The 57,530-nt window shown below is 62.3% G+C and carries 51 protein-coding genes (1 of these 51 only partly in view); 26 read left to right on the top strand and 25 right to left on the bottom strand.

Translation table 11 applies throughout. The features are described 5' to 3' along the window. The first annotated feature begins 19 nt into the window (after positions 1 to 19). Positions 20 to 667: a hypothetical protein gene (locus OCK01_RS07435; RefSeq protein ID WP_182826677.1), complete on the top strand. Its 648-nt coding sequence runs from the start codon at positions 20 to 22 to the stop codon at positions 665 to 667. Positions 668 to 676: 9 nt separating this feature from the next. On the opposite strand, the gene OCK01_RS07430 is transcribed toward OCK01_RS07435, so the two are convergent. Together OCK01_RS07430 and OCK01_RS07425 are read right to left on the bottom strand one after the other, a co-directional pair. Continuing rightward, positions 677 to 1,138: a DUF5680 domain-containing protein gene (locus OCK01_RS07430; protein WP_263823203.1), complete on the bottom strand. Its 462-nt coding sequence runs from the start codon at positions 1,136 to 1,138 to the stop codon at positions 677 to 679. Between the two features lie 72 nt (positions 1,139 to 1,210). Beyond that, a complete protein-coding gene (locus tag OCK01_RS07425) occupies positions 1,211 to 1,807 on the bottom strand; it encodes a hypothetical protein (protein ID WP_263823202.1) in 597 nt (198 codons plus the stop codon). A 325-nt stretch (positions 1,808 to 2,132) separates the two neighbouring features. On the opposite strand from OCK01_RS07425, the gene dnaE reads away from it, so the two are divergent. Then, a complete protein-coding gene (gene dnaE / locus OCK01_RS07420) occupies positions 2,133 to 5,621 on the top strand; it encodes a DNA polymerase III subunit alpha (RefSeq protein ID WP_263823201.1) in 3,489 nt (1,162 codons plus the stop codon). 6 nt (positions 5,622 to 5,627) lie between these two features. Here the strand turns inward: dnaE and OCK01_RS07415 are convergent, their stop codons facing one another. From OCK01_RS07415 to OCK01_RS07395, 5 genes are all read right to left on the bottom strand, one after another. Beyond that, positions 5,628 to 6,809, bottom strand: a complete 1,182-nt coding sequence (locus OCK01_RS07415; RefSeq protein WP_263823200.1) for an MFS transporter — start codon at positions 6,807 to 6,809, stop codon at positions 5,628 to 5,630. Positions 6,810 to 7,006: 197 nt separating this feature from the next. Then, positions 7,007 to 8,251, bottom strand: a complete 1,245-nt coding sequence (locus OCK01_RS07410) for a L,D-transpeptidase family protein (RefSeq protein WP_263823199.1) — start codon at positions 8,249 to 8,251, stop codon at positions 7,007 to 7,009. A 152-nt stretch (positions 8,252 to 8,403) separates the two neighbouring features. Next, the gene (locus OCK01_RS07405; RefSeq protein ID WP_263823198.1) at positions 8,404 to 9,699 is read right to left on the bottom strand and encodes a DNA polymerase IV; all 1,296 of its coding nucleotides are present in this window, start codon (positions 9,697 to 9,699) and stop codon (positions 8,404 to 8,406) included. Positions 9,700 to 9,785: 86 nt separating this feature from the next. After that, the gene (locus OCK01_RS07400; RefSeq protein WP_263823197.1) at positions 9,786 to 10,424 is read right to left on the bottom strand and encodes a hypothetical protein; all 639 of its coding nucleotides are present in this window, start codon (positions 10,422 to 10,424) and stop codon (positions 9,786 to 9,788) included. Next, positions 10,421 to 10,729 (bottom strand): DUF3572 domain-containing protein, encoded by a 309-nt coding sequence (locus OCK01_RS07395; protein ID WP_263823196.1) that lies wholly within the window; start codon positions 10,727 to 10,729, stop codon positions 10,421 to 10,423. The genes OCK01_RS07400 and OCK01_RS07395 overlap by 4 nt, the downstream gene beginning before the upstream one ends. A gap of 131 nt (positions 10,730 to 10,860) precedes the next feature. Between OCK01_RS07395 and OCK01_RS07390 the strand changes: the two genes are divergently transcribed. Further along, positions 10,861 to 11,232: a response regulator gene (locus OCK01_RS07390; RefSeq protein ID WP_137153959.1), complete on the top strand. Its 372-nt coding sequence runs from the start codon at positions 10,861 to 10,863 to the stop codon at positions 11,230 to 11,232. A gap of 12 nt (positions 11,233 to 11,244) precedes the next feature. Continuing rightward, complete coding sequence (locus OCK01_RS07385) at positions 11,245 to 12,618, top strand: PleD family two-component system response regulator (protein WP_263823195.1); 1,374 nt, start codon at positions 11,245 to 11,247, stop codon at positions 12,616 to 12,618. A gap of 724 nt (positions 12,619 to 13,342) precedes the next feature. Here OCK01_RS07385 and uvrC read toward each other — a convergent pair. Together uvrC and OCK01_RS07375 are read right to left on the bottom strand one after the other, a co-directional pair. Beyond that, positions 13,343 to 15,373 (bottom strand): excinuclease ABC subunit UvrC, encoded by a 2,031-nt coding sequence (gene uvrC / locus OCK01_RS07380; RefSeq protein ID WP_263823194.1) that lies wholly within the window; start codon positions 15,371 to 15,373, stop codon positions 13,343 to 13,345. Beyond that, positions 15,370 to 16,137, bottom strand: coding sequence for an SDR family oxidoreductase (locus tag OCK01_RS07375; RefSeq protein ID WP_263823193.1), 768 nt, complete (start codon positions 16,135 to 16,137; stop codon positions 15,370 to 15,372). The genes uvrC and OCK01_RS07375 overlap by 4 nt, the downstream gene beginning before the upstream one ends. Positions 16,138 to 16,482: 345 nt before the next feature. On the opposite strand from OCK01_RS07375, the gene OCK01_RS07370 reads away from it, so the two are divergent. The 3 genes from OCK01_RS07370 to OCK01_RS07360 all read left to right on the top strand — a co-directional run bounded on the left by OCK01_RS07370 (position 16,483) and on the right by OCK01_RS07360 (position 17,976). Next, positions 16,483 to 17,118, top strand: coding sequence for an outer membrane protein (locus OCK01_RS07370; protein WP_182826666.1), 636 nt, complete (start codon positions 16,483 to 16,485; stop codon positions 17,116 to 17,118). 157 nt (positions 17,119 to 17,275) lie between these two features. Then, complete coding sequence (locus tag OCK01_RS07365) at positions 17,276 to 17,638, top strand: hypothetical protein (protein WP_263823192.1); 363 nt, start codon at positions 17,276 to 17,278, stop codon at positions 17,636 to 17,638. Positions 17,639 to 17,664: 26 nt separating this feature from the next. After that, positions 17,665 to 17,976 (top strand): hypothetical protein, encoded by a 312-nt coding sequence (locus OCK01_RS07360; protein WP_182829466.1) that lies wholly within the window; start codon positions 17,665 to 17,667, stop codon positions 17,974 to 17,976. 22 nt (positions 17,977 to 17,998) lie between these two features. Here the strand turns inward: OCK01_RS07360 and OCK01_RS07355 are convergent, their stop codons facing one another. Genes OCK01_RS07355 through OCK01_RS07345 form a run of 3 tightly spaced genes read right to left on the bottom strand, consistent with a single transcriptional unit; the run spans position 17,999 to position 19,702 of the window. After that, complete coding sequence (locus OCK01_RS07355) at positions 17,999 to 18,595, bottom strand: glutathione S-transferase family protein (protein ID WP_263823191.1); 597 nt, start codon at positions 18,593 to 18,595, stop codon at positions 17,999 to 18,001. Between the two features lie 10 nt (positions 18,596 to 18,605). After that, positions 18,606 to 19,244: a ribonuclease T2 family protein gene (locus OCK01_RS07350; RefSeq protein ID WP_182829262.1), complete on the bottom strand. Its 639-nt coding sequence runs from the start codon at positions 19,242 to 19,244 to the stop codon at positions 18,606 to 18,608. A gap of 5 nt (positions 19,245 to 19,249) precedes the next feature. Next, entirely contained in the window at positions 19,250 to 19,702 is a 453-nt protein-coding gene (locus OCK01_RS07345) for a hypothetical protein (protein WP_263823190.1), read from the bottom strand. 225 nt (positions 19,703 to 19,927) lie between these two features. Between OCK01_RS07345 and OCK01_RS07340 the strand changes: the two genes are divergently transcribed. After that, on the top strand, positions 19,928 to 21,208 hold the full coding sequence (locus tag OCK01_RS07340; protein ID WP_263823189.1) for a TadE/TadG family type IV pilus assembly protein: 1,281 nt from the start codon (positions 19,928 to 19,930) through the stop codon (positions 21,206 to 21,208). Positions 21,209 to 21,216: 8 nt separating this feature from the next. On the opposite strand, the gene OCK01_RS07335 is transcribed toward OCK01_RS07340, so the two are convergent. After that, positions 21,217 to 22,068 (bottom strand): 23S rRNA (adenine(2030)-N(6))-methyltransferase RlmJ, encoded by an 852-nt coding sequence (locus OCK01_RS07335; protein ID WP_263823188.1) that lies wholly within the window; start codon positions 22,066 to 22,068, stop codon positions 21,217 to 21,219. Positions 22,069 to 22,152: 84 nt separating this feature from the next. On the opposite strand from OCK01_RS07335, the gene OCK01_RS07330 reads away from it, so the two are divergent. Continuing rightward, positions 22,153 to 24,264, top strand: coding sequence for a molybdopterin oxidoreductase family protein (locus tag OCK01_RS07330; protein ID WP_263823187.1), 2,112 nt, complete (start codon positions 22,153 to 22,155; stop codon positions 24,262 to 24,264). A gap of 69 nt (positions 24,265 to 24,333) precedes the next feature. Further along, entirely contained in the window at positions 24,334 to 24,921 is a 588-nt protein-coding gene (locus OCK01_RS07325; RefSeq protein WP_263823186.1) for an NUDIX domain-containing protein, read from the top strand. A 4-nt stretch (positions 24,922 to 24,925) separates the two neighbouring features. Here the strand turns inward: OCK01_RS07325 and OCK01_RS07320 are convergent, their stop codons facing one another. The 3 genes from OCK01_RS07320 to purM all read right to left on the bottom strand — a co-directional run bounded on the left by OCK01_RS07320 (position 24,926) and on the right by purM (position 27,761). Then, complete coding sequence (locus OCK01_RS07320; protein WP_263823185.1) at positions 24,926 to 25,759, bottom strand: hypothetical protein; 834 nt, start codon at positions 25,757 to 25,759, stop codon at positions 24,926 to 24,928. Positions 25,760 to 26,076: 317 nt separating this feature from the next. Beyond that, positions 26,077 to 26,691: a phosphoribosylglycinamide formyltransferase gene (gene purN / locus OCK01_RS07315; protein WP_263823184.1), complete on the bottom strand. Its 615-nt coding sequence runs from the start codon at positions 26,689 to 26,691 to the stop codon at positions 26,077 to 26,079. Beyond that, on the bottom strand, positions 26,688 to 27,761 hold the full coding sequence (gene purM, locus OCK01_RS07310; protein WP_263823183.1) for a phosphoribosylformylglycinamidine cyclo-ligase: 1,074 nt from the start codon (positions 27,759 to 27,761) through the stop codon (positions 26,688 to 26,690). Before purM ends, purN begins: the two co-directional genes overlap by 4 nt. Before the next feature lie 347 nt (positions 27,762 to 28,108). On the opposite strand from purM, the gene OCK01_RS07305 reads away from it, so the two are divergent. The 6 genes from OCK01_RS07305 to OCK01_RS07280 all read left to right on the top strand — a co-directional run bounded on the left by OCK01_RS07305 (position 28,109) and on the right by OCK01_RS07280 (position 36,789). Then, the gene (locus OCK01_RS07305; protein ID WP_263823182.1) at positions 28,109 to 29,419 is read left to right on the top strand and encodes a GGDEF domain-containing protein; all 1,311 of its coding nucleotides are present in this window, start codon (positions 28,109 to 28,111) and stop codon (positions 29,417 to 29,419) included. 94 nt (positions 29,420 to 29,513) lie between these two features. Then, positions 29,514 to 30,647, top strand: a complete 1,134-nt coding sequence (locus OCK01_RS07300) for an AI-2E family transporter (RefSeq protein WP_263823536.1) — start codon at positions 29,514 to 29,516, stop codon at positions 30,645 to 30,647. 1 nt (position 30,648) lies between these two features. Then, a complete protein-coding gene (hdaA, locus tag OCK01_RS07295) occupies positions 30,649 to 31,338 on the top strand; it encodes a DnaA regulatory inactivator HdaA (protein WP_182826656.1) in 690 nt (229 codons plus the stop codon). A 130-nt stretch (positions 31,339 to 31,468) separates the two neighbouring features. Next, positions 31,469 to 33,619: an RNA degradosome polyphosphate kinase gene (locus tag OCK01_RS07290; protein WP_246697520.1), complete on the top strand. Its 2,151-nt coding sequence runs from the start codon at positions 31,469 to 31,471 to the stop codon at positions 33,617 to 33,619. Positions 33,620 to 33,631: 12 nt separating this feature from the next. After that, the gene (ppx, locus tag OCK01_RS07285) at positions 33,632 to 35,158 is read left to right on the top strand and encodes an exopolyphosphatase (protein ID WP_263823181.1); all 1,527 of its coding nucleotides are present in this window, start codon (positions 33,632 to 33,634) and stop codon (positions 35,156 to 35,158) included. A gap of 227 nt (positions 35,159 to 35,385) precedes the next feature. Beyond that, complete coding sequence (locus OCK01_RS07280) at positions 35,386 to 36,789, top strand: calcium-binding protein (protein WP_263823180.1); 1,404 nt, start codon at positions 35,386 to 35,388, stop codon at positions 36,787 to 36,789. A gap of 61 nt (positions 36,790 to 36,850) precedes the next feature. Here OCK01_RS07280 and rnd read toward each other — a convergent pair whose 3' ends face one another. The 3 genes from rnd to OCK01_RS07265 all read right to left on the bottom strand — a co-directional run bounded on the left by rnd (position 36,851) and on the right by OCK01_RS07265 (position 39,549). Continuing rightward, positions 36,851 to 38,011, bottom strand: coding sequence for a ribonuclease D (gene rnd / locus OCK01_RS07275; protein ID WP_210275409.1), 1,161 nt, complete (start codon positions 38,009 to 38,011; stop codon positions 36,851 to 36,853). Between the two features lie 207 nt (positions 38,012 to 38,218). Next, positions 38,219 to 39,061, bottom strand: coding sequence for a hypothetical protein (locus tag OCK01_RS07270; RefSeq protein WP_263823179.1), 843 nt, complete (start codon positions 39,059 to 39,061; stop codon positions 38,219 to 38,221). After that, positions 39,058 to 39,549: an ABA4-like family protein gene (locus OCK01_RS07265; RefSeq protein ID WP_263823178.1), complete on the bottom strand. Its 492-nt coding sequence runs from the start codon at positions 39,547 to 39,549 to the stop codon at positions 39,058 to 39,060. The genes OCK01_RS07270 and OCK01_RS07265 overlap by 4 nt, the downstream gene beginning before the upstream one ends. 61 nt (positions 39,550 to 39,610) lie before the next feature. Between OCK01_RS07265 and OCK01_RS07260 the strand changes: the two genes are divergently transcribed. After that, positions 39,611 to 40,210, top strand: a complete 600-nt coding sequence (locus OCK01_RS07260) for a TetR/AcrR family transcriptional regulator (RefSeq protein WP_263823177.1) — start codon at positions 39,611 to 39,613, stop codon at positions 40,208 to 40,210. A gap of 37 nt (positions 40,211 to 40,247) precedes the next feature. Here the strand turns inward: OCK01_RS07260 and OCK01_RS07255 are convergent, their stop codons facing one another. Beyond that, a complete protein-coding gene (locus OCK01_RS07255; protein WP_263823176.1) occupies positions 40,248 to 41,213 on the bottom strand; it encodes a calcium-binding protein in 966 nt (321 codons plus the stop codon). Positions 41,214 to 41,421: 208 nt separating this feature from the next. Between OCK01_RS07255 and aspS the strand changes: the two genes are divergently transcribed. Beyond that, on the top strand, positions 41,422 to 43,212 hold the full coding sequence (aspS, locus tag OCK01_RS07250; RefSeq protein ID WP_263823525.1) for an aspartate--tRNA ligase: 1,791 nt from the start codon (positions 41,422 to 41,424) through the stop codon (positions 43,210 to 43,212). 58 nt (positions 43,213 to 43,270) lie between these two features. Here aspS and OCK01_RS07245 read toward each other — a convergent pair whose 3' ends face one another. Both OCK01_RS07245 and OCK01_RS07240 read right to left on the bottom strand, forming a co-directional pair. After that, a complete protein-coding gene (locus OCK01_RS07245; RefSeq protein ID WP_263823524.1) occupies positions 43,271 to 44,479 on the bottom strand; it encodes a hypothetical protein in 1,209 nt (402 codons plus the stop codon). A gap of 252 nt (positions 44,480 to 44,731) precedes the next feature. Then, entirely contained in the window at positions 44,732 to 45,358 is a 627-nt protein-coding gene (locus tag OCK01_RS07240; RefSeq protein WP_263823523.1) for a hypothetical protein, read from the bottom strand. A gap of 56 nt (positions 45,359 to 45,414) precedes the next feature. Here OCK01_RS07240 and parC point away from each other — a divergent pair, with 56 nt between their 5' ends. The 4 genes from parC (at position 45,415) to OCK01_RS07220 (ending at position 50,016) form a co-directional block, all read left to right on the top strand. Further along, complete coding sequence (gene parC, locus OCK01_RS07235) at positions 45,415 to 47,664, top strand: DNA topoisomerase IV subunit A (RefSeq protein ID WP_182826647.1); 2,250 nt, start codon at positions 45,415 to 45,417, stop codon at positions 47,662 to 47,664. A gap of 127 nt (positions 47,665 to 47,791) precedes the next feature. Then, a complete protein-coding gene (locus OCK01_RS07230; protein ID WP_182826646.1) occupies positions 47,792 to 48,259 on the top strand; it encodes an RDD family protein in 468 nt (155 codons plus the stop codon). Positions 48,260 to 48,352: 93 nt separating this feature from the next. After that, entirely contained in the window at positions 48,353 to 49,123 is a 771-nt protein-coding gene (locus tag OCK01_RS07225) for an arginyltransferase (protein ID WP_263823522.1), read from the top strand. A gap of 5 nt (positions 49,124 to 49,128) precedes the next feature. Continuing rightward, complete coding sequence (locus OCK01_RS07220) at positions 49,129 to 50,016, top strand: DMT family transporter (RefSeq protein ID WP_263823521.1); 888 nt, start codon at positions 49,129 to 49,131, stop codon at positions 50,014 to 50,016. 14 nt (positions 50,017 to 50,030) lie between these two features. On the opposite strand, the gene OCK01_RS07215 is transcribed toward OCK01_RS07220, so the two are convergent. After that, positions 50,031 to 50,723: a response regulator transcription factor gene (locus OCK01_RS07215; protein WP_263823520.1), complete on the bottom strand. Its 693-nt coding sequence runs from the start codon at positions 50,721 to 50,723 to the stop codon at positions 50,031 to 50,033. Positions 50,724 to 50,791: 68 nt separating this feature from the next. Between OCK01_RS07215 and OCK01_RS07210 the strand changes: the two genes are divergently transcribed. Next, positions 50,792 to 52,861 carry a sensor histidine kinase gene (locus OCK01_RS07210; RefSeq protein ID WP_263823519.1) on the top strand — a complete coding sequence of 690 codons (2,070 nt, stop codon included), beginning with the start codon at positions 50,792 to 50,794 and terminating at the stop codon, positions 52,859 to 52,861. Here the strand turns inward: OCK01_RS07210 and hemB are convergent. Continuing rightward, positions 52,819 to 53,832, bottom strand: coding sequence for a porphobilinogen synthase (gene hemB, locus OCK01_RS07205; RefSeq protein ID WP_263823518.1), 1,014 nt, complete (start codon positions 53,830 to 53,832; stop codon positions 52,819 to 52,821). The genes OCK01_RS07210 and hemB overlap by 43 nt on opposite strands. Positions 53,833 to 54,033: 201 nt before the next feature. Here hemB and OCK01_RS07200 point away from each other — a divergent pair, with 201 nt between their 5' ends. From OCK01_RS07200 to OCK01_RS07190, 3 genes are all read left to right on the top strand, one after another. Next, on the top strand, positions 54,034 to 54,405 hold the full coding sequence (locus OCK01_RS07200) for a DUF6163 family protein (protein ID WP_246697287.1): 372 nt from the start codon (positions 54,034 to 54,036) through the stop codon (positions 54,403 to 54,405). A gap of 162 nt (positions 54,406 to 54,567) precedes the next feature. Next, entirely contained in the window at positions 54,568 to 55,077 is a 510-nt protein-coding gene (gene ldtR / locus OCK01_RS07195; protein WP_182826639.1) for a transcriptional regulator LdtR, read from the top strand. Positions 55,078 to 55,380: 303 nt separating this feature from the next. Continuing rightward, a complete protein-coding gene (locus tag OCK01_RS07190) occupies positions 55,381 to 56,682 on the top strand; it encodes a L,D-transpeptidase family protein (protein ID WP_263823517.1) in 1,302 nt (433 codons plus the stop codon). A gap of 129 nt (positions 56,683 to 56,811) precedes the next feature. Here OCK01_RS07190 and OCK01_RS07185 read toward each other — a convergent pair whose 3' ends face one another. Beyond that, a protein-coding gene (locus OCK01_RS07185; RefSeq protein ID WP_263823516.1) for an HWE histidine kinase domain-containing protein crosses the window boundary here: on the bottom strand, positions 56,812 to 57,530 show its 3' end. 1,813 nt of this gene lie beyond the right edge of the window; the window shows 719 of its 2,532 coding nt (coding positions 1,814-2,532); its start codon lies beyond the right edge, outside the window; its stop codon occupies positions 56,812 to 56,814.

Here is a 57,530-nt window from a genome sequence, read left to right as displayed (position 1 = left end):
CGGGCTTTCAGGGGGCATTGTGCGCATCGCATTCTTTTCAGGCCTGATCGCTGCGGCGATGACCAGCGTCGCAAACGCCGACGATTTCACATTGACGCCGCAGGCGGGCACATTGGGGATCGGCATCGGGGCCGAGAAACGTCTCGACGACGCCTGGGCGGCGCGATTCGATGTCTCGGGCGCCAGCTTCGACTTTTCCTACGCGGCCCATCGATCGGATACGGACAACAGGGCGCGGCTGTTCAGCCTCGGCGCAACGGCGGATTACTACCCTTATGAGCAAGGCTTGCGCCTCTCCGGCGGCGTCAGGCTGTCAGGCTCTTACGTGAAGGGCAGCCTGTCGAATCTCGAACGCCGCTACGGCAAAGGCAAGGACGCGATCACCGTCATCATCCGCGATCCGCTGACCACCTACAAGATCACGCAGAACCCGGTCCAGCCCTATCTCGGCCTCGGCTACAATCTCAAGATCAAGGATCGCCTCAGCGTCTCCCTCGATCTCGGCGCGCTCTATGGCGGCCAGCCGGATCTCGACGTCGTCTCGCACGCCGATCGATACGGTTTCACCGACAAGCAGATCCAGAGAGAGATCCGCAAGCAGCAGGAACGCCTGAACCCTTATCAGGTCTATCCCGTCGTCCAGATCGGCCTGACTTACCGATTCTGAGCCGTCGTCTCACGGGCGAATGAGCCCTCCGTGATAGACGAGGTTGTAGGCCTCGACGCCGCCGACCTCGATGCGCTCGCGGCCGGTGAAACGGGTGAAGTCGCCTTCGTTCTCGTCGATATAGACGCCATGGTCATGGGCGCAGGCGAAGCCGCCCAAGAAACGTCCCTCTTCGGCATAGAGCCGCCCGAGCGCATGCTTGATCACCGCTCCGGCGCGCGGCGCGTCGATGCGGTCGTCATGGATGATGTAGCCGAAATAGGACATGGCCCATACCGGCTCGCCGCGGCGCCACACCACTTCCTGGCCCGAAAAATCCGTGCCGCCGAAATAGCTGTCGAGATAGGACCAGTCGCCGCGACGCCAGGAGATGTCATGGGCTCCCATGCGTGAGGGAGCGGGCAACGCAGTCGCCCCGCCGATATAGGCCGCGCTTTTGGCCTCGATGATCACTTTTTCCAACTCGCCCAAGTCCGCCTCCCGTCGTCACCCTCGACCACATTAGCTGCGAAAAGCGGAGCCAACAAGAACAAAAAGAGAACATTATTCGGGATTGCAGGCGGATATGGTCTCGTCGCCGCTCCAGGTCGAGAACGGCGTTGGCCGGGCCTGAATGGCCACCGGCGATTTCACCGGGTCGCCCTCATTGGGATACGTCTCGCGAAAACCCTTGCCGGTCAGGATGTTGATGTCGCACCGGCCGGCATTGTCGGGTTCCAGCGTGTCACGCCATTCGTATGAAAAGCCTGCGACGAGCAGCGCCTTGTTGCGATAGGCGAGCGTGAGCGTCTGGCTCCAACGGTTGCGCCCGATGGCGTCGTTGCGCGTGTGCACCGCGAGGGACCCGTTCGGCAATGCTTCGAGGAAGGGCTCCTGCCCGACGAAGTCGTCGGGCCCGGCCTTGCCCCAAACCTTCCCCCTGATCAACTCCGTCGGAGCCAGATAACCGCGCCCCGCCACGCCGAGCAGAAGATGGAAATCCATGTCGTCGTCGCCGCGCGTGAGGAGGGCCAGATCGTTTTCGCCGTCCTTGTTGAAGTCGCCCGTCACGGCCGAAACGATCGACGCCGTGTCGATGGGGCCTGCGAGCGCGGGCGGGGCGAGCAGGAGGCCGAAAACGACGAGGGCGGACAGGCGCATGACGGATTTTCCCGAACAAGGTGATCTGGTTGAACAACGGTCGACGCGGCCGGATTATTCTCGGAAAGAATTCATTTACCTTGCCCCTGTGGAGATCGTTGACAACAGAACAATGATAGAACATAAAAAGAACATAACCGAACAGGAGGCGTAAATGACCGATTTTTTTCGTGACATGGCAGCATTCACCTCAGTCATCATGTTCGTGGCGAGCTTCGCCGTGGTGATGAGCGCATTGTGAGTTCACGCGACTCCGCTTCGCCTCGGACTGGACGGGCGCCGGCTCGACCCGCTACAACGGGTCAAAGAATCCAGGTGAAGCGACATGGCCGACGCGGACGCAATTTCTCCCCTCGAGGGTTTGGCTGAGACGCCGCAATTCGTGCATCTTCGGGCGCACTCCGCCTATTCGCTGCTGGAAGGGGCCTTGCCGGTCAAGAAGATCATCGCCAAGGCGGTGGCCGACCAGCAGCCGGCTTTGGCGCTGACCGACACCAACAATCTGTTCGCGGCGCTGGAATTCTCCAAGCTCGCGTCGGGCGACGGGCTGCAGCCGATCATCGGCTGCCAGCTGTCGATCGATTTCGAGGACGAGGTCGCCGACGAGCGCAGCCGCCAGCCGCAGATGCGGAAGCTTCCGGCGATCGTGCTGCTGGCGGCGACCGCGGACGGCTATAACGTGGTCTCCAATCTCGTCAGCCGCGCCTATATGGAGGGCGACGGGCCGGGCACGATCCACATCAAGCGCTCCTGGCTGAATCACGGCGCCGAGGGCGTGATCGCCCTGACCGGCGGCGTGGCGGGGCCTGTCGACATGGCCCTGCGCGAAGGCCATGCCGCACTCGCTTCGTCGCGGCTCAGATCTCTGGCCGATTATTTCCCGGACCGGCTCTATGTCGAAATCCAGCGCCATGCCGGTTATGACCGCCGCCATGAAAACCGCATGCTGGAGCTGGCTTATGGGCTGGAACTGCCGATCGTCGCCACCAATGAGCCCTTCTTTCCGGCCGCCGACGATTTCGAGGCGCATGACGCGCTGATGGCGGTGGCGCATGGCGCGTTGGTGTCCGACGACAGCCGTTTCCGGCTGACTCGCGACCACTACTTCAAGAGCCGGGCGGAAATGGCGAAACTCTTCGCCGATCTGCCGGAAGCGATCGAGAACACGGTCGAAATCGCCCGCCGCTGCGCCTTCATGCTCAAGGGCGTCGCGCCGATCCTGCCGCGCTTCACCGGCGCCTCCGACGATCACGCCGCCGCCGAAAAGGCCGAGTCCGACGAACTTTCGCGCCAGGCCTGGGAAGGCCTGCGGATGCGGCTTGACACGATCGGCCTCGCCAACGGCTATACCGAGAAGGACTACAACGAGCGGCTCGATTTCGAACTGTCGATCATCACCAAAATGAAGTTCCCCGGCTACTTTCTCATCGTGGCGGACTTCATCAAATGGGCCAAGCAGCACGACATTCCGGTCGGCCCGGGCCGTGGTTCCGGCGCAGGCTCGCTGGTGGCCTACGCTCTGACCATCACCGACATCGACCCCTTGCGCTTTTCGCTGCTGTTCGAACGCTTCCTCAATCCCGAACGCGTCTCGATGCCCGACTTCGATATCGACTTTTGCCAGGATCGCCGCGAAGAGGTGATCCGCTATGTGCAGCAGAAATACGGCCGCGAGCAGGTGGCGCAGATCATCACCTTCGGATCGCTGCAGGCGCGGGCGGCGCTGCGCGACGTCGGTCGCGTGCTCGAGATGCCCTATGGCCAGGTCGACCGCATCTGCAAGCTGGTGCCCAACAATCCGGCCAATCCGACGCCGCTCTATAAGGCCATCGAGGAGGAGCCGCGCCTGAAGGAGGAGGCGGAGAAGGAGCCGGTCGTCGCCCGCCTGCTCAACATCGCCCAGAAGATCGAAGGCCTCTATCGTCACGCCTCCACCCACGCCGCCGGCATCGTCATCGGCGACCGGCCGCTCGCGCAACTCGTGCCGCTTTACCGAGACCCGCGCTCGGACATGCCGGTCACCCAGTTCAATATGAAATGGGTGGAGCAGGCGGGGCTGGTGAAGTTCGACTTCCTCGGCCTCAAGACGCTCACGGTGCTCAAAGTCGCCGTCGACTTCATCGCCAAGCGCAACATTTCCGTCGATCTCTCCGCCCTGCCGCTCGACGACAAACTCACCTATGAGATGCTCTCGCGCGGCGAGACGGTCGGTGTGTTCCAGGTGGAAAGCGCGGGCATGCGCAAGGCGCTGATCGGCATGCGGCCCGACTGCATCGAGGACATCATCGCGCTCGTGGCGCTCTACCGCCCGGGCCCGATGGAGAACATCCCGGTCTACAACGCCCGCAAACATGGCGAGGAGGAGATCGAGTCGGTCCATCCGACCATCGACTACCTGCTCAAGGAAACCCAGGGCGTCATCGTCTACCAGGAACAGGTCATGCAAATCGCCCAGGTTCTGTCGGGCTATTCGCTCGGCGAAGCCGACCTTCTGCGCCGCGCCATGGGTAAGAAGATCAAGGAGGAGATGGACAAGCAGCGCGAGCGCTTCGTCGAGGGCGCTATCGCCAACAAGGTCTCAAAGCCGCAAGCCAACCTGATCTTCGACCTGCTCGCCAAATTCGCCAATTACGGCTTCAACAAATCCCACGCCGCGGCCTATGCCGTGGTCTCCTATCAGACCGCCTATCTCAAGGCGCATTACCCGGTGGAGTTCCTGGCCGCGTCGATGACGCTTGACATGGCCAACACCGAAAAGGTCAACGACTTCCGCCAGGACGCCATGCGGCTCGGCATCAAGATCGTGCCGCCTTCGGTGCAGACCTCGTTCCGCCGTTTCGAGACCGGCGACAATTGCATCTTCTATTCGCTCGCCGCCATCAAAGGCGTCGGCGAGGCGGTGGTCGACCACATCGTCGAGGCCCGCGGCGACACGCCCTTCGAAAGCCTCGAGGATTTCTGCCTGCGCACCGATCCCAAGCTCGTCAACCGCCGCGTCTGGGAAAGCCTGATCTCGGCCGGGGCCTTCGATTGTTTCAACGTCGACCGCGCCACGCTGGCGGCCGGCATCGACCGTCTCATGGCTTATGCCCAGCGCGCCGTGCAGAACAAGACCAGCGGACAGTCGGACATGTTCGGCTCGGGCGCGTCTGGTCCCGAGAAAATCGGCCTTCAACCGACCGCCCTTTGGCTGGCCTCGGAAAAGCTGCTCAAGGAATTCCAGGTTCTCGGCTTCTATCTCACCGCTCATCCGCTCGACGCCTATCAGGCGGTGCTGACGAAACTCCGGGTGCAGACCTTCGCCAATTTCACCAATGCGGTAAAGCAGGGCAAGGCGCCGGGGCGGCTCGCGGGCACGGTCATCTCCAAGCAGGAACGCAAGACGCGCACCGGCAACAAGATGGGCATCGTCGCCTTCTCGGACTCCTCAGGCCAGTTCGAGGCGGTGATGTTCTCCGAGACCTTGGCGCAATATCGCGACCTTCTCGAAACCGGCAAATCCTATGTGATCGGCGTCGAAGCCGAGGAGCGGCCGGAAGGCGTGAGCCTGCGCATCCAGTCGGTTCAGTCGCTGGAGGAAAAGTCGGTGCAGATGCAGAAGGCGATGCGCATTTTCGTGCGTGACGCCGCGCCCCTGCGCTCGGTGGCGACCCATCTCAACAAGCGCGGCGAAGGCGTCGTATCGTTCATCGTCATCAAGGACGAGGGCAAGCGCGAGATCGAGGTGGAACTGCCCGAACGCTTTCGCATCTCGCCGGAGATCGCCGCCGCCATGCGCGCCACCCCCGGCGTGATCGACATCGAACTGGTCTGATCGGTTTCAGGCCTCTGCTTCTGCGTCGGCGCGGCGGGTGAGAAAGAGCATCGCCAGCGCCGCCGTCATCGCGAGCCCGGCGGTGGCGATCGCCGCCTGAAAGCTGAAGGCGGTGGCGATGAGACCGGTCATCGTGCTGGCCGTCAGCGACCCCAAAAACAGGCTGTTCATGTAGAGCGAGGTAGCGCGACCGATGCGGCCTCGGGCGAAACCCTGCATGAAACTCACGGCCACGCCCGCGAAAAGCCCGAAATAGGCGCCCTCCATCAGCGCGCCCAAAGCCATCAGCGGCAGGCTGGTCGCCTCATGCAGGACGGCGAAGGCCGCCATGCCGGCGACGGCGGCGAAATACAGCGCGTTGCGGCGCCCGATGCGCTCGGTGATGTAGGACGAGCCCATGATGGCCACTATTTCCGCCAGGCATTTAAAGGTCAGCGACAGACCCGGCGCATAGACCGGCAGATGCGCTTCGCGGATATAGAACAGCGGCAGCGCCGAGGCGCAGAGCACATGGGCGATGTTGAACAGGAAGCAAGCTCCTGCGGCGAGCCAGAGCGGGCGGTTGTCGAACCAGCCCGGATTTTCGGAAGCCGAACGCGTTTCGCGTTTCTCCGTCCGAAAGTCGCGCGGCAGGCTGATCGCGGTCGTGGCCAGGGCGGCGATCGACAGCGCCAGCACGAACAGGAAGACGTAGAATGAGCCGCCGCGCGCGGCGATCAGATAGGAGAGGGCGGGGCCGAACATCCAGCCGGTCGACACCATCGTGCGGACCTTGGCGTTGTAGCGCTGCACGTCGAGGCCGTTACGCTCCGCGAACAAGCGACCGAGGATGTAGACGGCCGAGACGCCTGCGCCCGCAAGCGCCAGACAGGGCGCCGCCGCCAGCAGCACGGTGGGATAGGTGGGGACGATGAGAACCGCGAGACTCGCCGCCATCAGCCCGATATTGCCAACCGCAACATAATCGAACATCCGGCCGCCCCGGTCGATGCGCTCGCCGACCACGCGGTTGCAGAGCATCGTCAGCAGGCTCGCGGCCACGGAATAACCCGTCACATGCAGGGCGCTCATATGGAGCTCCTGCATGATGAAATAGGCCATGAACGGGATCATGGCGGAATTGCCGAGCGCGGTCACGAAAAGCGACAGCAGAATCAGCCGTGCGGAACGAGTGGTCGCGGCGTTCATGGGAGGGATGCGGAACCGGGATGACGAAAGGAAAGCGAATCCTGCCTAGACCCGCCGACGTGGCGCGGCAAGCCGTCTCCCGCGCCCAGCCGGAGCGCTTGTCGTTTTCAGCGGCTCTGTTGCCGACTTGCCCAACGCAAAACCGCCGGGCGATGCGACGCCCGGCGGCTCAGGAGATCGTCATTGGAATGGAAGGCTCACCCGGCCTTGCGCGGCTCGACGGTCGTGGTGATGAAATCGGTGCCGTCGCCGGTGTTGAGCGTGTCCTGCGCGTCGGTGATGGTGAGGGAGGAGCCGCTGCCCATCATCATTTCGATCTTGTCGCGAAGGTCGGTGGGGATCGAGATCCGTTCGAAGGCGGTTTGGGCGGCATCCTCGGCCTCGGCGTCCGGATAGCGGTCGATGCCGAGGCGGGCCGCTTGTTTCGCCGGGATCCGGTTGTCGAGCGTGACGCCGTACCAGTCGGCGCGGCGCTGGGCGGGATGCACGGCGACGGCGTGATAGAAATGCGTGCCGAGCGCCAGGTCCGGCTCGTTGATGTCGACCGGGCCGTCGAAGACCGGCTTGAACTTCTGGCGGGCGTAGAGCCACCCGGTCGGGGCCTTGCGGTTCAGCACTTTATAGATGGACGTGCGGAGCGCGGCGTTCATCTGTCCGGTCGGCTTCTGGCCGTGCAGGCTCTGATAAGCCTTGATCGCCTTGGCGGTCTTGGCGGTCGGCGTTCCCGTCTCGTCGCCGGCTTCATAGCCGAGTTGGTTCAGCATGGCCTGGACTTCGCGCAACGCGTGACGTTCGGTCACCCGCGTGATCAGCAGTTTCAGCGCAGGCTGCGGCTTGGGCAGTTCCGCCACCGCGCCCGCTCCGAGCTTCGGCAGGGTTTCGGCGGCCGCGATTTCGACGGCCGAATCGCCCGCCGGCATGCTGGGCCGCATGGCCGCATCGCTCAACAGGTCGCCGTCTCGGGCCGGATAGCGCGGCTTGAACAGGCCGATTTCGGGCATCGGCTGCGGCGCCATTTCACGGTCTGCGATCACCACATGGTAGCCGCGCTTGGTCATGCCGAACAGCATCTTGGCGAAGTCGCGCGGCATGCGCACGCATCCATGCGACGCCGGATAGCGCGGCACATGCGCCGATTCATGCAAGGCGATGCCGGACCAGGTCAGCCGTTGCATGAAGGGCATCGGCGCGTCGTCGTAGAGATTGGAAAAATGGGTCTTGCGCTTTTCGAGCACCGAGAAGATCCCGGACGGCGTTGTATGGCCGGGTTTTCCGGTGGAGACGTTGCTGGTCGCCACCAGCGCCGCGCCGTCATAAACCGCCAAGCTTTGTTTGTCCTTGGACACGAAGATCTGCAGGGGATCGTCGCTCTCCGCTTTGGCTGTTGCGCCGAAGAGAAATGTCGTCGCCAGAGCCAGTCCCAAAATGGCGCGAAAATTCATGGGCGTTCTCCACACTATACTGTCGCCTCGAAAACTATAGAAGATCAATTACGAAAGATTTTCAAGGGGCGCTGTTTCCACGGAAACATGCATAGGTGTGAAAACATGGTTTATGCTTGGTAAATGCGCGAGGAGAATGTTGCCGTCTCGGCTCAAGGCCCATGCCCGCGCTTGCCGCGCCCGAACGTGTAGCCGGTCTCGATGCTCTTGACGCCGAACTTGTCCCTGAGCTTGTCCATGGCGGCCTCGGCGGCTGCACGCCTGCCGGCGTCGGGATCGACGAGATCAGGCGGATCGGCCTGACCCTCGTCGCAGAGATCTGTGACGCCGATGCCGATCAGGCGGAATTTCGTGCCGTCGAGCTCCTTGTCGAGCAGGGACAGGCCTTCACGAAAGATCCGGTCGGCGAGCTGGGTCGGAGGGTCGAGCCGCCGGTTGCGGGTTCGCAATTTGAAGTCCGCGGTCTTCAGCTTCAGCACGACGGTCCGGCCCGCAGTCGCGGTCTTCTTCAGCCGCTTCGACACTTGTTCGGCCAGCGCGCGCAGAGGAGGCGTCAGCGCCTCTACCGAGGCGTGGTCGTCGAAGAAGGTGGTTTCGGCCGACACGCTCTTGGCCTCGTCGTTCAGATGCACCCGGCGATCGTCTATGCCCCGCGACAAGGAATAGAGCCGCCGACCCATGACGCCGTAGCGGCGCATGAGATCGCTCTCCTCCATCTGCTGCAATTGGCCAATCTGGGTCACGCCATCCCGCGCGAGCGTCTCGGCAAACGCCTTGCCGACGCCCCAGATCAGCGTCACCGGCTTGGGTTTGAGAAACTCCACCGCTTCGACCTCGCCGATCACGGAAAAGCCGCGCGGCTTGTTCATGTCCGAGGCGACCTTGGCCAGGAATTTGCAATAGGACAGCCCGACCGAGATGGTGATCCCGATCTCTTGCTCGACCCGCCTGGCGAATTTCGCCAAGGTCCGCGCCGGCGGATCGTGATGCAGCCGTTCCGTCCCGGCGAGATCGAGGAACGCCTCGTCGATGGACAGCGGCTGCACCAGCGGCGTCAGATCCTGCATCATGGTTCGGATCTGGCGACCGACGCGGGCGTATTTCTCCATGTCCGGCTTGACGACGACAGCGTCCGGGCAGGCTTCGAGCGCCTTGAACATCGGCATGGCGCTTTTGACGCCGCGGATGCGGGCGATATAGCACGCGGTCGACACCACGCCGCGCTTGCCGCCGCCGACGATCACCGGCTTGTCGGCGAGTTCCGGATTGTCTCGCTTCTCCACCGAGGCGTAGAAGGCGTCGCAATCGACATGGGCGACCGTCAGCTGGAAGAGTTCCGGATGACGGAGCAGGCGAGGGCTGCCGCATTTGCCGCAGCGACGCGCCCCGGCGGCCGCGGGCGCCAGGCAATCACGGCAGAAACCGGACACTCTCTCGACATCGGCCATGGCGATCGGAACAAAGATTGAACGGAGCGACCCTATCGACAGCCGGGATCGCGCTCAAGCGCAATCATCGCTGTATGCCGGAATTCTCAATCCTGGCCGAAATGGCCGCGGATCAACAACTCCGCCTCCAGCCAGCTTTCCGCCTTATGGATGCGCTCACCGGGATCGGGCGCCATGGCGCGGAAGATGTCGTTGGCCATCAGGTTGATCAACAGGCAATCCGGAGCATGGGTCCGCACCGAATGAAGATTGGTGAAGATGTCGTCGACGAAGGCGGCCGGCACGCCGCGATCGGAGATCAATTGATTGACCACGGGCCCTTTCGGCTCTTCCGTGGCGATCATCGGGAAGTGAAATCCGAACAGATCGAGCAGCGCCCGCCGCACGCCCTGATGTCGCGGCGGCATCGCGGTGAGCAGCACGATATCGGCGCCGGCGCTCAGCCGCTCCAGGGTCTCGCGCGCGTTGCGCGCGGGTTTTTGCCATTTGTCCTGTGTGCGGAAGAACTCTTCCTGAAAGGCCTCGACGGCCTCCGCCGTCGCCGCCTCGCCGCCGACATGCCTGATATTGCCATGCAGCCTGAAGGAATCGGGATGCAGCCGATGATCGACGGATTCCAGATAGGCGTGAAACGGATCGAGGAATTCGAGGATCACTTCGTCGACGTCGCAGACGAGCAGCGGTCGCGCAGACGAGGCGAGGGAGGCGAGCACGGCGTCGATCACAGCCAGACCCCTTCGCCAGGACCGGCGAAATGCCGATGCGCCGCCTGGATCCATTCGACGGGAACGCCGCTCTCGGCGCTGAAAGCCATCAGGGTCGGCTCGTGATTCATCAGGAAGCCGGTCAGGCCGCCGAAAAAGCCGGGCTCGCCGGCCGCGCGCCGGATGTCGCGCGCCTCGATGCCGGTCATGGCGAGAAAGCGCGACATCAGGTCGTCCTGACCCGAAAGCCAGGCGAGGATCTTCACGGCAATCTCGTCGGCCTGTTCGGGCGTGACTGAGGCGGGCGGGCGGCTTGGGTTTTTCATGGGCTTCATTACGTCTTTGTAAACTGAATCGCCGTAAGGTCGATCGGACCGACCGTGTAAATACTGCATGCCGTCCTTAAATGGGACTCGAAAACGTCAGGCGCGCAGATGAAGGGTATTTTGGAACCGCCATGCCGAAACAGGTGATGATCGTCGAGGACAACGAGCTCAACATGAAGCTCTTTCGAGACCTGATCGAGGCGTCGGGATACAAGACCATCCAGACGCGCAACGGCATGGAGGCGCTCGATCTCGCTCGCCAGCATCGCCCCGATCTCATTCTCATGGATATCCAGCTGCCGGAAGTTTCGGGCCTCGAAGTCACGAAATGGCTGAAGGAAGACGACGAACTGCATGTCATTCCCGTCATCGCCGTCACCGCCTTCGCGATGAAGGGCGACGAGGAGCGAATCCGCCAGGGCGGTTGCGAAGCCTATATTTCCAAGCCGATTTCGGTGCCGAAATTTCTGGAAACCATCAAAACCTATCTGGGCGACGCCTGACCTGGAGCCCTCATGACCGCGCGTATCCTTGTCGTCGACGATATCCCCGCCAATCTGAAGCTGCTCGAAGCGCGGCTCATTGCGGAATATTTCGAGGTGCTGACGGCGGATGACGGCTATAAATGCCTCGATATCTGCGCCAAGACCCCCGTCGACGTCATCCTGCTCGACATTATGATGCCGGGGATCGACGGGTTCGAAGTCTGCGAACGCCTCAAGGCCAATCCGCGCACCGCGCATATCCCCGTGGTCATGGTCACCGCGCTCGATCAGGCTTCCGATCGCGTGCGCGGGCTGAAAGCCGGCGCCGACGATTTTCTCACCAAGCCGGTCAACGACCTGCAATTGATGGCGCGGGTGAAGAGCCTGGTTCGCCTCAAGATGCTGAACGACGAATTGCGCCTCCGCGCCGAGACGGCGCGCAGCGTCGGACTCGACATGGCGTCCTTCAACGCCGATCGCGATCAGGGCGAGCCGGCCAATGTGCTGCTGGTCGACGGCCGCGCCAATTCGCAGGAGCGCATCGCCCGCACCTTGAAGCCGATTGCCGAAGTCAGGGCCATTTCCGACCCGCAGGCCGCGATCTTCGATGCGGCGGAAGGCGAGTACGATCTGGTGATCGTCAATTCCAATTTCGACGAATATGATCCCTTGCGGCTGTGTTCTCAGCTGCGCTCGCTGGAACGATCCCGGTTCATTCCCATTCTTCTGGTGGTCGATCAGGGTGGCGAAGCCATGGTGGTGCGGGCGCTCGAACTGGGCGTCAACGACTATATTCTCCGGCCGATCGAGCCGAATGAGCTTCTCGTGCGCTGCCTTACGCAGATCCGCCGCAAGCGGGCCAACGATCAACTGCGCGCCGGCCTCGAACAGACGCTCGAACTGGCGGTGACGGACGGCCTCACGGGCCTCAACAATCGCCGCTATCTCGACCGCCATCTCAAGACGTTGTTCGAACGCGCCCTTGTTCGCGGACGGCCGTTGTCGCTGCTCATCACCGATATCGACCGCTTCAAGTCGGTCAACGACACCTATGGTCATGACGCGGGCGACGAAGTGCTGCGCGAATTCGCCAACCGCGTGCGCCAGACGGTGCGCGGGGCGGATCTCGCCTGCCGCTTCGGCGGCGAGGAATTCGTGGTGGTCATGCCCGACACCACGCCCGATGTCGCCGCCGTCGTCGCTGAACGGTTGCGCGCCGTGGTGGAAATCGAGGCTTTCAAGCTTCGCGGCGCGGGGCTCACCTTGCCGATCACCGCCTCGATCGGCATTTCCTCCACCGTATGGGGCGCAGAGACGCCGGATCAACTTCTCAAGCAAGCCGACAAGGCGCTCTATGAGGCCAAGCATGCAGGGCGCAACCGCGTCGTCGCTGCCGCAGCCTGATCACCAGCCGCATTTGGACGAGTCGGAACAATTTCGCGAGTGAGTCTCCGATGTTTTTGCGGAATTGCCCGCGAAGCAGGCGCGATTCATGAAAATTACGCCTGGTCAAGAGTCCCGCCGGGTCATCGGACCATAGTTATCCACAGCTTTGTTGAGGAAAATGCCGCCGTCGAGAAACCCGCTTGACGACAACGACTCAATCCTCGGCCCCTTAGGGTTGCTGATGGAAGCCGGACAGTACAAATCAATAAAACCCTGAAATCTCATTTAATATGACAAATTGGCATTTTTCAATGATTTCAGGGTCCTATGCGGTTTGTTTGGAATGGCGCTTAAGTGAGCATTTCTGAGTCTACCTGCCATAACTTGTGCAAGGCTTGCTCGCTTGTTGCTCATATTTCAGCGTTGTTACAAATGCACATTTTGAGCTTCTTTGTTAGAAACCCGTGAAATATGAATTGTTTCCACTGCATAATGCGCAAGGGGCCGTTGATTTCCGCCCGATTCCCGGTCATGTTCATTTTAACGGTTGGGAAACAAAACCTTACCAGCTACCCCATGATGCTCAGGTCCGCCGCATCTCCTGAATCGTGGGGCCGGTCGGTCAGATGTAAAATACGCGGAGTCCTCGTTCTGCCATTACGCTGACCGACCCCCAATTCGAAAGCGCCGTCTTGCACAGCAAGGCGGCGCTTTTGTCATGAAGGGGCAGATCGCGCAACCGTTATTTTTCCGGCAGGGCGTCGTGGAAATGCGCATAGATCAATCGCGCCACCGCCTCCGAGATGCCCTGCACCGCCATCAGATCCTGTATGCCGGCGCGCGACACCGCTTTCGCCGTGCCGAAATGTTGCAGAAGGGCGCGCTTGCGGGTGGGCCCGATGCCGGCCACTTCGTCGAGCGGATTTTTCACCAGCTCCTTCTTCCGCCGCGCCCTGTGTGAGCCGATGGCGAAGCGGTGCGCCTCGTCGCGCATGCGCTGAATGAAGTAGAGCACCGGGTCGCGCGGCGGCAGGGTGAACGAGGCTTTGCCTTGTTGGAAGAATCGCTCGCGACCGGCTTCACGATCTGCGCCCTTGGCGACGCCGATCGCGGTCACGCAATCGGTGATGTCGAGTTCCGCCAGAATGGCCCGCACGGCGGTCATCTGTCCCTGGCCGCCGTCGATCAGGATGACGTCCGGCCACGCGGGTACGACGTCGTCGTCTTCCGGCGGCTTGCTGCGGTCGGGCTTGCCATGCTCCTTGATGAGACGGCTGAAGCGGCGCGTCATCACTTCGCGCATCATGCCGAAGTCGTCGCCGGGCGTCAGGTCCTGGGATTTGATGTTGAACTTGCGGTAGTGGTTCTTGAGGAAGCCGTCCATGCCGGCCACCACCATGCCGCCGACCGCATTCGTCCCCATGATATGGGAGTTGTCGTAGATCTCGATGCGACGGGGCGGGTGGGGAAGGCCGAAGGTTTCCGCCATGCCTGCGAGGAGCCGCGTCTGCGACGACGTCTCTGCGATCTTGCGGCCATGCGCCTCGCGCGCATTGTTGAGCGCGTGGTCCACCACCTCGCGCTTTTCGCCGCGCTGCGGCGCGTGAATTGCGACGCGGAAGCCGGCCCGCTCGGTCAGCGCGTCCGACAACAATTCCATTTCCTCGATCGTTTCCGAGAGGAGAATCTGCCGAGGGCAGGGCTTGTCGTCGTAGAACTGCGCCAGAAACGCGTTCAGCACCTCCGCCGACGTCAGCGACGGGTCGGCCTTCGGGAAATAGGCCCGGTTGCCCCAGTTTTGGCCGGTGCGATAGAAGAACACCTGAATGCAGGAGAGCCCGCCGTCGTGATGGATGGCGAAGACGTCGGCTTCCTCGACGCTGGCGAGATTGATGCCTTGGTGGCTCTGCACATGCGACAGCGCCGCCAAACGGTCGCGATAGACGGCGGCGCGCTCGAAATCCAGATCTTCGGCGGCCTGATTCATCTGGCCGGCGATCTCCGCCTTCACATTCTGGCTCTTGCCGGACAGGAAGTCGCGCGCCTCCCGCACCAGTTCGTCATAGTCCCGATCTGAGACCTCATGGGTGCAGGGGCCCGAACAGCGCTTGATCTGGTAGAGAAGGCAGGGCCGCGTGCGGCTCTCGAACACCGAATCGGTGCAGGTGCGCAGCAGGAAGGCGCGCTGCAGCGAATTGATCGTCCGGCCCACGGCGGTGGCCGAGGCGAAGGGGCCGAAGTAATCGCCTTTGCGCACGCGCGCGCCGCGATGCTTGTAGATCGCCGGAGCGCGATGGCCGCCGGTGATCAGGATATAGGGAAATGACTTGTCGTCGCGCAGCAGCACGTTGAAGCGCGGGCGCAGCCGCTTGATCAGATTGGCTTCGAGCAGCAGCGCCTCGGTTTCCGTCCGGGTGATGACGAATTCCATATTGGCGGTTTCGCGCACCATCCGCGCCGTACGGTTGGAATGCACCCGGCCCTGGGCGTAATTGCCGACGCGCTTTTTCAGCGACCGCGCCTTGCCGACATACAACACCTCGTTTTCGGCGTTGAGCATGCGGTAGACGCCGGGACTGTTGGGGAGTCGCTTGACGAATTCCCCGATCAGCTCCATGCCGGTCAGCCCGGTTTCCGGCAGCGGCGTTTCGCGCCAGGCGATATCGGGACCCTTGACGGCGACGATCTCGGCGTCGTCGGTCTCGTCGAACTCGTCTTCCGTCAGATTTTCGTCATAGAGAACGCCGCCATCCTTCGGCGTCATTGCCGTCATTCCTTGATCTCCGCGACATCCGGGGTTTGCCAGGCGAGATGTTGCCCGCCGTCCAAAGCGATCATCTGGCCCGTGATCGACGGCGTGTCAAAGAGAAAACGAATGGTGCGGCCGAATTCCGGAAGCGCGGGACCGGCTTTCAGGATCAGTCCCTCCACCTGCGCTGCGAAGTCCGCGTCGCTCTGCCGCTCGTTCTTCAGCGTCGGGCCGGGACCGATCGCATTGACCCGGATTTTCGGCGCGAGCGCCTGAGCCAGGGTCTGCGTTGCAGTCCAGAGCGCGGCCTTGGACAGCGTATAGGTGAAGAATCGCGGATTGAGCGCCCAGACCCGTTGATCGACCATGTTCACGACCAGCCCCTGCGCATGCTCGGGCAATTGCGCTGCGAAATCACGGATGAGGGCGGCCGGCGCCTTCACATGCACGGCGAAATGCCGTTCGAACACCGCCTCGTCGAAGCTCTCGATGGAATCGTCCTCGAAGATCGAGGCGTTGTTGATCACGAGACCGATAGGCCCCAGCGCCTCGACCGCCGCCGCGATGATCCCGGCGCGCGCCGTGGCGTCGCAGAGATCCGCTTGCACCACGGCGGCCTTGCCGCCCCGGGACCGGATCTCGCTGCAAAGTTCCTGCGCCTGCGCCACGGAGCCGTTGGCGTGGATGGCCACGGCGAAACCGTGCTCGGCAAGATCCTTCACAATCGCTGCGCCGATTCGCGTCGATCCGCCGGTGACCAACGCAGTTTTGATGGAAAATATATTCAACTTATGCGCCTTCTGAATCGCCCGCGGACTTGTCGCTGCAAGATATAGGCATGATACGCGCATGTGCAAATTTCAGATTAAAGCTTTTGTTTACCATGATAATCAAAAATAAGTTTGGAAATTTTTAAAGTATAAGTTTGGTAAATGAATGAATAACTTTGCAAACGACATGAATTGAGGCCTGAATGCCGGAAAATGTCACAACATTGCCTCTTTTGATTAACCGGTTGGTAATGAAAAACGCTTCATTAAGGGTGCATCAGAGCTTTGGATCCTTTTGGGTCATGTCGAAATTCAATAGCGACGCTGGGCGCGACCCAGCACGTCGGATGTAAGGAGAAGAAAATGCGCAATCTGTTCGTGACGCTCGCAGCTTCCACCATGATGCTGTCCGCTCTCACCGCCGCCCAGGCGGCCGACGCCATCGACGAAGTTCCGATCGCGCCGGAAGCCCAGGACGCAATGGCTCCGGTCGGCGGCTGGGACGGCGCCTATGTCGGCGGTCGCGTGACCCAGCAATGGGCGAAGACCGCTCCCGGCGGCTACGACACCAACGGTCTCGGCGGCGGCCTCTATGGCGGCTACAACATGCAGCAGGGCCAGATCGTTTACGGCGGCGAAGCCGACGTCAACTATTCCGGCGTCGATGGCAACAAGAATGGCGTCGAAACCACCCAGCGCCTGAACGGCGCGATCCGTGGCCGCGTGGGCTACGACCTGCAGCCGGCTCTCGTGTACGGCGCCGCTGGTCTGGCCGCCACCAATGTCAAGGCCGAAGACGGCACCTCGGAAGACTCCAAGACGCTGTTCGGCGCGACCATCGGCGCCGGCGTCGAAGCCAAGATCACCGACCAGATCACGGCGCGGACCGAATACCGCTTCACCAACTACCAGACCCAGACCTTCGACCTCGACAGCGGCGCGCGCGACCGCGGCTTCAAGGAGCATCAGGTCTCCGTCGGCCTCGGCATGCGCTTCTGATCCAGCGATCCATAACCGGATCAATCAACCGAAAAGACCCCGTCGCGACGAGCGGCGGGGTTTTGCGCGTTTCGGCGCCGGTGGAACCATCGCCTCGGTGCGCCGTTGAATTCTCGAAGGCCGTGTCCATGCGGCCGTGATCACCGAGGACGAGGATATGGCCGAAGACAGCGAAGACCATCTCGGCGAGGCCGACGGGCAGGGGCGTATCCGCCTCGACAGCCAGGAAGCGCCGGCCGCCTATCAAGTGCGGGCGATCCGCAGCGAAGGCGACGACTACAATATTCTCGTCAGCGTGATGGCGTCGCGCGATTGGCTGCTCGACAACGGCTTCGTCAAATCCGTGGATCTGATCCGCCAGAACGGCAGGGAGGCGGCCATGTATTTCGACGGCGCGCTCGATGTCGGCGACAATATCGCGGTGCGGCTTACGTGCGAGGAAGGATTCAGCGGCTCGGAAGACCAGTTTTTGAGCGTCTATCCGGAATTCGTCGCTTCAGTGAAACCCGGCGTCGCCTGACGTCGCCACATCCGGGAGGATCCCACATGTCCAGATATATCGATACGGATGGAAAAGTGAAGGATGCGCCGATCGTCGATCGCACGGTCGAACGCAACGCCACCGAAGCCCGGCAGGGTTCCAAGGGCGTGCCGGTGCTTTGGGTTCTCGTGGCTGGCCTGATACTGGCGATGTTGGCCTGGGGTGCCGCGGAGATCTATGGCTTCTCGATCGCTCCCGAACAGCCGGACCCGCCTGCAGTCGGCGCCGACAGTAACACCGAGCCTCCCGCTCAGGATGCGATCGACGCGACGCCTGCGCCCGGCGACGTGGAGCCGCAACGCGGCGTCACCCCCTGAAATGAATTATGACAGGCCTATATCAGGCCTGGGGCTTGAGCGCGTCGTAATCAGCGAAGACGCGCTCGAACTTTTTTCGCCAGGACTTCAGCTTGCCGCGCCCCTTTTCCCAATGTCCGGCGAAGCGCAGATCGAGATAGCCGAGGAGCGCCGCCAGCGCAAAATGGCCGCCATGCAGGCTCTTGCCCGTTTTGGGAAGGTTGGCATTGAGATGGTCGAGCGCCCGTTCGACCTTCACCCATTGCCTGTCGATCCAAGGCTGATGCTGCTTGTCTTCGGGGCGGAACCGACGCTCGTAGATGATGGCGATCAGGCAATCCGTGACGCCGTCGCATAACGATTCCAGAACTTCGGCCTCCGTGCGCCGTGTCGGATTGCGCGGATAGAGCTTGCCCTTCGCGTCTCGATTGAAGAACTGCATGATGGCGCCGCTGTCGAACACCGGCGGCGCGTCATCCCGAACGAGACAAGGTATCTTGCCGAGCGGGTTGTTGTCGACCAGCAGCGACGGCTCTTCGTCGGTCTTGACGGCCACGAACTCGACGTCGAGACCGAGATAGCGCGACGCCATGCGGCATTTCGCGGAAAAAGGCGATGTCGACGAGTAGAGCAGCTTCATGGCGCGACTTTCATTGTGCGGAGGGGATAACGACGCTTTTGGCGCGGCAGGATTGGCGATCGACTTCCTCGCATGACCGGAACCCGAGCGATTTCGTCAGGCATATCCGTATCTCTTCGAGTCTGCCGTCGCTGCAGGAAACCGCGACGCCGTCTCGCGGCAGTCCGGGATTCGCCCTGGTCATCAAGGCTTCGATCTCGTCTACGCCGATCCGACGATCTATCTTTCCGTCGAACATCACGGCGGGCAGCTTGATCCGCCGATAGGCGTCTTCGAGGAGGCGGAAATAGCGCTGTTGGCTCAGCCCAGAGCAAGCGCCGTGCTTGCGCCATTGATGACCTGCAAGCCCGATCGACGGCATGACGTCGCCGATCTCTCGCATCATCGCCGACGGAACGCGCTCTGGCTCGTCGCTCTTGCAGAATTGCGGCCAGCCGCGCTCGTTCTGCGGCCAGAGGCCATGAACGATGAATCGTCGCTTTTCTTCGCACTGCGCATCGTCGGCGCGACCCGGATTTGCCGCGCACCAGCTCGGCGACCACGACAGCGACAGGACGTAGAAATCGAAGGACTCGGCCTTTGCCGCCGACCCCGAAAAGCCGGCGATCGACGCCGTGAGTGCGACCAGCAGACGAACTGCGGCGCGCATGGCTGTCACCAGCCGATGGTGGTGCGGAGCGTCGAGCAATCCTTGCCGTAGATCCGCCAGACGTCGAGCCCGGAAATGCAGAAATCGATCCTGGCGACGCCGGGAATGCCGGCGAGATCCTGCGGCGTCGACAGCGTGTACCAGATGTCGCGTTTTTCGTATTTCGAGCCGGCTCCGCCCATCAACGCCACGCCGTGGCAAAATTTCCGGCCGACCCTGTGCAACTCGTCCTTGGGTCGCTCATAGGTCGTCCGCGCATCGACGACTTTCTTTATATAGAGCTTGGTCTTGTTCACCGAACGGAAACGACCGTCGACGCGCTCTTTCAGCGAGGCGAGCACCTTGGCGGAATCGCATTGCGGCGCCGGCATTTTCAGGAACTCGAACGAGAAGGCGGGCTGCGCCGAAACGGCGGAGAGAGCGAGCGAAAAAGCCAAGGCGATCCGGGCGGCGGACATGAAGCGATCTCCTGAAAATACCGCGTGAGCTTTGTCTGGAAGCGGCGCGGGGGTCAAGAGCCTAGCCGATGCGGCGCTGGGCTATGAACCGTTTCTTGGCGTCCCGGTGCGGCGGGGAAGGTGAGGCGTTTTACGTTGTCTCGTCGGTTTCGATTAACTAATCCAGTTATCCTTACATTAGCAGCTTCGAATTATTGATGGCGTTCCAACCAAAGGCGGGGCGCCGTGTTCCAATCGCTGATGAAAGATCGCTCGGGAAATTTCGCCATGATGGCGGCGTTGCTGATTGTCGTGCTCTGTATGTCGATCGGTTCGGCCCTCGACTACATGTCCGCCTTGGACGCCCGCCAGAAACTGCGGCAAGCGGCCGATTCCGCTGCGGTCGGGGCGATCGCGGAACAATCCGTCGGGGTTCTCGCCGCGCTGACCAACGGCAGCACCGGCGCGATCGCCGAGGCGGAAGCGGACGCGCAACAATGGTTCAGGACCAACACAGACGCCAAGACGCTGGCCTATCTGACCGATTTCAGTTTCGACATCGAGAGAAACAGCACCACCTTCACGTCTCGCGTCGAGTTTCACGCCAGCGTGCCGACGACCTTTTTGAAGATCGTCGGCAGGAATTCGATCGACATCGCCGGGTCCGCCACCGGAACCTATTCGCCGGTCACCTATACCGACTTCTATCTGATGCTCGACAATTCCCCCTCGATGGGTCTGGGCGCGACGACCAGCGACATCGCGCTGCTGGAATCCAACAATGGCGGTTGCGCTTTCGCCTGCCATATCGAGGGAAGCACCAACGACGCCTATGCGCTCGCCAAGACGATCGGCGCGACCCTTCGCATTCAATTGGTGGCGTCGGCGACGCAATCGATGATCAGCACGGCCAAATCCACCCGTCGCTATAACGACCAGTACCGCATGGCGCTTTACACGATGGGCGCCGCCGCGACCAACGCCGTGCTCACTGAAGTCGCCGCGATGTCGTCCAATCTCGATACGATCAAGACGGCCGCCGGCACGGTCGACATCATGAGCATCCCTCATCAGAACTACAACAACGATCAGCAGACCGATCTCTTGACCAATTTGACGTCGCTGAAAGCGACGATGGGAACGGGCGGCCAAGGACTGAATTCAGCGGACCGGCAAAAGGTGCTGTTCCTGGTCAGCGACGGCGTCGAGGACGCCAGCCGAGCAAACGGTTGCCTCAAGAAGCTCAGTGGAAACACGCGGTGCCAGCAGCCCATCGACACGTCGGTCTCAACCAAGATCAAGGCCAACGGCGTCCGTATCGCAGTCCTCTACACGACCTATTTGGAGATCGGCAACAACGGTTGGTACAACACGTGGATCAAGCCGTTCCGCAGCGAAATCGCCACGAATATGAGGGCTTGCGCAAGCGACGGTCTCTATTTCGAAGTCAGCCCGTCGAGCGGCATCGCCGACGCCATGAACGCGCTGTTTCTCAAGGTCGTCAACATGCCCCGCCTGACGGGCTGACGCATCGATCAGCCTTCGCCGCGAATCCATATCGCCCGCGCCGACGCGGAGCGGTCCTGACCAAGACGCTCTTTCAGAAAAGGCAGGAGGATGTCGAGTTCGCCCTTCAGCGTGAAGGGCGGATTGACGATGATGAGGCCGGTTCCGGTCAGGCCGGTCGTGTCGCGCTCGCTGCGCACGGTCAGTTCCACCGCAAGCGTCTTGGGGATTTCGAGCGCATGCAGCGCCGAATGAAACTCTTGTATCGGCGCGCCCTTCTTCAACGGGTACCAGAGGCAATAGACGCCGCCAGGGAATTTGCGCCAAGCCTTGCCGAGATAGTCGGCGAGGCGCCTGTATTCGCCGTCCTTCTCAAAAGGCGGATCGACGAGGATCAGGCCGCGCTTCTCCTTGGGCGGCACATGCGCATTCATCGCTAGCCAGCCGTCGAGATGGGTGACGCGGGTCTGGAAGTCGCCGTCGAAATTGGCGTGCAGCGTCTCGTAATCGTCGGGATGCAGCTCCATCAGCGACAGCCGGTCCTGGCTGCGCAGCAGATGGCGGGCGATCTTCGGCGAGCCGGGATAGAATTGCACGCCGCCGTCTGGATTGAGCGATGTCACCGCCTGGAGATAGGGCGCCAGAAGCGGCGCGACCTTGGCCGGAATATTCTTTTCCAGAAGTCGTCCGACGCCGTCGAGCCATTCGCCGGTCTTCTGCGCCTCTTCGCTGGAGAGGTCGTAGATCCCGATGCCGGCATGGGTGTCGATCACGCGGAAGGGCTTGTCCTTCTGCTTGAGGTAGTCGACGAGCCGCGCCAGCACGGCGTGCTTGAGGACGTCAGCGAAATTTCCGGCGTGGTAGATATGGCGGTAATTCATGATTTCCGGTGAAGTCGGGATGATATTTGTCAATGCGCGCGAGCCCGGCTAGCGGCGCGGCGTCGGCTGAATTATACCGATAGCATGAACATTGCGACCCGCCCCTCCGAAAAAATCGCCATCGGTCATTCGGCTTGTCCGCATGACTGTCCCTCCACCTGCGCGCTCGATATCGAGATCCTGCCCGACGGCAAGATGGGCCGGGTGCGCGGCGCCGACAACAGCTACACCGCCGGCGTGATCTGCGCCAAGGTGGCGCGCTATGCCGAACGGCTCTATCATCCTGACAGGCTGATGCATCCGATGCGGCGCACGGGCGCCAAGGGCGCGGGCTCCTGGCGGCAGGTCACCTGGGAGCAGGCGCTGGACGAGATCGCCGAGGCCTTCGCCAAGGCTGAGGCGAAGGACGGCTCCGAGAGCGTTTGGCCCTATTTCTATGCCGGCACGATGGGCTGGGTGCAGCGCGATTCGATCGAGCGGCTGACGGCGGCCAAGAAATATTCCGGCTTCTTCGATTCCATCTGCGTCAATCCCGCCTGGACCGGATATGTCATGGGCACCGGCCAATTGCGCGGCCCCGATCCGCGCGAAATGGCCAAGTCCGATTGCGTGGTCATCTGGGGCACCAATGCGGTCTCGACCCAGGTCAATGTGATGACGCACGCCATGCGCGCCCGCAAAGAACGCGGCGCGAAAGTCGTGGCGATCGACATCTACGACACGCCGACCATGAAGCAGGCGGATCTGAAACTGATCCTCAAGCCCGGCACGGATGCGGCGCTCGCCTGCGCCGTCATGCATGTCGCCTTCCGCGACGGTTACGCCGACCGGGACTATATGGCCCGCTATACCGATGATCCCCAGGGTCTCGAGGCGCATGTCGCGAATAAGACCCCGCAATGGGCCTCCGCCATCACCGGGCTGTCGGTCGAGGAGATCGAGACGTTCGCCCGCCTCGTGGGCGAGACGAAGAAGAGCTATTTCCGCCTCGGCTATGGCTTCACCCGTTCGCGCAACGGCGCGGTGTCGATGCATGCGGCGCTGTCGGTGGCGAGCGTGCTCGGCTCCTGGCAATATGAGGGCGGCGGCGCCTTCCACAGCAATTCGCATATTTTCGGCATGGACAACCGGCTTCTGACCGGACGGTCGCTGGTCGATCCCTCGATCCGCGAGCTTGACCAGTCCGAACTCGGCCGCATCCTGACCGGCGACGCCCGCGCGCTGCGCAACGGCCCGCCTGTGACGGCCATGCTGATCCAGAACACCAATCCGGCCAATGTCATGCCCGAGCAGCGGCTGGTGCGGCAGGGTTTCGCCCGCAACGACCTGTTCGTCGCCGTCCACGAGCAATTCATGACCGAGACGGCCGAGATCGCCGATATCGTGCTGCCGGCCACCATGTTTGTCGAGCATCACGACATCTATCGCGGCGGCGGCCAGAGCCACATCATGCTCGGGCCGAAGCTGGTAGAGCCGCCTCAGGATGTTCGCACCAATCTCTTCGTCATCGAGGAACTGGCCAAGCGTCTTGGCGTCGCCGACCAGCCGGGCTTCGGCATGAGCGAACGCGCGCATATCGAGCGCATCCTCTCGGTTCCCGGCCTGCCCAGCTATGACGATCTCCTCAATGACCGCTGGTTCGACCGCCAGCCGGATTTCCGCACCGCTCATTATCTCGACGGTTTCGCCCATCCCGACGGCAAGTTTCGCTTCCGGCCGGATTGGGTGGGGCAGAAGGGCTCTGTGCGGCCGCCGGATTCCATCGGCCTGCTCGGCCCCTATGACCGGCTGCCGGAATTTCCGGATTACTGTCCCGTCATTGAGGAGGTGGATGAGGCGCATCCTTTCCGCCTCGCCACGCCGCCGGCCCGCAACTTTCTCAATTCGAGCTTCACCGAAACCCGCACATCGCGGGAAAAGGAAGGCCGCCCGGAAGTGATGATCGCGCCCGCCGACGCCCTGGCGCTCGACATCCAGGCCGGCGACATCGTCACGATCGGCAATGACCGAGGTTCGATCCGCATCCATGCGCGGGTGACCGAGACCACCAAGCCGGGTGTGCTGATCGTCGAGGGGCTCTGGCCCAACAAGGCGCATCTCGACGGCGAAGGCGTCAACGTGCTGACGGGCGCCGACAATGTCGCCCCCTTCGGCGGCGTCGGCCTGCATGACAACCGGGTCTGGCTGCACAAGTAGGCCTTTTCCCGCGACCCGTTTCATGTAAAGCCGGTCGCGGGAGGATCGTGATGGACAAGGGCAGACGACATGGACGCTAAGCCTTCCCGCAAGGTCGATATTCTCACATCGGAGACGCTCTACAAGCGCTTCGTGCATCTGCAACGGCTGACCGTCGAGCATGAGACGCTGAAGGGCGGCCGCCAGACGCTGAGCCGCGAGATCCATGATCATGGCAACGCCGCCACCATCCTGCTCTACGATCCCGCCCGCAAAAGCGTGATCCTGGTCCGGCAATTGCGCGTGCCGCCGGTGCTGAACGGCGATGACGGCTGGCTGATCGAGACGCCCGCCGGCCTGCTCGACGGCGATGATCCCCTGAGCGCGATTATCCGCGAGGCGATGGAGGAGACCGGCTACCGCATCGACCGCGCCGATTATCTCTACGACGCCTATATGTCGCCGGGGACGCTGACCGAGCGCGTCTCCTTCTTCGCCGCCGAAATCGATGTGACCCAGAGACAGGGCGAGGGCGGAGGTCTGGAAGAAGAAGGCGAGGATATCGAGATCCTCGAAGTGCCGCTGAAGGACGCGTTCGAGATGATCGCAGCCGGCAAGATCGCCGACGGCAAGACGATCATGCTGCTGCAATGGGCGGTGATGAAATACGGCCTTTGACGCCTCAGGGCGCGCCGTTGTCCGCCAGCTTCATGGTGGGAACCAGGCTCGCATAGGCCGCCGACGCCGCGAGCCGCGCCATCGGCGTGCCGGGATCGAGTTTCGAGGCGACGGACAGCGCCGTGATGCTGCAATTGCCCTGGCGCTTGCGGATCACTTTACAGGCGTCGGCCGCGGCCGCATAGATTTTCTGCCGCTGCCGGTCGGCTTCCGCAAAATAGAAGCGCTTGCGCATATATTCCGAACCGGGCGTCGACCGCGTCAGCGCAAAATCGTAGCGGCCGTCGCGGTCGCGCTTGCCAAAAGGCTGCGCCTCGCGGAACGCGAGCTGTAATTGATATTCGAAGGTATTGGCGCCGATGCGTCGGCCGGTCGCGGCCACCGGCATGCACTCAGCGGCAAGCGGTCCGAGCATCAGCGCGCATTCGCGCTCCGCCATCTCCTGGGTTCGCGCGGCGGCCTCATCGGCAAGCTGTGCGAGATCGCGAGGCCGGTCGGCGCCGGTCTTCTTCAACCCGATGGGAACCTGCACCGTGACGATCACCCGCCGCTCTGGCAGCAACTCGCCATGGCCGTTGACCAGTCGATAGGCGTTGCGCTTGATCGGGTCCTTGAGGCTCGCCGGCGTCACCTGCCGGTCGATGGCGGCGGCGTCCCCCTTCCAGGCGTCCGCCCGCGCCTCCATGGCCTGACCCAACCGCGAGAGCGTCAGCGCATTGTTGATCCACAGGCCCGTCAGCGCCAGGATCGGCGCGAGCAGCAGCACGCCGCCGAGGATCGCCAGCCGCTCCTGGCGCTTGGTGAGGACCAGATAATATTTCTTCCGCAAATTCGACATCAGCGCCGCCGGTTCATTCAGCGCTCATTCAGGGCGAGGCGCGTTAAGGCAGGCTTAACGGCGCTCTCGGTCGATCCGATGGGGTTGAGGGCGGGTTAGGAGAATGGGGAGAATTTTAGGGAATGTTCGGGCGGAGACAGCGGCGGCGCACACCTTCATCGCCGTCATCCTCGGCCTTGTGCCGAGGATCTAAGACATCGAACAATATCAAAGCGTTGCAGATGCTCGGGACAAGCCCGAGCATGACGGAGGAGAGGTTTTTGCACGTCGCGTGACGGCTCCTCTCACCATAAACACAGCTAGAAGACCCGCAGACCTCACCCGAACGACATCAGCCGCGATTCCGCGTTGGTCTCGACCACGCCGCCCGCAAACTTCGCCACCGCAGCCTTGTAGATCTCATGCTCCACCTTCAGCACCCGCGCCGCCAAGCCGTCCGGCGTGTCACCCGCGAGGATCGGGGCGACGCCCTGCGCCAGCGCCGGGCCCTCGTCCATGCCTGGGGTGACGATATGCACCGTGCAGCCCGACACCTTCATGCCGGCCTCGATGGCGCGCTGATGGGTGTGAAGGCCCGGAAACAGCGGCAGCAGGGAAGGGTGGATATTGAGGATGCGCCCCTCATAGGCGGCGATGAAACCGGCCGACAGCAGGCGCATATAGCCGGCGAGGCAGATGACATCAGGCGCGATCTCGGCGAGACGAGCGAGGATCGCCGCCTCATGCTCGGCCTTGGAGCCATAGCCCTTGCGCTCGAACACATGGGTCGTGACGCCCAGCGCTTCCGCCTTGGCGATGCCGCCAGCTTCTGCTTTGTCGGAGATCACGGCGACGAAGTCCACCGGGTAATGGGCATCGCGCGCCGCCTCGAGCAGCGCGACCATGTTGGAGCCGCTGCCCGAAATGAAGATCACGCCGCGCTGTTTGATCATAGGCCGAGACTGCCCTGATAGGCGACGCCGGCCGCGCCCTCGGTGCGGGCAATCATGCGGCCGAGGCGAACGACGGTTTCACCTTCGGCAGTCAGGACGTCCGCCACCGCGTCGGCCTGATCGGGTGCGACCACCAGCACCATGCCGACGCCGCAATTGAAGGTGCGCAGCATCTCGCGCTCGGCCACGCCGCCCACGCTGGCCAGCCATTTGAACACCGGCTTGACCGGGATGGCGGCGAGGTCGATTTCGGCGGCCAAGGTCTTGGGCAGCACGCGCGGAATGTTTTCCGGGAAGCCGCCGCCGGTGATATGGGCGAGCGCCTTGATCGCGCCGGTCTCGCGGATCGCCTTGAGCAGCGGCTTCACATAGATTTTGGTCGGCTCGAGCAGCGCTTCGCCGAGCGTCTTCTCTGCGTCGAACGGCGCTTGCGCGTCCCAGCCGAGGCCGGAGAGTTCGACGATCTTGCGCACCAGCGAATAGCCGTTGGAGTGAACGCCCGAGGAGGCGAGGCCGAGAATGACGTCGCCTTCGGCCGCATCCGCCTTGGGCAGCAATTCGCCGCGCTCGGCGGCGCCGACGGCGAAGCCTGCGAGATCGTAGTCGCCTTCGCGATACATGCCGGGCATTTCAGCCGTTTCGCCGCCGATCAGCGCGCAGCCGGCCTGGCGGCAGCCTTCGGCGATGCCGGCGACGATCGCGGCGCCCTGGTCGGGATCGAGCTTGCCGGTGGCGAAATAATCGAGAAACAACAGCGGCTCTGCCGCTTGCACCACGAGATCGTTGACGCACATGGCGACCAGATCGACGCCGACAGTGTCATGCTTGCCGGCCTCGATCGCCACTTTCAGCTTGGTGCCGACGCCATCATTTGCCGCCACCAGAATGGGATCGTTGAAGCCGGCCGCCTTGAGATCGAACAGGCCGCCGAAGCCGCCGATTTCGACATCCGCGCCGGGGCGGCGGGTGGAGCGCACGAGCGGCTTGATTTTCTCGACCATCAGATTGCCGGCGTCGATATCGACCCCTGCATCCGAATAGGTCAGGCCATTTTTGCCATGTTCGCTCATCGCTCTCTCCGGTGAGATAAGGAAATAAGGCGGCCAATGGCATGGACAGCCCAGAATTTCAAGGAACGAGCCGGTTCCAGACGCGATTATCTGTTGGTTTCATCCGACCAAGAGCCACCGGGGAGCTTTTGCGGAAAGCATGCGCCCCGTCGAGGGCCTGTTCCTTCCCGCTATCTGATCTGTTGCGCCGCCTTGAGCCGGACGAGCTTTGAATCCGGTCGCGGCCTGAATGTGATAAATTCATTAAATAAGAGCGACAAAATAAACGATTTTGTTACCAACGCGCTTATAGTCTGCGTAGAACAACCTGCGGCGATGACGCAGCAGGGCAGGGAAGGCGATGACGGATGGCTCAGGTAAAGCGCGCATTCGACCCCGCTTCAGCGGATGTCGCAACGGCGGAGGCGTCTCCTGATCAGACCGCAAGCCAGCTGCAATTCTGGATCGATTGCATGGGCGGCCCGGTCCTGGTCGCTGAAAAAGGGTCCCGCACCGTCAGTTTCTGCAACAAGACCGCGCATAACTTTTTCATTCCCGGCTCGCCGTCCCCGGTTGGGCGCTTGATCGACGAACTGATCGGCGTCGCCGCCAGCCTGCTTCTGACGCAGATCTGGTCGATTCCTCAAAACGGCGCGATCAGCGAGCCGTTCATCATCAAGTCCGTGCTGGACGACAAGGAGCGCCTTCTGGTCACCCATGTCAGTTCGGTCCGCGTCGAAGGGCGCGATCTGCGTCTCTATAGTTTTCGCGACGCCCCGCCGTCCGACACGCTCGGCATGGTGAATTGGCAGTTGAATCTCATGGAGCTTCTGAACTGGCTGCCGCTGGGTTTCGAAGTGGCGACTCTTCGCGACGAGGTCCAGTTCGTCAATTCGGGCTTCAAGCAGATGTTCGGCTATGACTTGGACCAGTTGGAGGATGCCGAGGACTGGTGGCGACTCGCTTATCCGGATCCCGATTATCGCGCCATGGCGCGGCAGAAATGGGAAGACGAGATCGCCGCCGCGCGCCGTGAAAACCGCGAGATGACGCCCTTCGATCTCGATGTGAGGACTGCTAGCGGGGAAACGCGACGCATCCAGTTCCGCCATCGCGCCATCGGGCATTTTCATCTGAATCTCTATCTCGATGTCACCGCCGAGAGACTCTACGCCCAGCGCATGCAGAAACTGGCGGAAATCGATCCGTTGACCGGCCTGCTCAATCGCCGCTCCTTCTTCGAGCAGACATCCGAGATTCTGTCGATCGACGGCGGCGACGAAGCGAAGCATGTCGTATTGATGCTGGACATCGACCACTTCAAGCAGCTCAACGACCTGCATGGCCATGCGGTGGGCGATCTGGCGCTGGAAGCCTTCGCCCGCTGCTGTCACGGGGTCGTGCGGGGGCGGGATGTGGTCGCCCGTCTGGGCGGCGAGGAATTTTGCGTCTTCCTTCGCTCCGTCACGCTCGACAAGGCGATCGAGGTCGCCGAACGCATCCGCGCCGCCACCGAAGAGCTCGAGATCGAGGCAGGCGGCGCGCCTGTCAGGATCACCGTCAGCATCGGCCTCGCCCAATGTTGGTCGGGAGAGAACGCGGTGGATCAGGCGCTTCGCCGCGCCGACGGCCTGCTCTACCAGGCCAAGATGAACGGCCGCAACCGGGTTGCTCACTAGCGGGCTGGGCGCATCCGCCATCGGCCCAGCTTGACCGTTCCGCCGCATCTGCCTATTCCCTGAAGGCGTGCAGCGCGGAAGGACCGAGGCGATGATGACCACCCATATTTCCGGCCAGAGCCTGAAGCGTCAGATCCTGTTCTGGTCGCTCGTGCTCGCATTGTTCATCGGCTTTCTCTACCTTTTTTCCTCGATCCTGCTGCCTTTCGTGGCCGGGATGGCGCTCGCCTATTTTCTCGATCCGGTCGCCGACTGGCTGGAGCGCAGAGGGCTGAGCCGAATGGCCGCCACGGCGCTCATCCTGATTTTCTTCGTGCTGCTGCTGATCGTCGGCCTGATCGTCGTGATCCCGCTCCTGGCCTCGCAGGCGTCCGATTTCGCGCAGAAGGTTCCGGGTTACCTGACCCAGTTGCAGCAATTGGTGGCGGACGCGGACTCCCATTATGCGCCGGCCTGGCTGAAGAGCCAGCTCGCCACCGTGAAGCAGAATTTCTCCCGCTATGTCGGCGAGGGCGCGAGCTTCATCGGCGGTCTCGTGGTGCAGATCTGGGCGTCGGGCAAGGCGCTGGTCGACATCCTCTCGCTGCTCGTCATCACCCCCGTCGTCGCTTTCTACATCCTGCTCGATTGGGACAAGATGGTCGCCAAGGTCGACAACTGGGTGCCGCGCGACTGGTCGCATACGGTTCGGCGGCTGGCGAGCGAGATGGACGATGCGATCGCCGGCTTCGTGCGCGGCCAGGGATCGATCTGCCTGATCCTCGCGATCTTCTACGGCGGCAGCCTCACGCTGGTCGGGCTGAATTTCGGCCTGTTGATCGGCATCGTCTCGGGCGTCGTCTCCTTCATTCCCTATCTCGGGTCACTGCTGGGCTTCTTCCTGTCGGTAGGCGTGGCGCTGGTGCAGTTCTGGCCGGATTATCCGTGGGTCCTGTTGATCGGCGGCATCTTCTTCATCGGCCAGTTCATCGACGGCTACATCCTGCAGCCCAAGCTGATCGGCGAAAAGGTCGGCCTGCATCCGGTCTGGCTGATGTTCGCGTTGCTGGCCTTCGGCGCCCTGTTCGGCTTCGTCGGACTGATGGTGGCCGTGCCGGCCTCGGCCTCGATCGCCGTGCTCGTCCGCTACGCCATCTCGCGCTATCTTGAAAGCGACCTCTATCACGGCTATGGCGCACGGATCGGCGCAAGCGAACGCGCCGGAGTTCTTCCTCCGCCAGAGAGATGACATGACCGCTTCCGACGCACGGAAACCCGAACAATTGCCGCTGAGCTTCTCGCACGAGGCGGCGCAGGGCCGGGACGATCTGGTTGTTTCCAGCCCGTTGAGCGCCGCGGCCGCGCTGATCGATCGCTGGCCGGATTGGCCTTCGCCGGTGGTCGTCCTCGCGGGGCCGCCGGGTTCGGGCAAAACGCATCTGGCCGAAATCTGGCGAAAGACGGCGTCCGCCGCCCGCCTGGCCGACGAGACTGTCGACGACGCGGTGCGCCTGGCTGAAATCGGCCCGGTGCTGGTCGAGGACGCCGACCGCAACGCGTATGACCAGACGCTGCTGTTCCACATCATCAACGCCGCGCGCGCGCATGGACAGAGCCTTCTGATCACCGCGCGCGTCCGTCCCACGGCCTGGGGCGTGACGCTGCCGGACCTGATGTCGCGGCTCAAGGCCGCGACCCTGGTCGAGATCGGTCCGCCCGACGACGCGCTGCTGACGCAGGTGCTCTACAAACTGTTCGCCGATCGGCAATTGATGATCGACGAGAAGCTCGCGGCCTATATCGTCGGCCGCATGGAGCGGTCGCTCGCGGCCGCGCAGAGCATCGTCGACAAACTCGATCGGCTGGCTCTGGCGCGTGGCGTCAAGCTGTCCCGCGCGCTCGCCGCGGAGGTTCTGAAGGGCGAGGCTGGCGACGCTTGACTGTCACGGAACTGTCGTCATTCTGTAATAGTCCCGGCTCACAAATGCCCCGACGCCATCCAGAGAACGGATTGAATTCATGAACATCAGCGCGCCCGAAGCAAACGAGACGGAAGCCCACGCAATCGCCATGGATGCGCCCGCCAATCCGCTCCGCCAAAGCGACGAGCGCTTCATCAACCGGGAATTTTCCTGGCTGCAGTTCAACCGTCGCGTTCTCGAGGAAACGCTGAACACCAACCATCCGCTGCTCGAGCGGGTCCGCTTCCTGTCGATTTCGGCCAACAATCTCGACGAATTCTTCATGGTCCGCGTCGCCGGTCTCGAAGGCCAGGTGCGCGCCGGCGTCGCCATCAAGAGCCCGGACGGCAAGACCCCGGGCGAACAACTCGACGCGATCCTCAAGGAAATCAACAATCTGCAGATGGAGCAGCAGGCGGCGCTGGCCGTGCTCCAGCAATATTTGGCGCGCGAGGACATCCTGATCGTCCGTCCCGGCGCGGTGTCCAAGGAAGACCGCAAATGGCTGGAGAAGGAATTCGACGAGTCGCTGTTTCCGGTGCTGACGCCGCTCTGCATCGACCCGGCCCATCCGTTCCCGTTCATCCCCAATCTCGGCTTCTCGATGGGGCTGCAACTCTCCAGCCTGTCGGGCAAGGAGCCGATGACGGCGCTGATCCGCCTGCCGCAGGCGCTCGACCGCTTCATCCGGCTGCCCGACAAGGATGGCGCGCTGCGTTATATCACGCTCGAAGACACGGTGCTGCTGTTCATCAACAAGCTGTTTCCCGGCTATAAAGTCGAGGGATCGGGCACGTTCCGGATCATCCGCGACAGCGATATTGAAGTCGAGGAAGAAGCCGAAGATCTGGTGCGCTTCTTTGAAAGCGCGCTGAAGCGCCGCCGCCGCGGCTCTGTGATCCGCATCGAGACCGATTCCGAGATGCCGCAGTCGCTCCGCCAGTTCGTGACCCACGAGCTCGGCGTGCCGGAAAACCGCATCGCGGTCCTGCCGGGCTTCCTCGCGCTCAACACACTTTCCGAGATTGCCAAGGCCCCGCGTGAAGATCTGCGCTTCGCCCCATACAATGCTCGTTTCCCGGAGCGGGTGCGCGAACATGCCGGCGATTGCTTCGCGGCGATCCGCGAAAAGGACATGATCGTCCACCACCCCTATGAAAGCTTCGACGTGGTGGTGCAGTTCCTGATCCAGGCGGCGCGCGATCCCGACGTCGTCGCCATCAAGCAGACGCTCTACCGCACCTCCAACGACAGCCCGATCGTGCGCGCCCTGATGGACGCCGCCGAAGCCGGCAAGTCCGTCACCGCGCTGGTCGAACTCAAGGCGCGCTTCGACGAGGAGGCCAATATCCGCTGGGCCCGCGACCTGGAGCGCGCCGGCGTGCAGGTGGTGTTCGGCTTCATCGAATTGAAGACTCACGCCAAGATGAGCATGGTCGTCCGCCGCGAGGACAATCGCCTGCGCACCTATTGCCATCTCGGCACCGGCAACTATCACCCGGTCACCGCCAAGATCTATACCGACTTGAGCTTCTTCACCTGCAATCCGGTGATGGCGCACGACATGGCCAACATCTTCAACTTCATCACTGGCTATGGCGAGCCGGAGGCGGGGATGAAGCTCGCGATGTCGCCGACCACGCTGCGTCCGCGCATCCTTCAGCATATCCACGAAGAGATCGAACACGCCAAAGCAGGCCGTCCGGCGTCGATCTGGATGAAAATGAACTCGCTGGTCGATCCCGACATCATCGATGCGCTCTATGACGCTTCCGCCGCCGGCGTGAAGGTCGAGCTGGTGGTGCGCGGCATCTGCTGCCTGCGTCCGCAAGTCGAGGGCCTCTCGGACAATATCTGGGTGCGCTCGATCGTCGGCCGCTTCCTGGAGCACAGCCGCATCTTCTGCTTCGGCAACGGCTATGGCCTGCCGCATGAAAAGGCGCTGGTCTATATCGGCTCCGCCGACATGATGCCGCGCAATCTCGATCGCCGCGTGGAAACGCTGGTGCCGCTCATCAACAAGACTGTGCATGAGCAGGTGCTCTCCCAGATCATGCTGGCCAACATCATTGACAACCAGCAGTCCTACGAGATACTTCCCGATGGTACCTCCAAGCGCTGTGAAGTGCGCGACGGAGACGAGCCGTTCAACGCGCAGGTCTACTTCATGACCAATCCGAGCCTGTCTGGCCGCGGAGAATCCCTGAAGTCGAGCGCGCCAAAACTGATCGCCGGCAGGTTGCCTTCCGGCAGGAAGTAATACCGGATTTTCATGGTTGAGTCTGAAGCCCAAGGGCGTTTGCCCGGCATCGTGCCTGTTTCCATCGTCGATATCGGCTCGAATTCCATCCGCCTCGTGATCTATGAGGGCATGAACCGCGCCCCGGCCATGCTGTTCAACGAAAAGGTCATGTGCGGCCTCGGCAAGGGCATCGCACAGACCGGGAATATGGATCCGGGCAGCGTCGAACGGGCGCTGACGGCTTTGCATCGCTTCAAGGCGCTCTCGAAGCAGGCGCGGGCGCGCACCATGTATGCGCTGGCGACCGCCGCCGCGCGCGAGGCCGCCAACGGCCCCGATTTCATCGCCAAGGCCGAAGCCATTCTCGGCTGCCGCGTGCGGGTGCTGACCGGCGAGGAAGAAGCGCAGTTTTCAGCGCTCGGCATCATCAGCGGCTATTTCGACGCCGACGGCATCGTCGGCGATCTCGGCGGCGGCTCGCTGGAGCTCATCAATGTCAGGGGCGCGGATTACGGCCAGGGATTGACCATGCCGCTGGGCGGCATCCGCCTGTCCGAATTCTCCGGCGGCGACCTGCCGCGCGCCCAGGCCTATGCGCGTAAACTGGTGCGCGCCGTGCCTTTCCTGAAGGAAGGGGAGGGCCGCACCTTCTATGCTGTCGGCGGCACCTGGCGCAGCATCGCCAAGCTGCATATGGAGCTCAACAAATATCCGCTGCACATGGTGCAGGATTACCGTATGCCGTTTCAGGAGGCGATGAGCTTCCTGGAAGCCGTGATCCGCAACAAGGAGCAGAAGGAGCCGGCCTATCAGGCGGTGTCCCGCAGCCGTCGCGCGCTTCTCCCCTATGGCGCGATCGCCATGCGGGAAGTGATCAGCGTCATGAAGCCGGCCTCGATTTCCTTTTCGGCGCAAGGCGTGCGCGAAGGCTATCTTTATTCGCTCCTGCCCAACCATGTGAAGATCCTTGATCCTCTGGTGTCGGCCGCCGACGAACTGGCCGTGTTGCGCGCCCGCTCGCCCGAACATGCGCGCGAACTCGCCGACTGGACGGGCCGCATGCTGCCGCTGTTCGGCGTGTCCGAAACCAGGGAGGAAGCGCGCTATCGCCGCGCCGCCTGCCTGCTCGCCGACATCAGCTGGCGCGCCCATCCCGATTATCGCGGTCTGCAGGCGCTTAACATCATCGCGCATTCCTCCTTCATCGGCATCACCCATGCCGGGCGGGGCTATCTCGGCCTGGCGAATTACTATCGCTTCGAAGGATTGAACGACGACAGCGCGACCGGCGAACTCGCCGCTATGGCCACGCCGCGACTTCTCTGGCTGGCGAAGCTGCTCGGCGGCATGCTGCGGGTTCTCTATCTCTTCTCCGCCTCGATGCCGGGCGTCGTCCCGCGCCTGAGACTGGAAAAGCCCGTCGACCCGTCCAAGGGTCTCGATCTGGAATTCGTGGCGCCCGCCGAATTCGAGGAATTTGCCGGAGAGCGGCTGGATGGCCGTCTCGCCCAGCTTTCCAAGCTCACCGGCAAGAAGCTCGGCTTCCGCTTCGGCTGATCTTTGCGGACTTCACGCATTCGTTCTCAATTGGTTGTTACCGCCTTTTCACGCCGGGTGAAACGAGCGTTTCATATCGGCACGAATTTGCGCCATTATTGGAAATCGTCTGTTAACCTACTTATTCGGCTCGCTTTTTTCAGTTTCGGGTAAGCATGCTTCTGAGCAAAAATCTAACACTTCTAAGCTAGAACCTCCTCATCGGATCAACACCTGAGGGGGCTACAATGATCAAGGTGACTATCGGGGACAAAGCTGGCAATTACGATTTCGATCTGTCCGGCATCGATATGAAGGAGATTTGGGACACCAACGCGCATGTCCCTTCCAAGGTCGAACTGAAAGGCGAATCCAAGGGCGTGATCACCGCCACTATCCTGGTCGAAGAAAAGGGCAAGGAAGCCGACGCCGCAATCGAACTCACGGGAAAGTTCAGCGCTAAAGCGCTCGAGAAGCTCGACTACGACAAGCTTCTGGTCTCCGTCTCGTCCCTGACCTATTACGAGAAGGGCGTCGAAACCTACACGATCTCCGGCCTCGATCTGTCGAGCGCCGACATCAAGAGCAACAAGACGCTGGCCGCCTATCTCAACGGCGAAACCGTCCAGATCGTCGGCAACGACAAGGACAACGAACTGGCCGGCAGCGCCGGCAAGGAAATCTTCGTCGGCGGCAATGGCGACGACGTCTATTATGTCACGTCCAAGGACGGCGTTCAGGAAGACAAGAACGCAGGCGACGACACGGTCGTCGGTTCCGGCAAACTCGATCTTTCCGACTATAAGAACGTGGAAAACCTCACCGGCGGCAAGTCGAACGACGACTTGACCGGCTCGTCGGGCGCCAACACGCTCGATGCCGGCGCGGGCAACGATACGCTGGACGGCAATGGCGGCAAGGATGTGCTGATCGGCGGATCCGGCGACGACAGCTACTATGTCACCGGCGGTGAAACCATCAAGGAAGCGGCCGGCAAGGGCGGCGGCGTCGACACCGTGATCGGATCCGGCTCGGTCAGCCTCGCCAAGTTCGACAACATCGAAAACCTCGTCGGCGGACGCAAGGACGACAATCTCACCGGCAACTCCGGCGACAACGTGATCGACGGCGATCGCGGCGCCGACAGAATGTCCGGCGGCGCGGGCGACGACACCTACATCGTCGACAACGCCAAGGACTCCGTGATCGAAACCGACAAGAAGGGCCATGACACGGTCGAAACGTCGGTCTCCTTCAGCATCGAGAAATTCAAGCTGGTCGAAGACCTCTATCTCGTCGGCAAAGGCGACATCAAGGGCGCCGGCAACGTCGCCGACAACGTGATTGTCGGAAATTCGGGTGACAACGTCATCGAAGGCGGCGAGGGCGACGACGAACTGAGCGGCGAGGGCGGCGTTGACACATTCGTCTTCAACAAGGGCGACGGCGAAGACGTGATCACCGACTTCGACGCGAAGGGCTCCGACCACGAACAGATCGAAGTCAACGGCTACGGACGGAAGTTTGATTTCGACGATATCGACATGTCTTCCACGAAGAAGGGCGTCGAACTTGAATTCGCCAATGGGGACTCGATCTTCCTCGAAGGCGTGAAGAGCAAGGATATCGACGCCAGCGACTTCCAGTTCTGATCATCAAAAAGCAAAGACGCCGCCGCGATGCCTCGCGGCGGCGTCTTTGCGTCTCGGACATTCAGTCCGTTGCGAGATCGACCACGTCGACGCTGCGATTGACGAACCGCAACGCCAGTTCTCCACGGATCAATTTCAGCGCCGGCAGACCGAACAGGTCGCGCCTCCAGCCTTTGAGCGCCGCGACATCGGCCTCTTCGCCCTTGGCTGCGATCATGTCGAGATCGTCGGAAGAGGCGATGATCTTCGCCGCCACGCCATGCTTCTCCGCCGTCAGCTTGAGCAGCACTTTGAGGAGCTCGACGGCCGAACCGTTGCCTTCGGGCAGGGCCTGCTGCTTGGGCAGCTTCGGCAGATCGGACTTGGGAAGGGCGAGCGCGGCATTCACGGCTCCGAGAATCGCCCCGCCCGTCTGCGAGCGTTCGTAGCCCTTCGGAATGGTCCGCAGCCGTCCCAGCGCCTCGCTGTCCTTCGGCGCCTGCTGGGCGATCTCGAATATCGCCTCGTCTTTGAGGACGCGGCCGCGCGGCACGTCGCGGCTGCGCGCCTCGCGCTCGCGCCAGGCCGCGAGGTTCATGAGGATCTGCAACTCGATGGGCTTGCGAATGCGCATCCTGAGCCGCTGCCAGGCATTGTCGGGATGGAGGTCGTATGTCTCTGGAGATTCGAGGATCGACATCTCTTCCGCCAGCCATTCCGAACGATTTTCGCGCTCGAGCTGACCCTTGAGATGCAGATAGACGTCCTTCAGATGCGTGACGTCGGCGATCGCGTAATCCAGTTGCTTGTCGCTGAGCGGCCGATGGCTCCAGTCGGTGAAGCGCGAGGATTTGTCGAGCTGAACATTGCAGATCTTCTGCACCAGGCTGTCATACGATGCGGAGTCGCCGAAGCCGCAGACCATGGCGGCGACCTGCGTATCGAACAGCGGATGCGGGATCAATCCGCCCCGGTTGTAGATGATTTCGATATCCTGCCGGGCGGCGTGGAACACTTTGGTGACGCCGGAATCAGCCATGAGCCTGAAGAACGGCGCGAGATCGAGACCGGGCGCCAGGGGATCGACGATCGCGTCCAGCTCCGGGCCGGAAAGCTGGATCAGGCAGAGTTGCGGCCAGAAGGTGGTTTCCCGAAGGAATTCCGTGTCTACGGTCACATAATCGCTTTTCGCGAAGGTTTCGCAGGCTTTGGCGAGTTCGGCGCTGTCGGAAATGATGAGCATTTAACGGAAATCCATGAAGAATACAGGCGCGACGCAGTGGAAGCAGAGTGTCTATTCACAGCTTCCGGACAGGGAAATCAACCCTTCGGCGACGACGGCGGGCCTCCGTGAACATCTTTGTCCCGAAACGCGCCTGATTTCTCGATGGACATCGAACCGTAGGCCCGCTGTCGCCATGACGGCGTCGTCTCTATCCAGGCGTCGACGTCACGGAAACGGCGCCCCATCGACCGCCTGGACGAAGGTCGCGCCGACGAGCGCGATGCTCGCGAACAATGTCAGGATGACGCCGATCCGCGCCTGCTTCGGCGCAAAGCGATCCAGCAGCAGGCCGGCGAGGGGAAGCGCCTGCATGATATGCGTGGCGAAGAAATGCGGAACGCGCAGATCGCCGCCCGTGCGCGACCAGCCGAACAGGAAAAGGCCGCCGGCATCGCTGCGCACGCCGCCGACCCAGTGACCGGGCCCGTCGATCTGACCGCTTGCGAGAACGAAGGCGGTGACCAGGGTCAGAACCGAGCCCGCCGCCAATCCCCAACCGGCGCCATATCGCAGCCCCGCTCCGACGTCGGGCCTGGGGCGCCGCAGTATGTAGACGCCGATCACCAGGCAACTCAGCACCAGCAGCGCCGCGCCGACCCCCATGACGCTGTAGGCGGCGGCCTCGAAGGCGGTCTGGTCGTTGAAATGGGATGCTCGTCCGCGCGCGGCTTGCAGGGTGATATAGAGGATCTCCGCCGTCGACGTCAGCGCCGCCGTCGAGGCCGCGATCCGGAAAAACCGGCTTGCCCGGGCTTGGTTTGCGACGATCGGCGCGAGCCATAGGAGCGTCGCCAGGAGCATGATGAGCGATGCCTGGAATTTGAGCGGTTTGATCCAGATGCTGACTCCATTCAGAAGCCTGTCGTCGAAGCCCAGCGCAATCAGGCTGGGCGCGGCCAGAGCCAGTTGCAGGCCGATCGCAAGAGCCAGCGGGCGTCGATAGAGATCGCCCTCGGCGATCGTCTGCGGAATTGTCGGGGCGGCCCGAACCATGGAAAAGGACGTCATGTTCTCATTGCCTTGTCGAGGATTGCGGATGTCACCGTCTCGGATCGGCGGACGATCAGGAAAATCAGCAGGCCGATCGGTCCGAACATGAAGGTCGCCAATAGGATCGGGACCTGAAAGATGCGGCTCCAGCCCAGGCGATCCGCCTCCGTCGCGATCCAGAGGCCGACGAACAGGTCGAACGCCAGATAGTGGATCCAGCCGGCCGTCAGGCCGGCATCGTTGAGAAACAGCGACCGGACTTCGCCGATCGATCCGAAGCCGCCGCCCTCGATGCGAAAGAAGTAGACGAAGATCAGTAGAGCGTAGGCCAGCGACAAACCCGCGATCAATCCGCCGCGGATCGCGGTCATCACGATCGGCGCGCGAGGCGCGAGCGTCAGGACGAGCCACCCGGCCATGGCCGCTCCGCTCGCCAGAGAGAACACCGTATCGAAATTCATCCGCTCGCCTCCGATCTTGTCGCCGCCAAGATTAAACTTGTGCATGAATCTTGGCGTTGTCAAGATCAGTTTTGACAGGAGCTTGCCGACCGCGCTATGGAGAGCCATGGTCAGGAACAAACGATACCATCATGGCGATCTCCGGCAGACGCTGGTCATCGAGGCGCTCGGCTTGCTGGAAGAGGGAGGGATCGAAGGTCTGTCCCTGCGCAAGATCGCCGCCCGGGCGGGCGTGTCTCACGCCGCCCCCGACCATCATTTCCCCACCCTGCGCCACTTGCTGAACGGGCTTGCAGTCGAGGGATTTCGACGCTTCGGCGCATCGATGCGTTCGGAAATGCAGGCTTCGCCGCCTGCCCCGGCGGACCAGTTGCGCGCGGCGACGCGCGGCTATCTGAATTTCGCGGTCGGCCAGCCGCATCTGTTTCGCCTGATGTTCAGCGCCGACCGGTTGGATTGGTCGGATGCGGAGCTCGTCGAGGCGGCGACCGGCCCGCGCAGTCTCCTGAGCGACATATGCCGCCCCGTTGCGGTGATCCGGGGAATGGACACGCCGGAGGGCCGCGCGAGCATCGAGCAGCTCGTATGGTCGCAGATCCACGGTTATTCGCATCTCGCGATCGACGGGAAGTTTCCGCTGGGCGAAGAGGGGCCCTGCGAGCCGAGGGCGGCGCTGTTCGACCTCACCGGCCTTCTGTTTCCATAGAGAAACAGCAGCCTTCGGCGCGGGATCGGCGCTCGGATCAAAACAGCTCGAACAGGTCCCTGTCGAGATCGGACTTGTCCATATCCTGGAGAATCAGTTGCTCGCCGGACGCCAGCGTCAGGACGACATCGTCGCCGTCCTCCGTCCTCTTCATCCCCGCATAGAGATAAGAGTCCAGATAGATCAGATCGTGTTCCGAACCTACGTGGTCGAAATCGGAAATCGTGTCCTTGCCGCCGCCGCTGGCGAATTCGAAAATGTCCTCGCCTGCGCCGCCGGACAGCCTGTCGTTGCCCGTGCCCCCGGAAAGAATGTCGTCGCCGCCGCCGCCGCTCAGCGTATCGGCGCCGTCACCGCCGTCGAGGGCATCATCGTCGTTTCCGCCGAACAGCCTGTCATTGCCGGAGTCGCCGTAGAGCGTGTCGTCGCCGTCATCGCCGGAGATCGCGTCGCCGCCTTCGTAGCCATAGACGGTGTCGACGCCCGCTCCGCCGTTCAACTGATCGGCGCCGTCATAGCCGTGCAACGTGTCCTTGCCGGCTCCCCCCAAGAGCTTGTCCTTGCCGCCATGGCCGTAGAGCATGTCGTCGCCGGCGCCGCCGTTCAGCGTGTCGTTGCCGAGGAAGCCCCAGACATAGTCTGCTCCGTCGGTGCCCGTCACGATGTCGTCGCCGGACATCAGCCCATGCATGATCCGCTTCATGTCGTTTGACAGATCGAAGGCGTCATAGATCGTCTTGGCTTTGACGGAGACGTCGCTGAACTGATAGAGCGTATCGCCGTCCGCATCGAGAAATTTCGCGCCGGTGACCGTTCCCTTGACGATGTCGCCTTTGCCGTTCTCCTCGAACTTGGCGCCGGTGAGGATCATCTGCGCGCCGTTCTCATCCTCGAAGACGAGCTTGGTCGAACCGACGGAGTTGAGCTTCAACGACTCTTCGTCATAGAAGTCCGTGAGCGAGGCTCGATCGCCGAGGGCGGAAAAATATGTGACCTTCGCCATCATGGCGCTCCCGTTCCGTTGGTCTCGCGACGAGGCTAGACAGATTCGATCAGGCTCTACAACCTTGCCTGGTCAGTTCGCCATGACCGCCGGCCGCCCATCAGCCTTGACAAATCCGGCGCGTCATGCGCTTGTCCCGCCGGATTCCAAAGCCCGAGAATCCGCGTCTTTCGCGGATTGCCCCAAGACAAGAATGCAGGATCAGACCATGCACCGCTATCGCAGCCACACTTGCGCCGCCCTCCGTAAAACCGACGTCGGATCGACCGTCCGCCTTTCCGGCTGGGTGCATCGTGTCCGCGATCACGGCGGCGTGCTGTTCATCGATCTGCGCGATCACTACGGCATGACCCAGGTCGTGGTCGATCCCGATTCCCCGGCTTTTGCGGCGGCGGAGAAAGTCCGCGGCGAATGGGTCATCCGCATCGACGGGAGCGTCAAGGCGCGGTCGGACGACACCGTCAACAAGAACATGGCCACCGGCGAGATCGAGCTTTACGCGCAGGAGATCGAAGTTCTCTCCGCCGCCAAGGAATTGCCGCTTCCCGTGTTCGGAGAGCTCGAATATCCCGAAGACATCCGCCTGAAATACCGTTTCCTCGATCTGCGCCGCGATACGCTGCACAAGAACATCGTCAAGCGCACCCAGATCATCGCCGACATGCGCGCGCGCATGTCCTCGGCCGGCTTCACCGAATATACCACGCCCATCCTGACCGCCTCGTCGCCGGAAGGCGCGCGCGACTTCCTCGTGCCGAGCCGCATCCATCCCGGCCAGTTCTTCGCCCTGCCGCAGGCGCCGCAGCAGTACAAGCAGCTGTTGATGGTGGCGGGTTTCGACCGCTATTTCCAGATCGCTCCCTGCTTCCGTGACGAAGACCCGCGCGCCGACCGCCTGCCGGGCGAATTTTACCAGCTCGACGTCGAAATGAGCTTCGTGACCCAGGAAGACATCTGGAACACGATGGGTCCGCTGATCACCGAAGTGTTTGAAAAATTCGCCGACGGCAAACCGGTCACCAAGAACTGGCCGATGATCCCCTATGACGTCGCGATCCGCAAATACGGCTCCGACAAGCCCGACCTGCGCAACCCGATCGAAATGCAGAACGTCACCGAACATTTCGCCGGCTCCGGCTTTAAGGTGTTCGCCAACATGATCGCGTCCAACCCAAAGGTCGAAGTCTGGGCGATCCCGGCCAAGACCGGCGGCTCCCGCGCCTTCTGCGACCGCATGAACGCCTGGGCGCAGTCGCTGGGTCAGCCCGGCCTCGGCTATATCTTCTGGAAGGAAGAAGACGGCAAGACCGCAGGCTCCGGCCCGCTCGCCAAGAATATCGGCGAAGAACGCACCGACGCCGTACGCGCCCAGCTCGGCCTTGAAGCGGGCGACGCCTGCTTCTTCGTGGCCGGCGAGCCCGCCAAGTTCTACAAATTTGCCGGTGAAGCCCGCACCCGCGCCGGCGAGGAACTCAACCTCGTCGATCGCGACCGCTATGAACTGTGCTGGATCGTCGACTTCCCCTTCTTCGAATGGAGCGAGGAAGACAAGAAGATCGATTTCGCCCACAACCCGTTCTCTATGCCGCAGGGCGGGCTCGAAGCGCTGGAAAGCCAGGATCCGCTCACGATCAAGGCCTATCAGTACGATGCGGTCTGCAACGGTTTCGAAATCGCCTCGGGGTCGATCCGTAACCAGTCGCCGGAACTTATGGTCAAGGCGTTCGAAATGGTCGGGCTCAGCCAGGCGGATGTCGAAGAGCGCTTCGGCGGCATGTATCGCGCCTTCCAGTATGGCGCGCCTCCGCATGGCGGCTGCGCCTTCGGCATCGACCGCGTGGTCATGCTCTTGGTCGGCGCCAAGAACCTGCGCGAAATCACGCTGTTCCCGATGAACCAGCAGGCGCAGGATCTGCTGATGAACGCGCCGTCGGCCGCCACGCCCAAGCAGTTGATGGAACTGTCGCTGCGGGTGATCCCGCCGGCGAAGAAGGACTAATCCTTCGAAATCTCGATGTGGAAAGGGCGCCGGTTTCGGCGCCCTTTCTGTTTGCGGCTTATTCGGCGTTGGCCTTGACCTGGACATTCAGGGTCTTGGCGAGATCGGCGGGATTGCCCATCGCCGCGCCCATGATCTGCGGGACGGGCAACGGCTGCCCCGGCGTCGCGGAGACCTCGATGCTCTTGGGATCGTCGAGATAGGCGTTGATCGCCGAGGAGATCTGCGCCTGCAGATCCGGAATGTTGAGTTGCGCCAGCATCATCGGCGCCATGCCTTTGAGCGACTGGGCGAACTGCTTGCCGTCGACGCCCTGCTGCTTGCCGGCATAGTCCAGCGCCTTGGCGGTGATGCCGGCGTCTTCGAAGCGGATCGAGGCGCCGTTATAGCTCAACTGCTGCATCAGGCCGAGCATGGCCATGCCCAGCGCCTGCTGGCCGGCTTCCTTATTCGGGTTCGCCTCGGCGGCCTTCAGGGCTTCCTGCATGTTCTTGACGAAATCGAGCGTATAGCCCGACATCGAGAAGGTGACGTCGAGACGGCCGACATTGTCGAAATCGAAGGCGTATTCCGTCAAGTTCATCTTGCCGTCGGCCAATGTCCAGTCGGCCTTCATGGTGATGTCGCCCGAGATGGTTTCAAGGCCGAGCGCCTTGATCGTGTCCTGCGCCTTGGGATCGGGAGCCGAGGAGGCGTCGATCTTGATGCCGCTGACGGAAGCGTCCATGTCGATCTTGGACTCGTCGTCCGACAGAGTGTAATTCGCCGTCACCTCAGCGAGGCTCGCGACTTCCTTGCCCTTGTCGGTCACCACGACCGCGCCGATATGCACGGTCTCCGGCATCATCAGCGAATCGAGCGAGCCGGGCTCCGCATTGGCGGGAAGGTAGAGACCTTCGAGATAGATGTCCTTGGCGGTGACGCCGCCTTCCTTTTCCTTGACGTCGATATCCGCGAAGCTCGCTTTCTCGATCGTATAATTGCCTTCCTCTTCGGTGACGCCTTCGAGCGTCACGTCGCCGAGCGGCAGCACGGTGTCGTTCGGCTCCTGGGTCGTGGCTGCCGAAACAGTGAGTTTCGCGCCTGTGAGGGTGACGGTGTCGCCATCGACCTCCGTTCCCTCGGCCGAGAGCGTCACGCCATTCGCCGAGGTGAGCTTGTTGAAGTTCGTGACGATTTCCTGACCGTCGAGGGCATAGGCGTTGTGCGCGAGCGCAGTGAACGATGCGCCGGCGAGAAGCAGGCCAATGAGGCGTTGGCGGTTCATGAAACTCCCTTTCATGGTTTGGTCACTAACCGGTCGGCGGAACCGATGGTCCTGGCGTCTGAACGAAGCGGCCGACGGAATTATTCGACTTGCGATGACAAAAAGGGCGCTTCCGCGGCAAAGGCGCGAAGCGGCTCTTAAATCCCGGCAACGCCGTTGACGCCGAGGTTAATGCGCAGGCGCCCAAATAGGAAGATCTAAAATGATGCGGCGGACGATCCCCGAGTATCGGCCCGCCGCTCGGATATGGCTTCATTCCACCGTGATGTTGATGAACATCGCGCGGCTGTTATAGACCTGAGTCAGCGGAATCTCGGTCTTGCCGATACCGACGCGGGCATAGTCTTTGCCGCGATATCCCTTGTCCGGCGTGTAGAAGATCGCCGTGCCGTAAACCGGCCGACCCTTGCAGTTCTTGGGAACGTCGGTCAGGTTCAGCTTCATCCATTTGGAAAAGATCTTGCCGTGCTTGGGCTCGGTCAGCACCTTGAACGTGGGCTTGCTGCCGAAGGCGCAATTCAATTCGGAATAGACGTAGAAGAAGGTGAGGCCCGACGTCTTGTTGGCCGGAACCTTGTAATCCTCGGCCTGGGCGGCAAAACCCGCGGCGATGAAAGTGGCCGCGGCGAGGACGGTTTTAATTAAGCGACGCATAACTGCTCCATGAATGATCGATGCGATGCCGATCGTCGTCATGCGTCCGTGTAAAAAACCCGTCACGGATTCCGGCGGCGTTCGAACATCATCGAAAGCACCGCTTCCGACGAGGGGCAGGATTAGTCGTCGGAGCGGAAAATTGCAACCAGAGAGACACGAGATCGATCGTTCGAATACATTAGGCGTTGCTTTATTTCTGGACGTCGCCTGGCCGCTGTCCACAGCCCAATCGCCTGCGCTTCTTGCTCCTGCCGCCTTATCCGGTCTAGACAGAAGCCATGGGTAAGAGCGATTTGCCGCCGGGCGGCGGGGACGACATTCAGCCGATCGATTTGCGGACAGCGCTGGAAGAGCGCTATCTCGCCTACGCCTTGTCGACCATCATGCACCGCGCGCTGCCCGACGTGCGCGACGGCCTCAAGCCCGTGCATCGCCGCATCATCCACGCCATGAGCGAAATGGGCGTGCGCCCCAACACCGCCTATAAAAAATGCGCCCGCATCGTCGGCGACGTCATGGGTAAATTCCATCCGCATGGCGACCAGGCGATCTATGACGCGATGGTGCGCCTGGCGCAGGATTTCGCCATCCGCTACCCCATCGTCGACGGCCAGGGCAATTTCGGCAATATCGACGGCGATAATCCGGCCGCCATGCGCTACACCGAAGCCCGCATGACCGATGTCGCCGCGCTATTGCTCGAAGGCATCGGCGAGGACGCGGTCGACTTTCGTCCGACCTACAACGAGGAAGACGAAGAGCCGATCGTTCTTCCCGGCGCCTTCCCGAACCTGCTGGCCAACGGTTCCTCCGGCATCGCGGTCGGCATGGCGACGAATATTCCGCCGCACAATGTTCACGAGATCTGCGACGCAGCCCTGCATCTGATCAAGAATCCGGAGGCCACCGTCGCCGATCTGGTCGAATTGATGCCCGGGCCCGACCTGCCGACCGGCGGGACCATCATCGAAAGCCGGGCCAGCATTCTCGACGCCTATGAGACGGGCAGGGGCGGTTTCCGCGTCCGCGCCAAGTGGAGCCAGGAAGATCTGGGGCGCGGCGGCTACCAGATCGTCATCACCGAAATTCCCTATCAGGTGCAGAAGTCGCGGTTGATCGAAAAGATCGCCGAACTGCTGATCGCCCGCAAACTGCCGCTTCTGGAAGATGTCCGCGACGAATCCGCGGAGGACGTGCGGATCGTGCTCGTGCCCAAGAGCCGGACGGTCGATGCGTCGCTGCTGATGGAATCGATGTTCCGGCTGACCGAACTCGAAAGCCGCGTGTCGTTGAACATGAACGTGCTGTCCATGGGCAAGGTGCCCAGGGTCATGTCGCTCAAGGACGTGCTGACCGAATGGCTCGCCCATCGCCGCGAAGTGCTGGTGCGCCGCTCACGCCATCGCCTGGCCGAGATCGAGCGCCGGCTGGAAGTGCTGGGCGGCTACCTGATCGCCTATCTCAATCTCGACGAGGTGATCCGCATCATCCGCGAGGAGGACGAGCCGAAGGCCGTTCTGATGTCGACTTTCAGCCTGACCGATCTGCAGGCGGAATCGATCCTCAATATGCGGCTCCGCTCGCTGCGCAAGCTCGAGGAATTCGAGATCCGCAAGGAGTTCGACGGGCTGACGGCGGAGAAGGCCGGCATCGAGGCGCTGCTGGCCTCCGAAGAGAAGCAATGGCAGACGGTCGCCTGGGATATCGGCGAGGTGAAGAAGAAATTCGCCAAGGCCACCCCGCTTGGCCGCCGCCGCACCGATTTCGCCGACGCGCCCTCGACCGATCTGGAAGCCATCGAACAGGCCCTGATCGAGAAGGAGCCGGTCACCGTCGTCGTCTCGGAAAAGGGCTGGATTCGAGCGCTCAAGGGCCATCTCGGCGATTTCTCGACGCTGCAGTTCAAGGAAGGCGACAGTCTCAAGATCGCCTTCCACGCCCAGACGACGGACAAGGTCATCGTCTTCACCACCGGCGGCAAGGCCTTCACGCTGGGAGCCGACAAACTGCCGGGCGGCCGCGGCCATGGCGAGCCGCTGCGCATCATGATCGACATGGAAAACGATCAGGACGTGCTGACCGCCTTCGTGCTGGATTCCGCGCGCAAGCTGATCGTCTCGTCGGTTCAGGGCTACGGTTTCCTGGTCAACGAGTCCGAACTCGTCGCCAACACCCGCAAGGGTAAGCAGATCCTCAACGTCGCCATGCCGGACGAGGCGAAACTCGTGGTGCACGCCAAGGGCGATCATGTCGCCATCGTCGGCGAAAATCGCAAGATGCTGGTGTTCCCGATCAGTCAACTGCCGGAAATGACCCGCGGCAAGGGCGTTCGTCTACAGCGCTACAAGGACGGCGGCGTCTCCGACATCAGGGTGTTCGACATCGAGGCCGGCCTCACCTGGGACGACAGCGCCGGCCGCAACTTCATCCGCAAAAAGGACGAGCTGGCCGAATGGTTGGCCGACCGCGCCACCGCCGGCCGCACCGTTCCCAAGGGTTTCCCGAGATCGGGCAAATTCTCCGGCTGAGCCTCGATCACGAACGCGGCCGGTCTTTCGGTCGCCGGAGGAAATCGATGCCGGACCGATCCGCAGGTCCTTGCCGGCGCGGGTCTGATCTCCCATATCAGCAGCAACGCTGAAAAGGACCGCTTTCATGACCAACGCCCTCGACCGAGACTATGCGACCGCCGCCCTGGATGGCGTGTTGAGCCGGCGTATGCTGGCTTTCGTGGTCGACTATGCGCTGATCTGCCTCTTGCTGCTGCCGGCGGCCGTGCTGGTGTTCATCCTCGGCGTGCTGACGCTGGGCCTCGCCTTCTACCTGTTTCCGGTGTTGTTCTTCGTCGTCGCCGGCCTGTATTTCGCCCTGTCGCTGTCCTCGCGCGCCCAGGCGACGCCGGGCATGAGGGTGATGGACCTCACGCTTGTCAGCGACAGCGGCAACCGCATCGATTTCACGACCGGTCTCCTGCATGTCGTCCTGTTCTGGGTGTTGAACTCGTTCCTGACGCCGCTCATCCTGCTGGTGGGCCTCTTCACCAACCGCAAGCGCCTGCTGCACGACATCGCGCTCGGCACGGTTCTGGTGCGGGCGAGCCGCCTGGGCGGGCCCCGCTACTGAGGGCGGGAACGTCCCGCGACGATTGCGCTTTTACAAGCCGGCGAACTGATCTATCTTCTGCGCCGGAGCAAATGGTGAGAATCTTCACGCAGTATGAACACGCAGGCGCATCCATCCCCGCAGTTCTTCATGACGGCGCCTGCCTCATGCCCTTATCTGCAGGGGCAGGTCGAGCGGAAGGTGTTCACGCATCTGGTCGGTCAGCGCGCGCCGGAGATGAACGACATCCTCACCCAGGGCGGCTTTCGCCGGTCTCAGAACATAGCCTATCGTCCGGCCTGCGAAAGCTGCAGGGCCTGCGTTTCGGTTCGCATCCTCGCCGACGAATTTCGCCCGACCCGCTCGATGCGCCGGGTGCTCGCGGGCAATGAGGATCTCGTCGGCCGGGAATATCCCGCCGAACCGTCGACCGAGCAGTTTTCTCTGTTTCGCAAATATCTCGACAGCCGCCACACCCAGGGCGGCATGTCCGACATGTCGGTGCTCGACTACGCGATGATGGTCGAAGATTCGCATGTCCACACCAAGATCATCGAATACCGGCTGAGGACCGAAGGCGACGGCTGGCGTTCGCCGCCATCGGGCCAGTTGGCGGCGGTCGCGCTCACCGACATGATGGCCGACGGCGTGTCGATGGTCTACTCGTTCTACGATCCCGATCTCGAGCCGCGATCGCTGGGGACCTTCATGATCCTCGATCACGTTAGGCGGACGCAGGCCAAGGGCCTGCCGCATGTCTATCTCGGCTATTGGGTCCAGGGTTCGCGCAAGATGGCCTATAAGACACGCTTCCTGCCGCAGGAACACCTTCTCAATCAGGGCTGGACGCTGTACGAGCCTCCTGCGTCCAACGAAGCCCGGTAGAATCCATGCCATTTCAATCGCTGAGCCCGCACGCCAAAGGCGTGATCATTACTTTTCTCGGCGGGTTGGCTCTGTCCTTCGACATCCCCATTCTCCGGCTGTCTGAAGGCGGCGTCTGGGCGCTGCTGTTCGTCCGCAGCATTCTGACAGTGCTGGTTGCGGTCATCGTCTGGTCGGTGATCCGGGCCAGGCGCGGCGTCGGCCCCACATTGTTTCACGACTGGCGCGGCGTGCTCGTGGCGGGTCTCTACGGCTTGTCGACGATCTTCTTTCTTTTGTCGGTGTTCAATACGTCCACGGCGAACGTGGCGTTCATCCTCGCCTTCAACCCGATGTTCGGCGCGCTCCTGTCCTGGATCTTCCTGCGCGAGCGGCCCGACGCGTCGACCTGGGCGGCGATGGCGGCGATGACCATGGGCGTGGTGATCATCGTCGGCGACGGGCTGGAAAGCGGCCATCTCTTCGGCGACCTCATGGCGGCGCTGTCGGCGCTGTCGATCGCGGGCGCCTTGACAGTCAGCCGCGCCAGTCGCCTCGATTTCGGCTTTACGCCGCTGGCCGCCGCGATCATTCCCGCCATCGTCGGCGCCGCAGTCTCCATGAAAGTGGGCTTCACCATCGAACATCCCGGCTGGATCATCTTCAACGGATTGATCCTGACGCCCTTCGCCTTCTGGGCGCTGGCGACTGGTCCGCGCTATCTGTCGGCGGCGGAGTCGGGCATGTTCTATCTCCTGGAAACCGTGCTGGCCCCGGTCTGGGTCTGGCTCATCTTCCTGGAAACGCCCACGACGGCCACGCTGGTCGGCGGCGCGATCATTCTCGCGGCGCTCGCAGCCCATTCCATTGCCTCTATCCTCCGTCAGAAGCCGGCGTCGATCCATGCGCCCTGACGAAGCGGCTCCGATCAGGTGGTGAGGATCGTCCCGGCGAAAACGAAGCCGGCGCTCTGGACGGTCTGCAGGGGCAGCGTCATTCCGCATTCGGCCTGCACCTTCGAGCGAAGCCGGCTGATCGCCGCGTCCAGCGCGCGGCTGTCCGGATCGATCGCGCCCTTGCTGACGAAATGCATCAGTTCCGCCCGAGGCACGATCGCGCCCGCCTGAGCCGAGACCATTTCCATCACCCGCATCTCGTTGCGCGTGAGATCGACCCGCTTGCCCGACGGCGCCGACAGCTGGAAATCGGTGAGACTGAGCCGCCAGGCCGCGCCGCCCGAAGACGGCGGAGACTCCGTCTTTCGGCGTTTTTTCGAAAGCGCCACAACGGCGGCGGCGAGTTCTTCGCAGTCCACAGGCTTGACCATGTAGAGATCGGCGCCGGATCTGTAGCCGCGCACCCGATCCTCGACCGCCCCCTGCACCGTCATGATGATGATGGCCGCGTTGCTGGTTTCGGACAGATGCGCGGCGACCGACAGTCCGTCGTAATGCGGAAGGTTGACGTCGAGGATCACGACGTCGAAATTGTCTCGCGCGAGCGTTTGGTAAAATTCGATCGCATTGCCCACACCCTGCGCGTCATGACCGCATTCGCCGAGATAGTCGACCAGGCTGTCGCGCAGCTCGATGTCGTCTTCCACGATCATGACTTTTGCCATAACAATATCCGGGAAATGAGAGCGATAACCCTAAAATTTACAGATAAATTCTGGGGGCGTAATAATCAATGAGATTTGCGAACTGTCTTGCCGGAAGCCTGACGGCCCTGCTGATTTACGCATCCGCCGCATTCGCCGCCGAAACCTTGACCATCGACAAGCAGTTCACCCAGCTGTCGATCGACCACGACATGCAATTCCTGATCGATCCGTCGCACGGGCTGACGCCCGCGGATCTGGAAAGGCCCGAAATCGCCGCTCGCTTCAGGCCGGCGGGCGGCGGGCTGGCGCTCGGCTATCGCAACGACACGATCTGGGTCCGCATCCTGCTCGACAACCGAGACCTGACGTCGCGAAAGCTCTTTCTCGAGCTCAAGCCGATGGTGCTCAACGATGTGGAGGTGTTCACGCCGAATCCGGGTTGGACGGCGCGAAATCGAGATTTTGCTTCCGTGATGCTCGGCGATCATCATCCGAGGCGACTGCGGCCGGTCGTCGCCACCAGCCATATCGTGCCGCTGACCGCGCCGGTCGGCGCGAGCGAAATCCTCGTTCGCGTGCGCACCAGCAGTTCGCTCGCTGTGACCGGCTGGCTGCGCACGGCCGAAACCATGATCCAGCAGGCGGCTTTCGACGCGGCCAGGTTTGCCGCCTTCGAAGCGTTGCTGGTCTTTTCGGGCGTGGCGAACCTGCTGATCTGGCGCGGTCTGAGAGAGACGCTGTTCCTGCAATACGCCGTGGCGCTCCTGGCTCTGGCGGTCAACGAGTTCTGCTACAAGGGCCTCCTGTTCGAGGAGTGGGTCGTCGGCGGAGGCGTGGTCGTCGATGCGATCGGCGGCGCCTCGAGCAGCGTCTGCCTGGGCATGGCGAGCCTTTTCGTTCGCGGCCAGACAAGGGCGGCGAAACACTTCCCCTGGCTCGCCAAAGCCCTGCTGTTTTCGGCGCTCCTGTCGGTCTTCACCTTCTTCCTCACCGTGATCGATCTCTACCAGATGATCGCGCCGCTGGTGATGGTCTCCGCCGTCATCGTCTTCGCCGCCGGCTTCTTCGGCAACGCCTGGCTGGCCTTCAAGCGCGAACCGGGCGCAGGGATCGCGACATCGGCTTTCGGGGCGCTGCTGATCGGCATGATGGTGGTGACGCTACGGCTGACCGCATTGTCCACCTATACGCACTGGTCCGACTACGCTTTCGAGATCGCGGTTCTGTTCTTCATTCTCTACATGCAGTTGTCGCTGGCGCGCCGCACCCGGCAGGCCGAAAGCGATCACGCCGTCGCCCAGGCCAGAGCGCTCGACGTCGCCCGCGCCGCTGAGAAAACCGCGGTCGAACTGGTGGAGCGGCGAACTGCCGAGTTGCGCCTGGCCAAGGAGGAAGCGGAAACGGCTCTGAAGGCGGAGCGTGACGCGCAAGCCGAGCAGGTCCGATTTCTCGACGTGATCTCGCATCAATACCGCACGCCGCTCGCGGTGGTCTCCAGCAGCGTCGCCTCGATCGCCCGCGGCCTGTCTCCCGACGACGTCGGCAATCGACAACGGATCGAACGCATCAAACGCGCGATCGGACGACTGGTGGAGCTGATCGACGTCAGCCTGCATCGCAGCCGGATAGACGGCGCCTCGGCGCGACCGCGCTTCAAGCGTCAGGATTACGCCAGGGCGATGGACGCCTTGTTTTCCATGCTGCGCGACACCTTTCCGGATCGTCGGATCCGCTACGAGCGCCGGGAGGCGGAGCGGGATCTGGAAATCGTCGTGGACCCCGATCTTCTCGCCATGGCGCTCGCCAACCTCGTCGAGAACGCGCTGAAATTTTCACCGCCGGGGGCGCCGGTGGATGTCGATGCGGAGATATCCGGCGAGATGCTCAGCCTGAGGGTGACCGATTGGGGCATCGGCGTGCCCGAGGCAGAACGGCATCTGCTCACGGAAAAGTATTTCCGCGCCTCCAACAGCGCCAATACGCAAGGCATGGGACTGGGCCTGCATATCTGCGCCACCATCGCCCGTCGCCACGGCGGCGCCTTGACGCTGTCCGACCATGCGGACGGCGGCGCCGTCGCCTTGCTGGATCTGCCCGTCGTCTGCCGCTCCGATCAGGATTTCGCGAGAATCCGCGCCGCGTCCACGGCGAAATAGGTGAGGACGCCGTCGCAGCCGGCGCGCTTGAAGCACAACAGCTGTTCCATCATCACCCGCTCGCCGTCGATCCAGCCATTGGCGGCGGCGGCCTTGACCATCGTATATTCGCCGGAGACCTGATAGGCGTAGACCGGCAGGCCGAAGGCTTCCTTGATCCGCCAGCAGATGTCGAGATAGGGCAGGCCCGGCTTGACCATCAGCATGTCGGCGCCTTCCTCCACATCGAGGGCCGCGTCGCGCAGGGCTTCGGCGCCGTTGGCGGGGTCGATGTAATAGGTCTTCTTGTCGCCCTTCAGCAGGCCGGCGGTGGAGATCGCCTCGCGATAGGGGCCGTAATGGCCCGAAGCGAATTTCGTGGCATAGGACATGATGCCGACATTCTGATGGCCGGCGGCGTCGAGACCCTTGCGGATGGCGCCGATGCGGCCGTCCATCATGTCCGACGGCGCGATGATGTCGGAACCGGCGTCGGCCTGGGCGACGGCCGCCTTGACGATCTGGTCGACCGTCTCGTCATTGACGATTTCCCCGTCGCGCAGGATGCCGTCATGGCCGTGGCTGGTGAAGGGATCGAGCGCGACGTCGGTGATGACGCCGATATTGCCGACCTTCGCCTTGATGGCTTCTGTGGCGCGGTTGATGAGGTTGTTGGCGTTGAGCGCTTCCGAACCGTGATCGTCGCGCAGGTCGAGATCGATATTGGGGAAGGTGGCCAGCGCGGGAATGCCGAGATCGGCGGCCATCTGCGCCGCCTCCACCGCCTTGTCGACGCTCAGGCGGTTGACGCCGGGCATGGCCGCGATCGGTTCGACGATACTAGCGCCCTCGACCAGAAAGATCGGCCAGATCAGATCGTCCACCGTCAGGCGATTCTCCTGGGTCAGCCGTCGCGACCAGTCGGCCTTGCGGTTGCGTCGCATGCGCCGATGTCCGGTGATGTGGTCGACGAGGTGGGTCTTGTCGGTCATGGCGGCGCCTCTCAAATCTCCGTTTGCAGGCGGGTTAGCACGAAGACAGGCCGGGCGCAAAGCGAGGACGCAGTCTCGTCTGCGGCGCATCGTCCGCGGCGTTCGAGCCGACCGCTGGCCTTTCCCCGCGGCATCGTCTAATTGTGGGACATGACCGATCTGCCGATACAAGCGCCCCGGCCGCCGCTGCCGGACCTCTTGATGACCATCTTTCTCAGGCTCGTGGCGCTGGGAACTCTGTGGTTCGCTCTGATGATCTGGGCGGATCTCATCGGCTATCACCATGGCGGGGCGGGGCGGTTCGATCTGCTCGACGCCGACATGAAGGCGGCGCGCGGCACGCTCGCCGTGCTCTATCCGGTGGCCGCCGTCGGCCTCTGGCTGCGCGGCGCCTGGGGTCCGGTCATCTGGGGCGTCGCTGCGATCATGGAGATCGGCCTCCAGCAGGCGATGCCGGGAACCTTCGAGATCGACCCGCTGAAAGTGGCGCTGGTGTCGCTGATCGCGCTGATCTACCTGCTCTTGCGGCTGTGGACGCTGCTGACGAAGCCGCCCGTGAACGAGGCGCGCTGAACGCGCTTCGGTAAGCTGATGTTCACCTTGAAACAGGCAAACGTAAACATAACCGGCCGTTAAGCATGTGATTTAAGTAGAATTTTATCGGTGCTCGCTAAGTTGGCGACATAAGGCGGGATCAAAAAAACAAGAACCGCCGGCAAACAGCGAGGCAGAAAAATGAACACCAAGCTCAAGGCTCAGGCCCCGGTCGCGGAAACTCAGGACCAGGTCATCCACAATCTCTATCTCGAAAGCGTCCATCTCGTCGAGCGCCTGCATCGTCGCCTGCTCGACGTCATCAAGGACGAATTCGACCGGTCCGGCCGCGACGACATCAACGCGGTCCAGGCTCTGCTGCTGTTCAACATCGGCACGTCCGAACTGACCGCCGGCGAACTGCGCTCGCGCGGCTACTATATGGGCTCGAACGTTTCCTACAACGTCAAGAAGCTGGTCGAACTCGGCTTCATCAACCATTCGCGCTCCCGCGTCGATCGCCGCTCGGTCCGCATTTCCCTGACGCCGAAGGGGCAGGAAATCGCCGAAACGGTCGCCAAGCTCTATCACCGCCATGTCGGCTCGATCCACAAGGTGGGCGGCATCGGTCAGGACGAGTTCAGCCAGATGAACAAGCTGCTGCAGCGTCTCGACCGTTTCTGGAACGACTCGATCATGTATCGCCTCTAAGGCGTCGTCTCAGATCTCCAGGCTGGAACCGGGCGCATTCCCTGCCGCCCGGCTTCCGGTTTTTCTGCCTTTCCGCTCCGTCCGCTAACGTTTTCTTGATTTGTCCGAGGCACAAATCGGCCACAATATCGTGACATCCCGGCCACACAGACTGGCGCGAATGGGGCGAAAGCGGTTCACGGTCTCATTTGAGGTTGCTGAGGCTTCATCGAATAGGCAAAACGTCCGCCAATCCCCATTTGTTGAGATTTTACGTCGCGCATCCCGGCGCGCAATGAAAACGAGACATCGGAAGGCGAAATAATGTCTGAAAAGTTCGATCTGGCCTCTCTCTCTCGACGCAAGTTCCTCGGCGCGGCCGCCGCTGCCGGAACTGCGGCCGTCGCGGGCCCCGCCTTGGCCGATGTCGCGATCGACGAGATCATCAATGCGCCGCGTCGCGGCAATTGGGACGACCAGTTCGACGCCAAGGCGTCGCGCACCGCCGCCGCCGTGATGTCCAACAATCCGATCTTCGGCCCGGAAGCCGCAGCCAATATCCAGCAGGCCGTCTACGATTACGAGACCATCGTGTCGAACGGGGGATGGCCGCAGGTCAATCCCGGCCAGAAGCTGCGGCTCGGCGTCAGCGATCCTTCGGTCGCCGATCTGCGCAAGCGCCTGATTATCTCGGGCGATCTGTCGCGCACCGCCGGTGTCACGTCGGCTTACGACTCGCTGGTCGAAGAAGGCGTCAAGCGCTTCCAGGCCCGTCATGGCCTGCCGCTCGACGGCGTGCTCGGCCAATACACGATCAAGGCGATGAACGTGCCGGCCGACATGCGGCTGATGCAGTTGCGCACCAATCTCGCGCGCGTCCAGGAAATCAACACCGATCTCGGTCAGCGTTATGTGATGGTCAACATTCCCGCCGCCTATATCGAGGCGGTCGAGAACAATCGCGTCGCCCAGCGTCACACCGCGATCGTCGGCCGCATCACCCGTCCGACTCATATCATCGACTCCAAGATCTATCGGGTCACGCTCAATCCCTATTGGACCGCGCCGCGTTCGATCGTCGAAAAGGACATCGTGCCGCTGATGCGCAAGGACCCGACCTATCTGACCAAGAACCAGATCCGTCTGTTCGATGGCCAGGGCACGGAGGTCGATCCGACCACAATCGACTGGTTCGCCGACAAGGCCCCGAACCTGATGTTCCGTCAGGACCCGGGCAAGATCAACGCCATGGCGTCGACCAAGATCGAGTTTCACAATCCGCACGGCGAATATATGCACGACACGCCGCAGCAGGGCCTGTTCAACAAGCTGTCGCGCTTCGAATCTTCGGGCTGCGTGCGCGTCCAGAACGTCCGCGACCTGACGACCTGGCTGCTGCGCGATACGCCCGGCTGGTCGCGCCAGCAGATCGAAGCGACGATCAAGGCCGGCAAGAACAATCCAATCCCGCTTCAGAGCGAAGTGCCGATCTATTTCAAATATGTGACCGCCTGGTCCGCCCGCGACCGCATCGTGCAGTTCCGCGACGACATCTACCAGATGGACGGCGCTCAGGAACTGGCGCTGCAGACCGGCCTCAACCAGGAGCCCGTGGTCGCCAACTGATCCGGTCTCCATGTTCGATACATGGACTCGAACTGCAAAGTCCGACTGGCGACAGTCGGACTTTTTTGTTGGAATGACGGCGCCCGTACCGATTGACGCGATCTCAGCCGTATAGAGCGCGTGCCTTGGTCAATCGAGAAGGCCGAAGATCGCCTGCGCCAGTTCAGAACTCGCATAGGGCTTGCGTATGACTGGGACGTCCTGGAATTGCTCCGGAATCACGCCGCCGTCGCCGTAACCGGTCGCGAACAGGAACGGAACGTTCATCCGCCTCAGCGCCGCCGCGATGGGGATCGACGTCTCGTCGCCGAGGTTGACGTCGAGCACGGCCACGGTGGGATGAAACCGGTCCAGCATCGACAGGGCTTCCGTCACCGAACTCGCCGTCCGAAAGTTGCGGAGACCTTCGGTGGACAGCATCATTTCCGCGTCCATCGCAATCAACATCTGATCTTCGACGAGAAAGATGGCGACATCGGTCGGTTGCGCGGACTTTCGGTTCGGCTGTCCGCCCGCACTTCGGTGGGGCGCCGATTCTTCGTTCGCCGGATCCGCCAGGGCGATGTGCCGCGAGGGGATCATGAATTCTGCTTCCAGCCCGGTCGGCAGATAGTCGAGCGACGCCTTGCCGCCGAGTTCATGGGGAATGCTGCGGGAAATGAGAACCGAGCCGAAGCCTTTGCGCGTGGGCGGAATGACATAGGGTCCGCCGCTTTCTTCCCAGAATATCTCGCAATTGTTGTCCTGGTCGATTTGCCAGCGCACCGCGAGCTGTCCGGACGGGACGGACAAGGCGCCGTATTTCGCCGCATTGGTGGCGAGTTCATGAAAGACCAGCGCCAGGACGG

It is taken from the genome of Rhizobium sp. TRM95796, from assembly GCF_025779995.1.
Lineage (GTDB): Bacteria > Pseudomonadota > Alphaproteobacteria > Rhizobiales > Rhizobiaceae > Rhizobium_E.
Note: the sequence above shows the minus strand (reverse complement) of the source record. Positions and strands in the feature narration are given on the sequence as shown.

Coding starts and splice junctions, on each gene's coding strand:
- ppx (WP_263823181.1), top strand. CDS start 33,632: ATGGTTGAGTCTGAAGCCCAAGGGCGTTTGCCCGGCATCGTGCCTGTT.
- OCK01_RS07405 (WP_263823198.1), bottom strand. CDS start 9,699: ATGGCCGATGTCGAGAGAGTGTCCGGTTTCTGCCGTGATTGCCTGGCG.
- OCK01_RS07350 (WP_182829262.1), bottom strand. CDS start 19,244: ATGCGCGCCGCAGTTCGTCTGCTGGTCGCACTCACGGCGTCGATCGCC.
- OCK01_RS07245 (WP_263823524.1), bottom strand. CDS start 44,479: ATGAACCGCCAACGCCTCATTGGCCTGCTTCTCGCCGGCGCATCGTTC.
- OCK01_RS07220 (WP_263823521.1), top strand. CDS start 49,129: ATGCCATTTCAATCGCTGAGCCCGCACGCCAAAGGCGTGATCATTACT.
- OCK01_RS07325 (WP_263823186.1), top strand. CDS start 24,334: ATGGACGCTAAGCCTTCCCGCAAGGTCGATATTCTCACATCGGAGACG.
- OCK01_RS07395 (WP_263823196.1), bottom strand. CDS start 10,729: ATGAAAAACCCAAGCCGCCCGCCCGCCTCAGTCACGCCCGAACAGGCC.
- OCK01_RS07200 (WP_246697287.1), top strand. CDS start 54,034: ATGACCATCTTTCTCAGGCTCGTGGCGCTGGGAACTCTGTGGTTCGCT.
- aspS (WP_263823525.1), top strand. CDS start 41,422: ATGCACCGCTATCGCAGCCACACTTGCGCCGCCCTCCGTAAAACCGAC.
- hdaA (WP_182826656.1), top strand. CDS start 30,649: ATGACCGCTTCCGACGCACGGAAACCCGAACAATTGCCGCTGAGCTTC.
- OCK01_RS07265 (WP_263823178.1), bottom strand. CDS start 39,549: ATGCACAAGTTTAATCTTGGCGGCGACAAGATCGGAGGCGAGCGGATG.
- OCK01_RS07385 (WP_263823195.1), top strand. CDS start 11,245: ATGACCGCGCGTATCCTTGTCGTCGACGATATCCCCGCCAATCTGAAG.
- OCK01_RS07370 (WP_182826666.1), top strand. CDS start 16,483: ATGCGCAATCTGTTCGTGACGCTCGCAGCTTCCACCATGATGCTGTCC.
- OCK01_RS07355 (WP_263823191.1), bottom strand. CDS start 18,595: ATGAAGCTGCTCTACTCGTCGACATCGCCTTTTTCCGCGAAATGCCGC.
- OCK01_RS07225 (WP_263823522.1), top strand. CDS start 48,353: ATGAACACGCAGGCGCATCCATCCCCGCAGTTCTTCATGACGGCGCCT.
- hemB (WP_263823518.1), bottom strand. CDS start 53,832: ATGACCGACAAGACCCACCTCGTCGACCACATCACCGGACATCGGCGC.
- OCK01_RS07255 (WP_263823176.1), bottom strand. CDS start 41,213: ATGGCGAAGGTCACATATTTTTCCGCCCTCGGCGATCGAGCCTCGCTC.
- OCK01_RS07280 (WP_263823180.1), top strand. CDS start 35,386: ATGATCAAGGTGACTATCGGGGACAAAGCTGGCAATTACGATTTCGAT.
- OCK01_RS07425 (WP_263823202.1), bottom strand. CDS start 1,807: ATGCGCCTGTCCGCCCTCGTCGTTTTCGGCCTCCTGCTCGCCCCGCCC.
- OCK01_RS07415 (WP_263823200.1), bottom strand. CDS start 6,809: ATGAACGCCGCGACCACTCGTTCCGCACGGCTGATTCTGCTGTCGCTT.
- rnd (WP_210275409.1), bottom strand. CDS start 38,011: ATGCTCATCATTTCCGACAGCGCCGAACTCGCCAAAGCCTGCGAAACC.
- OCK01_RS07330 (WP_263823187.1), top strand. CDS start 22,153: ATGAACATTGCGACCCGCCCCTCCGAAAAAATCGCCATCGGTCATTCG.
- dnaE (WP_263823201.1), top strand. CDS start 2,133: ATGGCCGACGCGGACGCAATTTCTCCCCTCGAGGGTTTGGCTGAGACG.
- OCK01_RS07365 (WP_263823192.1), top strand. CDS start 17,276: ATGGCCGAAGACAGCGAAGACCATCTCGGCGAGGCCGACGGGCAGGGG.
- OCK01_RS07360 (WP_182829466.1), top strand. CDS start 17,665: ATGTCCAGATATATCGATACGGATGGAAAAGTGAAGGATGCGCCGATC.
- OCK01_RS07300 (WP_263823536.1), top strand. CDS start 29,514: ATGACCACCCATATTTCCGGCCAGAGCCTGAAGCGTCAGATCCTGTTC.
- OCK01_RS07260 (WP_263823177.1), top strand. CDS start 39,611: ATGGTCAGGAACAAACGATACCATCATGGCGATCTCCGGCAGACGCTG.
- OCK01_RS07290 (WP_246697520.1), top strand. CDS start 31,469: ATGGATGCGCCCGCCAATCCGCTCCGCCAAAGCGACGAGCGCTTCATC.
- purM (WP_263823183.1), bottom strand. CDS start 27,761: ATGAGCGAACATGGCAAAAATGGCCTGACCTATTCGGATGCAGGGGTC.
- OCK01_RS07305 (WP_263823182.1), top strand. CDS start 28,109: ATGGCTCAGGTAAAGCGCGCATTCGACCCCGCTTCAGCGGATGTCGCA.
- OCK01_RS07215 (WP_263823520.1), bottom strand. CDS start 50,723: ATGGCAAAAGTCATGATCGTGGAAGACGACATCGAGCTGCGCGACAGC.
- OCK01_RS07270 (WP_263823179.1), bottom strand. CDS start 39,061: ATGACGTCCTTTTCCATGGTTCGGGCCGCCCCGACAATTCCGCAGACG.
- ldtR (WP_182826639.1), top strand. CDS start 54,568: ATGAACACCAAGCTCAAGGCTCAGGCCCCGGTCGCGGAAACTCAGGAC.
- OCK01_RS07190 (WP_263823517.1), top strand. CDS start 55,381: ATGTCTGAAAAGTTCGATCTGGCCTCTCTCTCTCGACGCAAGTTCCTC.
- OCK01_RS07335 (WP_263823188.1), bottom strand. CDS start 22,068: ATGAATTACCGCCATATCTACCACGCCGGAAATTTCGCTGACGTCCTC.
- OCK01_RS07345 (WP_263823190.1), bottom strand. CDS start 19,702: ATGTCCGCCGCCCGGATCGCCTTGGCTTTTTCGCTCGCTCTCTCCGCC.
- purN (WP_263823184.1), bottom strand. CDS start 26,691: ATGATCAAACAGCGCGGCGTGATCTTCATTTCGGGCAGCGGCTCCAAC.
- OCK01_RS07390 (WP_137153959.1), top strand. CDS start 10,861: ATGCCGAAACAGGTGATGATCGTCGAGGACAACGAGCTCAACATGAAG.
- OCK01_RS07410 (WP_263823199.1), bottom strand. CDS start 8,251: ATGAATTTTCGCGCCATTTTGGGACTGGCTCTGGCGACGACATTTCTC.
- OCK01_RS07210 (WP_263823519.1), top strand. CDS start 50,792: ATGAGATTTGCGAACTGTCTTGCCGGAAGCCTGACGGCCCTGCTGATT.
- OCK01_RS07230 (WP_182826646.1), top strand. CDS start 47,792: ATGACCAACGCCCTCGACCGAGACTATGCGACCGCCGCCCTGGATGGC.
- parC (WP_182826647.1), top strand. CDS start 45,415: ATGGGTAAGAGCGATTTGCCGCCGGGCGGCGGGGACGACATTCAGCCG.
- uvrC (WP_263823194.1), bottom strand. CDS start 15,373: ATGACGGCAATGACGCCGAAGGATGGCGGCGTTCTCTATGACGAAAAT.
- OCK01_RS07320 (WP_263823185.1), bottom strand. CDS start 25,759: ATGTCGAATTTGCGGAAGAAATATTATCTGGTCCTCACCAAGCGCCAG.